Annotated in this window: 42 protein-coding genes, 1 rRNA gene, 2 pseudogenes and 1 riboswitch; of the genes and pseudogenes, 33 read left to right on the top strand and 12 right to left on the bottom strand. The window is 71.0% G+C overall.

All coding sequences use genetic code 11. The features are described from left to right. The 11 genes from rrf to CHR28_RS35040 all read left to right on the top strand — a co-directional run. Nucleotides 1-95, top strand: a 5S ribosomal RNA gene (gene rrf / locus CHR28_RS35090); the annotation flags it as partial. Nucleotides 96-205: 110 nt separating this feature from the next. Next, on the top strand, nucleotides 206-814 hold the full coding sequence (locus CHR28_RS35085; protein WP_094057766.1) for a CDP-alcohol phosphatidyltransferase family protein: 609 nt from the start codon (nucleotides 206-208) through the stop codon (nucleotides 812-814). Nucleotides 815-929: 115 nt separating this feature from the next. Continuing rightward, nucleotides 930-3425 (top strand): mannose-1-phosphate guanyltransferase, encoded by a 2496-nt coding sequence (locus CHR28_RS35080; RefSeq protein WP_094057765.1) that lies wholly within the window; start codon nucleotides 930-932, stop codon nucleotides 3423-3425. Between the two features lie 98 nt (nucleotides 3426-3523). Continuing rightward, complete coding sequence (locus tag CHR28_RS35075) at nucleotides 3524-4438, top strand: DUF881 domain-containing protein (protein WP_094057764.1); 915 nt, start codon at nucleotides 3524-3526, stop codon at nucleotides 4436-4438. Next, nucleotides 4435-4767, top strand: a complete 333-nt coding sequence (locus CHR28_RS35070) for a small basic family protein (protein WP_003988855.1) — start codon at nucleotides 4435-4437, stop codon at nucleotides 4765-4767. The genes CHR28_RS35075 and CHR28_RS35070 overlap by 4 nt, the downstream gene beginning before the upstream one ends. Nucleotides 4768-4772: 5 nt before the next feature. After that, the gene (locus tag CHR28_RS35065) at nucleotides 4773-5705 is read left to right on the top strand and encodes a DUF881 domain-containing protein (protein WP_179272676.1); all 933 of its coding nucleotides are present in this window, start codon (nucleotides 4773-4775) and stop codon (nucleotides 5703-5705) included. A 61-nt stretch (nucleotides 5706-5766) separates the two neighbouring features. After that, on the top strand, nucleotides 5767-6720 hold the full coding sequence (locus tag CHR28_RS35060; protein ID WP_094057763.1) for an FHA domain-containing protein: 954 nt from the start codon (nucleotides 5767-5769) through the stop codon (nucleotides 6718-6720). 50 nt (nucleotides 6721-6770) lie between these two features. Beyond that, complete coding sequence (gene ftsR / locus CHR28_RS35055; RefSeq protein WP_094057762.1) at nucleotides 6771-7508, top strand: transcriptional regulator FtsR; 738 nt, start codon at nucleotides 6771-6773, stop codon at nucleotides 7506-7508. A gap of 85 nt (nucleotides 7509-7593) precedes the next feature. After that, the gene (locus CHR28_RS35050) at nucleotides 7594-8067 is read left to right on the top strand and encodes a bifunctional nuclease family protein (protein ID WP_003988851.1); all 474 of its coding nucleotides are present in this window, start codon (nucleotides 7594-7596) and stop codon (nucleotides 8065-8067) included. A gap of 314 nt (nucleotides 8068-8381) precedes the next feature. Continuing rightward, on the top strand, nucleotides 8382-9065 hold the full coding sequence (locus tag CHR28_RS35045; RefSeq protein WP_094057761.1) for a MerR family transcriptional regulator: 684 nt from the start codon (nucleotides 8382-8384) through the stop codon (nucleotides 9063-9065). A gap of 171 nt (nucleotides 9066-9236) precedes the next feature. Next, nucleotides 9237-10688 carry a DNA polymerase IV gene (locus CHR28_RS35040; RefSeq protein ID WP_094057760.1) on the top strand — a complete coding sequence of 484 codons (1452 nt, stop codon included), beginning with the start codon at nucleotides 9237-9239 and terminating at the stop codon, nucleotides 10686-10688. Here the strand turns inward: CHR28_RS35040 and CHR28_RS35035 are convergent. Next, nucleotides 10643-11020 (bottom strand): PRC-barrel domain-containing protein, encoded by a 378-nt coding sequence (locus CHR28_RS35035; protein ID WP_094057759.1) that lies wholly within the window; start codon nucleotides 11018-11020, stop codon nucleotides 10643-10645. The two genes, CHR28_RS35040 and CHR28_RS35035, sit on opposite strands and share 46 nt — an antisense overlap. A 113-nt stretch (nucleotides 11021-11133) precedes the next feature. Beyond that, nucleotides 11134-11229: riboswitch (glycine riboswitch) on the top strand. A 177-nt stretch (nucleotides 11230-11406) separates the two neighbouring features. Here CHR28_RS35035 and gcvP point away from each other — a divergent pair. Together gcvP and CHR28_RS35025 are read left to right on the top strand one after the other, a co-directional pair. Continuing rightward, the gene (gene gcvP, locus CHR28_RS35030; protein ID WP_094057758.1) at nucleotides 11407-14292 is read left to right on the top strand and encodes an aminomethyl-transferring glycine dehydrogenase; all 2886 of its coding nucleotides are present in this window, start codon (nucleotides 11407-11409) and stop codon (nucleotides 14290-14292) included. A gap of 296 nt (nucleotides 14293-14588) precedes the next feature. Next, nucleotides 14589-15164: a DUF1707 SHOCT-like domain-containing protein gene (locus CHR28_RS35025; protein WP_306437593.1), complete on the top strand. Its 576-nt coding sequence runs from the start codon at nucleotides 14589-14591 to the stop codon at nucleotides 15162-15164. 13 nt (nucleotides 15165-15177) lie between these two features. Here CHR28_RS35025 and CHR28_RS35020 read toward each other — a convergent pair whose 3' ends face one another. Next, a complete protein-coding gene (locus CHR28_RS35020; protein WP_094057757.1) occupies nucleotides 15178-17163 on the bottom strand; it encodes an APC family permease in 1986 nt (661 codons plus the stop codon). Between the two features lie 415 nt (nucleotides 17164-17578). On the opposite strand from CHR28_RS35020, the gene CHR28_RS35015 reads away from it, so the two are divergent. The 4 genes from CHR28_RS35015 (at nucleotide 17579) to CHR28_RS35000 (ending at nucleotide 21851) form a co-directional block, all read left to right on the top strand. Continuing rightward, on the top strand, nucleotides 17579-18871 hold the full coding sequence (locus CHR28_RS35015) for an extracellular solute-binding protein (RefSeq protein ID WP_094057756.1): 1293 nt from the start codon (nucleotides 17579-17581) through the stop codon (nucleotides 18869-18871). Nucleotides 18872-18877: 6 nt separating this feature from the next. Further along, nucleotides 18878-19876, top strand: coding sequence for a carbohydrate ABC transporter permease (locus tag CHR28_RS35010; RefSeq protein ID WP_094057755.1), 999 nt, complete (start codon nucleotides 18878-18880; stop codon nucleotides 19874-19876). A 74-nt stretch (nucleotides 19877-19950) separates the two neighbouring features. Next, complete coding sequence (locus CHR28_RS35005; protein ID WP_256984585.1) at nucleotides 19951-20715, top strand: carbohydrate ABC transporter permease; 765 nt, start codon at nucleotides 19951-19953, stop codon at nucleotides 20713-20715. Between the two features lie 53 nt (nucleotides 20716-20768). Next, nucleotides 20769-21851: an endo-1,4-beta-xylanase gene (locus CHR28_RS35000; protein WP_094057754.1), complete on the top strand. Its 1083-nt coding sequence runs from the start codon at nucleotides 20769-20771 to the stop codon at nucleotides 21849-21851. 140 nt (nucleotides 21852-21991) lie between these two features. On the opposite strand, the pseudogene CHR28_RS38670 reads toward CHR28_RS35000, so the two are convergent. The 3 genes and pseudogenes from CHR28_RS38670 to CHR28_RS34985 form a co-directional block, all read right to left on the bottom strand. Continuing rightward, nucleotides 21992-22202: pseudogene (locus CHR28_RS38670) on the bottom strand (LacI family DNA-binding transcriptional regulator); the annotation flags it as partial. A 230-nt stretch (nucleotides 22203-22432) separates the two neighbouring features. Further along, the gene (locus CHR28_RS34990; RefSeq protein WP_094057753.1) at nucleotides 22433-22639 is read right to left on the bottom strand and encodes a DUF5999 family protein; all 207 of its coding nucleotides are present in this window, start codon (nucleotides 22637-22639) and stop codon (nucleotides 22433-22435) included. A gap of 403 nt (nucleotides 22640-23042) precedes the next feature. Next, the gene (locus CHR28_RS34985; RefSeq protein ID WP_179272675.1) at nucleotides 23043-23627 is read right to left on the bottom strand and encodes a hypothetical protein; all 585 of its coding nucleotides are present in this window, start codon (nucleotides 23625-23627) and stop codon (nucleotides 23043-23045) included. A 550-nt stretch (nucleotides 23628-24177) separates the two neighbouring features. Between CHR28_RS34985 and CHR28_RS34980 the strand changes: the two genes are divergently transcribed. Next, nucleotides 24178-25695 (top strand): glutamate-cysteine ligase family protein, encoded by a 1518-nt coding sequence (locus CHR28_RS34980; protein WP_094057751.1) that lies wholly within the window; start codon nucleotides 24178-24180, stop codon nucleotides 25693-25695. 127 nt (nucleotides 25696-25822) lie between these two features. After that, nucleotides 25823-26563, top strand: coding sequence for a CPBP family intramembrane glutamic endopeptidase (locus CHR28_RS34975; RefSeq protein WP_094057767.1), 741 nt, complete (start codon nucleotides 25823-25825; stop codon nucleotides 26561-26563). Between the two features lie 49 nt (nucleotides 26564-26612). On the opposite strand, the gene CHR28_RS34970 is transcribed toward CHR28_RS34975, so the two are convergent. Beyond that, nucleotides 26613-27431, bottom strand: a complete 819-nt coding sequence (locus CHR28_RS34970) for a PhzF family phenazine biosynthesis protein (RefSeq protein WP_094057750.1) — start codon at nucleotides 27429-27431, stop codon at nucleotides 26613-26615. Nucleotides 27432-27605: 174 nt separating this feature from the next. Here CHR28_RS34970 and CHR28_RS34965 point away from each other — a divergent pair, with 174 nt between their 5' ends. The 4 genes from CHR28_RS34965 to CHR28_RS34950 all read left to right on the top strand — a co-directional run bounded on the left by CHR28_RS34965 (nucleotide 27606) and on the right by CHR28_RS34950 (nucleotide 31251). Further along, nucleotides 27606-28232 (top strand): PadR family transcriptional regulator, encoded by a 627-nt coding sequence (locus tag CHR28_RS34965; RefSeq protein ID WP_094057749.1) that lies wholly within the window; start codon nucleotides 27606-27608, stop codon nucleotides 28230-28232. A 160-nt stretch (nucleotides 28233-28392) separates the two neighbouring features. Continuing rightward, entirely contained in the window at nucleotides 28393-28941 is a 549-nt protein-coding gene (locus tag CHR28_RS34960; RefSeq protein ID WP_094057748.1) for a Clp protease N-terminal domain-containing protein, read from the top strand. Between the two features lie 135 nt (nucleotides 28942-29076). Beyond that, nucleotides 29077-30081, top strand: coding sequence for an EamA family transporter (locus CHR28_RS34955; protein ID WP_094057747.1), 1005 nt, complete (start codon nucleotides 29077-29079; stop codon nucleotides 30079-30081). A gap of 228 nt (nucleotides 30082-30309) precedes the next feature. Next, complete coding sequence (locus CHR28_RS34950) at nucleotides 30310-31251, top strand: DMT family transporter (protein WP_094057746.1); 942 nt, start codon at nucleotides 30310-30312, stop codon at nucleotides 31249-31251. A gap of 54 nt (nucleotides 31252-31305) precedes the next feature. Here CHR28_RS34950 and CHR28_RS34945 read toward each other — a convergent pair whose 3' ends face one another. After that, nucleotides 31306-32001, bottom strand: a complete 696-nt coding sequence (locus CHR28_RS34945) for a pyridoxamine 5'-phosphate oxidase family protein (protein ID WP_094057745.1) — start codon at nucleotides 31999-32001, stop codon at nucleotides 31306-31308. Between the two features lie 35 nt (nucleotides 32002-32036). On the opposite strand from CHR28_RS34945, the gene CHR28_RS34940 reads away from it, so the two are divergent. Continuing rightward, nucleotides 32037-33368, top strand: a complete 1332-nt coding sequence (locus CHR28_RS34940; RefSeq protein WP_094057744.1) for an aminotransferase class I/II-fold pyridoxal phosphate-dependent enzyme — start codon at nucleotides 32037-32039, stop codon at nucleotides 33366-33368. Here the strand turns inward: CHR28_RS34940 and CHR28_RS34935 are convergent. Beyond that, nucleotides 33359-34312 carry a DMT family transporter gene (locus CHR28_RS34935; protein WP_373453416.1) on the bottom strand — a complete coding sequence of 318 codons (954 nt, stop codon included), beginning with the start codon at nucleotides 34310-34312 and terminating at the stop codon, nucleotides 33359-33361. The genes CHR28_RS34940 and CHR28_RS34935 overlap by 10 nt on opposite strands. Nucleotides 34313-34386: 74 nt before the next feature. Here CHR28_RS34935 and CHR28_RS34930 point away from each other — a divergent pair, with 74 nt between their 5' ends. After that, nucleotides 34387-35289 (top strand): LysR family transcriptional regulator, encoded by a 903-nt coding sequence (locus CHR28_RS34930; RefSeq protein WP_094057742.1) that lies wholly within the window; start codon nucleotides 34387-34389, stop codon nucleotides 35287-35289. A 15-nt stretch (nucleotides 35290-35304) separates the two neighbouring features. On the opposite strand, the gene CHR28_RS34925 is transcribed toward CHR28_RS34930, so the two are convergent. Continuing rightward, the gene (locus CHR28_RS34925) at nucleotides 35305-35775 is read right to left on the bottom strand and encodes a pyridoxamine 5'-phosphate oxidase family protein (protein ID WP_094057741.1); all 471 of its coding nucleotides are present in this window, start codon (nucleotides 35773-35775) and stop codon (nucleotides 35305-35307) included. 139 nt (nucleotides 35776-35914) lie between these two features. Here CHR28_RS34925 and CHR28_RS34920 point away from each other — a divergent pair, with 139 nt between their 5' ends. Beyond that, nucleotides 35915-36568: a cysteine hydrolase gene (locus CHR28_RS34920; RefSeq protein ID WP_094057740.1), complete on the top strand. Its 654-nt coding sequence runs from the start codon at nucleotides 35915-35917 to the stop codon at nucleotides 36566-36568. Here CHR28_RS34920 and CHR28_RS34915 read toward each other — a convergent pair. After that, on the bottom strand, nucleotides 36555-37049 hold the full coding sequence (locus tag CHR28_RS34915) for a Rieske (2Fe-2S) protein (protein WP_094057739.1): 495 nt from the start codon (nucleotides 37047-37049) through the stop codon (nucleotides 36555-36557). The genes CHR28_RS34920 and CHR28_RS34915 overlap by 14 nt on opposite strands. A gap of 201 nt (nucleotides 37050-37250) precedes the next feature. On the opposite strand from CHR28_RS34915, the gene CHR28_RS34910 reads away from it, so the two are divergent. Then, entirely contained in the window at nucleotides 37251-38006 is a 756-nt protein-coding gene (locus CHR28_RS34910; protein WP_094057738.1) for a HipA family kinase, read from the top strand. Beyond that, nucleotides 38003-38416, top strand: coding sequence for a DUF3037 domain-containing protein (locus tag CHR28_RS34905; RefSeq protein ID WP_094057737.1), 414 nt, complete (start codon nucleotides 38003-38005; stop codon nucleotides 38414-38416). The genes CHR28_RS34910 and CHR28_RS34905 overlap by 4 nt, the downstream gene beginning before the upstream one ends. Before the next feature lie 96 nt (nucleotides 38417-38512). On the opposite strand, the gene CHR28_RS34900 is transcribed toward CHR28_RS34905, so the two are convergent. Further along, complete coding sequence (locus CHR28_RS34900) at nucleotides 38513-39025, bottom strand: excalibur calcium-binding protein (RefSeq protein ID WP_094057736.1); 513 nt, start codon at nucleotides 39023-39025, stop codon at nucleotides 38513-38515. 230 nt (nucleotides 39026-39255) lie between these two features. Here CHR28_RS34900 and fabG point away from each other — a divergent pair, with 230 nt between their 5' ends. The 5 genes from fabG to CHR28_RS34875 all read left to right on the top strand — a co-directional run bounded on the left by fabG (nucleotide 39256) and on the right by CHR28_RS34875 (nucleotide 43963). After that, nucleotides 39256-40017, top strand: a complete 762-nt coding sequence (gene fabG / locus CHR28_RS34895) for a 3-oxoacyl-ACP reductase FabG (RefSeq protein WP_059418653.1) — start codon at nucleotides 39256-39258, stop codon at nucleotides 40015-40017. Between the two features lie 12 nt (nucleotides 40018-40029). Further along, a complete protein-coding gene (locus tag CHR28_RS34890) occupies nucleotides 40030-40788 on the top strand; it encodes an SDR family oxidoreductase (protein ID WP_094057735.1) in 759 nt (252 codons plus the stop codon). A gap of 195 nt (nucleotides 40789-40983) precedes the next feature. Then, complete coding sequence (locus CHR28_RS34885; protein WP_179272674.1) at nucleotides 40984-42570, top strand: ABC transporter substrate-binding protein; 1587 nt, start codon at nucleotides 40984-40986, stop codon at nucleotides 42568-42570. Between the two features lie 94 nt (nucleotides 42571-42664). Continuing rightward, nucleotides 42665-43348 carry a uracil-DNA glycosylase gene (gene ung, locus CHR28_RS34880; RefSeq protein WP_094057733.1) on the top strand — a complete coding sequence of 228 codons (684 nt, stop codon included), beginning with the start codon at nucleotides 42665-42667 and terminating at the stop codon, nucleotides 43346-43348. A gap of 111 nt (nucleotides 43349-43459) precedes the next feature. After that, nucleotides 43460-43963, top strand: a complete 504-nt coding sequence (locus CHR28_RS34875) for a tetratricopeptide repeat protein (RefSeq protein WP_094057732.1) — start codon at nucleotides 43460-43462, stop codon at nucleotides 43961-43963. Between the two features lie 22 nt (nucleotides 43964-43985). Here CHR28_RS34875 and CHR28_RS34870 read toward each other — a convergent pair. After that, a pseudogene (locus CHR28_RS34870) lies at nucleotides 43986-44262 on the bottom strand (hypothetical protein); the annotation flags it as partial.

The raw sequence follows: 44262 nt of genomic DNA, 5'->3' as shown, positions 1-44262 counted from the left end.
AAACGCCCGGTTACATTCCGAACCCGGAAGCTAAGCCTTACAGCGCCGATGGTACTGCAGGGGGGACCCTGTGGGAGAGTAGGACGCCGCCGAACTCCTTTTAGAGCTCTGGCTCTTGGGCATCACAGCCCGAGAGCCAGAGCTTTTTTGCGTTGAGGTAAGGTCAGGGGGCATCGTTGGCACGTTTCCCCCAGGAGGCACCCGGGTGGAGGTTCAGGAGACTCGCGTCCAGACGGACCGTGTGCTCACCATCCCGAACATCCTCAGCATGGCGCGGCTCGTCGGCGTGCCCCTCTTCCTGTGGCTGATCCTGAGGCCTGAGTTCGGTGGGCCCAAGAGTGACGGCTGGGCCCTCCTGGTGCTGGCTCTGAGCGGCATCAGCGACTACCTGGACGGCAAGCTCGCGCGGCGCTGGAACCAGATCAGCAGCCTCGGCCGGCTTCTCGACCCTGCGGCCGACCGGCTCTACATTCTCTCGACATTGGTCGGCCTCACGTGGCGTGAGATTCTGCCCCTGTGGTTGACCGGCGTACTTCTCGCGAGGGAGCTGGTTCTGCTGGTGATGGTGGGCATCCTCCGTCGGCACGGCTATCCGCCGCCGCAGGTGAACTTCCTGGGCAAGGCCGCCACGTTCAACCTGATGTATGCCTTCCCCCTGCTCCTGCTCAGTGACGGAAGTGGTTGGATCTCGTCACTGGCTGCTATTTTCGGATGGGCGTTCGCCGGATGGGGTACAACGCTGTATTGGTGGGCAGGAGTCCTCTACGTGGTACAAGTCCGCCGCCTGGTCCGTGCGGACGCCATGACCGATTGAACTCGCGGATTCCTCCGCCCAGCGCGGTGCGATGGCCCGTGGTCGAAAAGTGCGGGAGAATCCTCGCGGGGGAAGTCGGCTAGACCGTCGTCTCTTCGAGGAGGACGCTTCCGACATGAAGGCCGTAGTGATGGCCGGAGGCGAAGGCACGCGCCTTCGTCCCATGACCTCAAGCATGCCCAAGCCGCTCCTGCCTGTGGCCAACCGCCCGATCATGGAGCACGTGCTGCGGCTGCTCAAAAGGCATGGGCTCAACGAAACAGTCGTGACTGTCCAGTTCCTGGCCTCGCTCGTCAAGAACTACTTCGGTGACGGCGAAGAGCTCGGAATGGAGCTCACCTATGCCAATGAGGAGAAGCCACTCGGTACCGCCGGAAGTGTCAAGAACGCGGAAGAGGCGCTGAAGGACGACGCCTTCCTCGTCATCTCCGGCGATGCGCTGACTGATTTCGACCTCACCGAGCTGATCAATTTCCACAAGGAAAAGGGAGCGCTGGTCACGGTCTGTCTGACCCGCGTGCCCAATCCTTTGGAGTTCGGTATCACCATTGTCGACGAGGAAGGCAAGGTGGAGCGCTTCCTGGAGAAGCCCACCTGGGGCCAGGTCTTCTCCGACACGGTGAACACCGGCATCTACGTGATGGAGCCGGAGGTCTTCGACTACGTCGAGGCCGATGTGCCCGTCGACTGGTCCGGTGACGTCTTCCCGCAGCTGATGAAGGAAGGCAAGCCCATCTACGGCTTCATTGCCGAGGGCTACTGGGAGGACGTCGGCACGCACGAGAGCTACGTGAAGGCGCAGGCCGACGTACTCGAGGGCAAGGTCGACGTCGACATCGACGGATTCGAGATCTCGCCCGGTGTGTGGGTGGCCGAGGGCGCCGAGGTGCACCCGGACGCCGTACTGCGCGGCCCCGTCTATATCGGCGACTACGCCAAGGTCGAGGCCGGCGCCGAAATCCGTGAGCACACCGTCGTGGGCTCCAACGTGGTGGTCAAGAGCGGCGCCTTCCTGCACAAGGCCGTCGTTCACGACAACGTCTACGTGGGCCCCCACAGCAATCTCCGCGGGTGCGTGGTCGGGAAGAACACCGACATCATGCGCGCGGCACGGATCGAGGACGGGGCGGTCATCGGTGACGAGTGCCTGATCGGTGAAGAATCGATCGTGCAGGGCAATGTGCGGGTCTACCCGTTCAAGACCATCGAGGCCGGCGCCTTCGTCAACACCTCGGTGATCTGGGAGTCCAGAGGACAGGCGCACCTCTTCGGTGCCCGGGGTGTCTCCGGAATCCTGAACGTCGAGATCACGCCGGAACTGGCCGTGCGACTGGCGGGCGCGTACGCCACGACCCTCAAGAAGGGCTCGACCGTCACCACGGCCCGCGACCACTCGCGTGGTGCCCGTGCGCTGAAGCGGGCGGTGATCTCCGCGCTGCAGGCGAGTGCCATCGACGTACGGGACCTGGAGAACGTGCCGCTGCCCGTGGCGCGGCAGCAGACCGCGCGGGGCAGCGCCGGCGGCATCATGATCCGGACGACTCCCGGAGTGCCGGACTCCGTCGACATCATGTTCTTCGACGGTCAGGGCGCCGACCTGTCGCAGGGCAGCCAGCGCAAGCTGGACCGGGTGTTCGCGCGGCAGGAGTACCGTCGTGCCTTCCCGGGCGAGATCGGTGACCTGCACTTCCCCGCCAGCGTCTTCGACTCCTACACCGGCTCGTTGCTGCGGAACGTCGACACGACCGGGATCGCGGAGTCCGGACTCAAGGTCGTCGTGGACGCGTCCAACGGAAGCGCCGGTCTCGTGCTGCCGAGCCTCCTCGGGAAGCTCGGGGTCGACTCGCTGACGATCAACCCCGGCCTCGACGAGTCCCGGCCCACCGAGACCGCCGACATGCGGCGGTCCGGCATGGTGCGGCTCGGCGAGATCGTGGCGTCCTCGGGGGCCGCGTTCGGCGTGCGGTTCGACCCGGTCGGTGAGCGGCTGTCGCTCGTCGACGAGAAGGGCCGGATCATCGAGGACGACCGGGCGCTGCTGGTGATGCTGGACCTGGTCGCCGCCGAGCGGCGCAGTGGCCGGGTCGCCCTGCCGGTGACCACGACCCGGATCGCCGAGCAGGTGGCGGCGTACCACGGGACCCAGGTCGAGTGGACGACGACCTCTCCCGACGACCTCACGCGCGTGGGCGGTGAGGAAGGGACGATCTTCGGCGGCGACGGCAAGGGCGGCTTCATCGTCCCCGAGTTCAGCAGCGTGTACGACGCCACCGCGGCCTTCGTGCGGCTGATCGGGCTGGTGGCGCGGACGCAGCTCACGCTCAGCCAGATCGACGCGCGGATTCCGCGGGCGCACGTCCTGAAGCGGGACCTGGCCACCCCGTGGGCCGTCAAGGGGCTCGTGATGCGGCGGGTCGTCGAGGCGGCCGGGGACCGTTTCGTGGACACCACGGACGGTGTGCGCGTGGTGGAGACGGACGGGCGCTGGGTGATGGTGCTGCCCGACCCGGCCGAGGCCGTCACCCACCTGTGGGCCGAGGGGCCGGACGACGCCTCCGCGCAGGCCCTGCTGGACGAGTGGTCGGCGGTCGTGGACAGCGCCGGCCGGTAATACCGCCTGCACGCGTGCGTGCCGGACAAGTGTCCCCAACGGGGCCTGTCCGGCACGCCGGTGGGGCCGTTCGGCGGTAGTGGCCGCGACGTGCGACGATGTGCGGCATGCCGCAGCAACCCCCCATTCGGAGCACACCCACGCGGCCCCGGCGTCCGGACGCGTCCATGTCGTTGATCACCAACGTCATGGACCACAGCCTCGACGACGGCTACGCCGAGGCCGCCGCGCGGAAGAAGGCCGCGGGTGACGGTGGCATGCCGAAGACCCTCCGGGCGAAGCTGGGGCTCGCCGCCGGCCTGGTGCTCGCGGCCCTGGTCGTGACCGTGGGAGCGGCGCAGGCGCGAGTCGCCGCTCCGGTCGTCGCCAAGGAGCGCGAGGAGCTGATCGACCGTATCGACCGGGAGACCGAGGCGGCGGATCAGCTGGAGGACACGGTCGACGAGCTGCGCGAGGACGTCAGTGCCCGTCAGCGCGAGGCGCTGAAGCACAGCGGTGAAGGCGCTCGGTCCGAGCTCGTCGGCATCCTGTCGGGGTCCGTCGCCGTGCATGGCCCCGGTGTGAAGCTCGTGGTGAACGACGCCAAGGAGGCCGGCACCGGTGGTGACGGTGACCCGCGTGGCAGTTCGGGCTTCTCCGACACGGGCCGGGTGCGTGACCGGGACATGCAGCGCGTGGTCAACGGTCTGTGGGAGTCGGGGGCCGAGGCGATCTCCATCAACGGGCAGCGGCTGACGGCGCTGTCGGCGATCAGGGCCGCGGGAGACGCGATACTGGTCGACAACAAGCCGCTGGTGCCGCCGTACACGGTGCTCGCGGTGGGGGACGGGCAGCGGCTGAGCACGCGGTTCCAGGACAGCGCGGACGGCTTGTATCTGAACGCGCTGCAGGAGAGCTACGGCATCAGGACAGGCATCTCCGTGGAGGACGACCTCCGGCTGCCTGCCGCGCCGAGTGTGATCGTACGTACAGCACAGCCGAGCACTGAGAAGAGCGAGAAGGGCACATCGTGATCGCCGTACTGGGCCTCGTCGTGGGAGTCGTGGCCGGCCTGTTGGTCCGGCCTGAGGTTCCGGCGGTGGTCGAGCCTTATCTGCCGATCGCCGTCGTGGCGGCTCTGGACGCAGTCTTCGGGGGTCTGCGGGCCATGCTCGACGGGATCTTCGACGACAAGGTCTTCGTGGTGTCGTTCCTGTCGAACGTGGTCGTGGCCGCGCTGATCGTCTTCCTGGGCGACAAGCTGGGCGTGGGGGCCCAGCTGTCCACCGGTGTGGTGGTCGTGCTCGGCATCCGGATCTTCTCCAACGCCGCGGCGATCCGCCGGCACGTGTTCCGGGCGTGAGGCCGATGAGCGAGCACGACGAGACGCGCCCCGGGGAGCAGGGCGACACGCGCGCGGAACGGCCTGAAGGTGGCGGTGACGCCGGGAACAGGCTGCGCAAGGAGCTGCCGCAGGAGGTGTCCGCCCCGGTGCCCGCCGCGCGGGAGACGCCCCCCGCTGAGACCGAGTCCGCCCCTGAACCGGCCGCTGTGCCCGAGGCGGCACCCGAGCCGCGGCTGACCGGCAGGCAGCGCCTGGTGCAGGGGCTGTGGCCGCCGCGTGTCACGCGGGCCCAACTCATCGTGGCGCTGCTGTTGTTCGGCCTCGGGTTCGGTCTGGCCGTGCAGGTGGCGTCCAACAGCGACGGCGACAGTGCCCTGCGCGGAGCCCGGCAGGAGGATCTCGTCCGCATCCTCGATGAACTGGACGACCGTACTCAGCGTCTAGAGGACGAGAAGCAAGGTCTCGAGAAGCAGCGGGACGAGCTGGAGAACAGCTCGGACCAGGCCGAGGAGGCCCGGAAGCAGACGATCGAGAAGGAACGGCAACTCGGCATCCTGGCGGGCACCGTGGCCGCGCAGGGGCCCGGGATCACCATGACCATCGAGGACACGAAGGGGACGGTCGAGGCGGACATGCTGCTCGACGCGATCCAGGAGCTGCGCGCGGCGGGTGCCGAGGCGATCCAGGTGAACGGCGTACGCGTGGTCGCAGGCACGTATCTCGCGGATTCCGGCAAGGGCGTGAGCGTCGACGGGAACAAGATCAACGCGCCCTATCGTTTCAAGGTCATCGGCAAGCCGCAGGACCTCGAGCCGGCGCTCAACATCCCCGGAGGCGTGGTGCAGACTCTCGAGAAGGAACAGGCCACCGTGACCGTCGAGCGATCGACCAAGATCGTCGTGGATGCCTTGCGAGCGGCGAAGCGGCCTGACTACGCTCGGTCGTCCTCCCAGTGAACCGGGGGTGCATGGGCGACGTTCGGCGAGGGCATGAGGTTGCGGGGGGTCGGCGCACCGAATGGGTGGTGCGTGGTGGAAACTGTCTGGTGCAGACGGACGTTGTCAGGATGTCCGGGTCGGCCAGAGTGTTCAGTCAGGGTTCGTCCTGCCCCACGGGCGGGTCTGTTTCGGTCAAGGGGAATCGCCCGTGAAGTTGTTTGCGAAGTTGTTCGGCAAGAGCGCGCGAGAGGGTAGCGACAACGCCACCGCTCGTCATCGCGCACAGCCTGACGCGGAAGGCCAGCGGCCGCTCTTCCGCGACCAGGTCGCTGGTCCGGGTGGTGACATCGCCGGAGGTCAGGGCGCGCCGTCGGTTGACCCTGCGCAGCCCGGCGGCATAGGTTTCGGCCAACCGGCAGCCTCAAGTGCGGGTGGAGGGTTTTCCGACCCGTATGCGTCCCACGCTTCCGGCGGGCAGCCGCGGCAGGAGGATCCGATGTCGGCCCTGGTGTGTACGAGGTGCGGTAACCGCAACGCGGAGAACAGCCGCTTCTGCTCGAACTGCGGCGCGCCGCTGAGGGCGGGTGCGACTCCGGAGCGTCCGTCCGAGACGACGTCCACGATCTCCATCTCCGGTCTCGAGGCCTACGACAGCGAGACCACCGGCCAGACGCCGATGCCGACGCTGTCTCCCGAGGCGCAGGCGGCCGTGGACGCGCTGCCCCTGGGTTCCGCGCTCCTGGTCGTGCGCCGCGGGCCGAACTCGGGCAGCCGCTTCCTGCTCGACGGTGACCTGACCACGGCCGGGCGGCACCCGCAGAGCGACATCTTCCTGGACGACGTGACGGTCTCCCGGCGGCACGTGGAGTTCCGCCGCGGCCAGGACGGCTCGTTCACGGTGGCCGACGTGGGCAGCCTGAACGGCACGTACGTGAACCGCGAGCGGATCGACCAGGTCGCCCTGAACAACGGCGACGAGGTGCAGATCGGCAAGTACCGGCTGGTCTTCTACGCGAGCCAGCGGGGCTACTGACCCGGCTCGTCCGGGGAGCCCGGCGAAGGTCCGTCCGTCAGGGAAGGTCCATGCTTCGAACACCGAGCGGCGGTGCCGGACACGGCACCGCCGCCACGGACAGTGGGCTGATGAGCATCGGCACGGTGCTGAACGTGCTGCGCGACGAGTTCCCCGAGGTCACCATCTCCAAGATCCGTTTCCTGGAGGCGGAGGGGCTCATCGAGCCGCAGCGGACCCCCTCGGGGTATCGCAAGTTCAGCGCCCACGACGTCGAGCGCCTCGGCCACGTCCTGAGGATGCAGCGGGATCACTATCTGCCCCTGAAGGTGATCCGTGAGCATCTGGAGGCCGTGGAGCGCGGTGAGGCCGTCCAGCTGCCCGTGGTGGGCCGCCAGCGTGACGGCGAACCCGTGCCCGAGGTCCCGGAGGCGCCCACGGCGGCCAGGATCGGGCGTGCGGAGCTGCTCGCCGCCGCCGGCATCGACGAGCAGGCGCTCAAGGAGTGGGAGTCGTACGGGCTGCTCACTCCACTGGAGGACGGGGCGTACGACGCCGAGGCGGTCACGGTGGCCTCGCTCGTCGTCGAGCTGGGGCGGTTCGGGATCGAGCCGCGGCATCTGCGGGCGATGAAGGCCGCGGCCGACCGCGAGGCCGGGCTCGTGGACCAGGTGGTGGCCCCGCTCAGGCGGCACCGGAACCCGCAGACCAGGGCTCACGCGGAGGCACGCACGAAGGAGCTGGCGGGGCTCACGGTGCGGCTGCACGCCGCGCTGGTGCAGACGGCTCTCGGGGTACGGCTGCCCTGAGCAGCGGGCCGCGCGGGGGGCCGGATCAGGCGCCCGATCCCGGCCCGACTACCCAAACATCCCGAGCACGGCCTAGGGTTGCTGTGTGAACGAGCTCGATGTCGTAGGTGTCCGGGTCGAAATGCCCTCCAACCAACCGATCGTGCTGCTGCGTGAAGTGGGAGGCGACCGTTACCTTCCCATCTGGATCGGACCGGGGGAGGCGACGGCGATCGCCTTCGCCCAGCAGGGCATGGCTCCCGCGCGGCCGCTGACCCACGACCTGTTCAAGGACGTGCTGGAGGCCGTCGGCCAGGAGCTCACGGAAGTGCGCATCACGGACCTGCGTGAGGGCGTCTTCTACGCGGAGCTGGTCTTCGCCAGTGGCGTCGAGGTGAGCGCCCGTCCGAGCGACGCCATAGCGCTCGCGCTGCGCACCGGGACGCCGATCTACGGCAGCGACACGGTGCTCGACGACGCCGGCATCGCGATCCCGGACGAGCAGGAGGACGAGGTGGAGAAGTTCCGCGAGTTCCTCGACCAGATCTCTCCGGAGGACTTCGGCAGCAGCAGCCAGTGAACTCCGGGTCCGGACGGGCCCGGAAGGCCAGGAGCACCGGCGGTCGGTGAGGCGAAGGGGCGGCCCGGCGGACGATGTGGTCCGCGGCGGGGCCGCCCGACGCGTTGTGACGGGTGAATTGCCCGCATGTGCCGGTGGCGCATGAGAGCGTCACACGGGCCGCGCCGAGCGCATTCGGCTAGCCTTTCCCCGCGGTGGGGCACGGGAAACCACTCTTAGGGTGATTATCACTCGGCGTGGCGAGTGTGGCGATCGTTGACGCACCCCTGGTGACTGCCTACCGTCGAGAAGGCAGGTCAAGGACGGAGGTCGGCGTGAGTAGCAGCGGCGGCGGTACGGCTGGGGGCGGCCCCGAGCGCAGTCTCAGGGCGAGCGGTCCGTACCCTCCCCCCGGCTCACGGCTCCGCGCGAGCGGGGGATACCCCCAGCCGGGCGACGCGGCCGATCACGCTCCGCAGCGACCGACGGCCGTGCCGAGCAGCGGAGGGACGACGTCCATGGCGTCCGAGCAGATCGGCTACCGCGGTCCGACGGCCTGTGCGGCCGCCGGTATCACCTACCGGCAACTGGACTACTGGGCCCGTACGGGTCTCGTCGAGCCGAGTGTGCGCCCCGCCTACGGGTCCGGGACGCAGCGGCTGTACAGCTTCCGCGATGTGGTCGTCCTCAAGATCGTCAAGCGGTTCCTGGACACCGGGGTCTCGCTGCAGAACATCCGCACGGCCGTGCAGCACCTCAGGGAACGCGGTTTCCGCGACCTGGAGCGGATGACGCTCATGAGTGACGGCGCCACGGTCTACGAGTGCACCTCGCCGGACGAGGTGCACGCCCTGCTCCAAGGGGGCCAGGGGATCTTCGGCATCGCCGTCGGCGTGGTGTGGCGGGACGTCGAGAGCGCGCTGTCCCAGCTACACGGGGAGCGGATCGACACCGGCGAGACGCTGGTCGGGCCCAATCCGGCGGACGAGCTGGCGCGACGGCGCAACCGGGCCGTCTGAGCCGCCCCTGAGGCGGAGCTCCCCGGTGGTCACAGGAGGCGGGACGTTTCCGCATCCGGCGCCCGGATCCGAGAGCCCCTAGTCACACGTAAGCGGTTGCCCCGAGGCGGCCGCGGCGGTCCGGGGCGGTCGGCCGGGGCATTGTCAGTGGCGTAGTGCAGCATCGGAGATGTGAGAACCGCGCCCACGATCCTGCATCTCGACATGGATGCCTTCTTCGCCTCGGTGGAGCAGGCGTCCAAGCCGAGTCTGCGCGGGAAGGCCGTGGTCGTGGGCGGACTCGGACCGCGGGGCGTGGTGGCCACGGCGTCGTACGAGGCGCGGGTCTTCGGGGTGCATTCGGCGATGCCCATGGGGCAGGCACGGCGGCTCGCCCCCAACGCGGCGTACCTCGTGCCGCGCTTCGGGCTCTACAAGGCGATCAGCGAGCGCGTCATGGAGCTGCTGCGGGCGCTGTCGCCGCTCGTGGAGCCGTTGAGCCTCGACGAGGCGTTCGTCGACCTGGAGGCCGGTCAGGTGGCCTGGGACGAGCAGTCCGCGCGGCTGGTCGGTGCGCAGTTGCGTGCGGACATACGCGCGGTCACCGGGCTCACGGGATCGGTCGGGCTCGCCGCCTCCAAGATGCTCGCGAAGATCGCCTCGGAGCAGGCCAAGCCCGACGGCCTCGTGGTGATCGAGCCGGGCACCGAGCGGGCGATGCTCGGGCCGATGTCGGTGCGGACCCTGCCCGGGGTCGGGCCGGCGACGGGCGACCATCTGCGGCGCGCCGGGATCACCACCGTCGAGGAGATCGTCGAGGCGGGCGAGGACGAGCTGGTCCGGCTGCTGGGCAAGGCGCACGGGCACGGGCTGTACGCGATGGCCCTGGCGCGGGACGACCGGCCGGTGGTTGCGGAGCGCGAGGCGAAGTCCGTGTCCGTGGAGGACACCTACGACGTGGACATCCACGACCGGGTGCGGGTCGGTCTCGAGGTGCAGCGGCTGGCCGACCGGTGCGTGCGACGGCTGCGCGGGGCCGGTCTCTCCGGGCGGACGATCGTGCTGAAGGTGCGGCGGTACGACTTCTCGACGCTCACCCGGTCCGAGACGCTGCGGGGGCCGACGGACGACCCAGCGGTGATCGGGGAAGCGGCGGCCCGGCTGCTGGACTCGGTGGACACCACGGGCGGGGTGCGGCTGCTCGGAGTCGGGGTCAGCGGCCTCGCCGACTACACACAGGAGGACCTGTTCGCGCAGGCCGCGGGGGAGCGGGCGGTGGCCGAGGGGCCGGTCGAGGAGCACGCCGTGGCGCATGCCGAGGAGCAGCCGTCGCTCGCCGAGCGGCGCTGGCCCGCCGGGCACGACGTGCGTCACGCGGAGTTCGGTCACGGATGGGTGCAGGGCAGTGGGCTGGGCCGGGTCACCGTGCGCTTCGAGACGCCCGGCTCGGAGCCCGGGAGGGTGCGGACCTTCCGGGTCGACGACCCCGCGCTGGAGCCGGCGGATCCGCTGCCGCTGGTGTTACGAAGACCCGGGGAGTCCGGGGACGGGCGTGCCGGCCCCGTGGGTGCGCCGTCGGGGGCCGCTTCGTCCGGGGATCAGGTCGTCTGCTCGTCGGAGCCCGCCAGCTTGCCGAACTCGTGATCGGGGAGCGGGGGAGGGGCGGCGATGTCCAGGCCGTAGTGGTGGTAGAGCTGGAGTTCCTGCTCGGGGGAGAGGTGACGGCCCACGCCGAAGTCGGGGGCGTCCTTGATCAGGGCGCGTTCGAAGGGGACGTGGAGGGCGCCCTCGATAAGCTCGCTGGGCTCCAGGGGGACGAACGCGTCCCTGCTGAACAGGCCGGTCCGTATGGCCGCCCACTCCGGCTCGCCGGTGGCGTCGTCGAGGTAGACCTCGTCGATCGTGCCGATCCTGGTTCCGTTGCGGTCGAATGCCTTGCGGCCGATCAGGTTGCGCGGATCGATATCGGTACGCACGGGACCTCCACAGGGTCGCAACTCATCCGTAAGCACTACAAAACGGCACAATCGAGGAGGCGGCCACTCGAAGGTTCGTGCGTTGACCTCGCTGGTACGCTGGCAACGGCTGCTGACCCCGTGCGGGAGAGTCCTCCGGACACCATCGGAGGCGCCGAAGGAGCAAATCCTCCCCGGAATCTCTCAGGCACACGTACCGCACGGACGAGGTCACTCTGGAAAGAAGAGCGGGTGTCGACGGCTTCCGCTCTCACCGACGGTGAAAGCCGGACGCTTTCGGGCGATCCGGTGAAGCTCTCAGGTTGAGATGACAGAGGGGGAGGCCGTCCGGGTACCCGCGCCGTGGTGCCCCTCGAAGGTCGTGTCAGACCAGGAGGCCTCCGCCCATGACCGCCCATCGCATTCCGCTTTCCGAGCTCGAAGAGGCAGTCCCCTTCGAGCAGCGCCACATCGGCCCCGATCACGAGGCCCAGGCCAAGATGCTCGCGCAGGTCGGCTACGGCTCGCTGGACGAGTTGACGGCCGCCGCGGTCCCGGCCGTCATCAAGAGCGCCGAGGCCCTCGACCTGCCCGGCGCCCGCAGCGAGGCCGAGGTGATCGCCGAGCTGCGCTCCCTCGCCGACCGCAACCAGGTCCTCGGCTCCATGATCGGCCTCGGCTACTACGGCACGTTCACGCCGCCGGTCATCCTGCGCAACGTCATGGAGAATCCCGCCTGGTACACGGCCTACACGCCGTACCAGCCGGAGATCTCGCAGGGGCGGCTCGAGGCGCTGCTGAACTTCCAGACCATGGTCGCCGACCTCACCGGGCTGCCGACGTCCGGGGCCTCCCTGCTCGACGAGGGCACCGCGGCCGCCGAGGCCATGGCGTTGTCGCGGCGCATGGGCAAGAACAAGAAGGGCCTGTTCCTGGTCGACGCGGACGCGCTGCCGCAGACCATCGCCGTGATCCAGACCCGGGCCGAGCCGACCGGCGTGGAGGTCGTCGTCGCCGACCTCTCCGACGGCATCCCGGCCGAGGTCGCCGAGCGCGAGATCAACGGCGTGCTCATCCAGTACCCCGGCGCCTCCGGAGCCGTACGGGACATCAAGCCGGTCATCGACCGGGCGCACGAGCTCGGGGCGGTCGTCACCGTCGCCGCCGACCTGCTCGCGCTGACCCTGCTGAAGTCGCCCGGCGAGCTCGGCGCGGACATCGCCATCGGCACGACCCAGCGCTTCGGTGTGCCGATGGGCTTCGGCGGTCCGCACGCCGGCTACATGGCGGTCCAGGAGAAGATGGCGCGCAGCCTGCCCGGGCGGCTCGTCGGCGTGTCCGTCGACGCCGACGGGAACAAGGCCTACCGGCTGGCGCTGCAGACGCGTGAGCAGCACATCCGCCGCGAGAAGGCGACCAGCAACATCTGCACCGCGCAGGTCCTGCTCGCCGTGATGGCCGGCATGTACGCCGTCTACCACGGCCCCGAGGGCCTGAAGGGCATCGCGCGGCGCACCCACCGCTACGCCACGGTCCTGGCCGCCGGGCTCGCGAACGGCGGGGTCGAGGTCGTGCACGGCTCCTACTTCGACACCCTGACCGTGCGCGTCGCGGGCCGGGCCGCAGAGGTCGTGGCCGCCGCGCGCGACAACGGCGTCAACCTGCGTCTCGTCGACGCCGACCACGTCTCGATCGCCTGTGACGAGACCACCACCCGCGCCCAGCTGCGGGCCGTGTGGGCCGCCTTCGGCGTCGAGGGTGTCATCGAGGCGCTGGACGCCGTCACGGAGGACGGGCTTCCGGCCGGTCTGCTGCGGACCGACGACTACCTGACGCATCCGGTCTTCCACCAGCACCGCTCCGAGACGGCCATGCTGCGCTACCTGCGCCGGCTGTCCGACCGTGACTACGCGCTCGACCGCGGCATGATCCCGCTGGGCTCCTGCACCATGAAGCTCAACGCCACCACCGAGATGGAGCCGGTCACCTGGCCCGAGTTCGGGCAGCTGCACCCCTTCGCGCCCGCCGAGCAGGCCCAGGGGTACCTGACGCTCATCCACGAGCTGGAGGACCGGCTCGCAGAGGTCACCGGGTACGACAAGGTCTCCCTCCAGCCGAACGCCGGGTCCCAGGGTGAGCTGGCCGGTCTGCTCGCCGTGCGCGGGTACCACCGGGCCAACGGCGACGAGCAGCGGACCGTGTGCCTGATCCCGTCGTCCGCGCACGGCACCAACGCCGCCAGCGCGGTGATGGCGGGCATGAAGGTCGTCGTCGTGAAGACCGCCGAGGACGGCGAGATCGACGTCGAGGACCTGCGGGCGAAGATCGAGCAGCACCGGGACGAGCTGGCCGTGCTGATGATCACCTACCCGTCCACGCACGGCGTGTTCGAGGAGCACGTCGCCGACATCTGCGCCCAGGTGCACGAGGCGGGCGGCCAGGTCTACGTGGACGGCGCCAACCTCAACGCGCTCGTCGGGCTCGCCAAGCCGGGTCACTTCGGCGGTGACGTCTCGCACCTGAACCTGCACAAGACCTTCTGCATCCCGCACGGCGGCGGCGGCCCGGGCGTCGGCCCGGTGGCGGTGCGCGAGCACCTCGCGCCCTACCTGCCGAACCACCCGCTGCAGCCCGAGGCCGGTCCGGAGACGGGCGTCGGCCCCATCTCCGCGGCGCCCTGGGGCTCGGCCGGCATCCTGCCGATCTCGTGGGCGTACGTCCGGCTCATGGGCGGCGAGGGGCTGAAGCGCGCCACGCAGGTGGCGGTGCTCAGCGCCAACTACGTCGCCAAGCGGCTGGAGCCGCACTACCCCGTGCTCTACACGGGCCCCGGCGGGCTTGTCGCGCACGAGTGCATCATCGACCTGCGGCCGCTGACCAAGGCGACCGGTGTGAGCGTCGACGACGTGGCCAAGCGGCTCATCGACTACGGCTTCCACGCGCCGACCATGTCGTTCCCGGTGGCCGGCACGCTGATGATCGAGCCCACCGAGTCGGAGGACCTGACTGAACTCGACCGGTTCTGCGACGCGATGATCGCCATTCGCGCGGAGATCGAGAAGGTCGGTTCCGGTGAGTGGCCCGCCGAGGACAACCCCCTGCGTAACGCCCCGCACACCGCCGGCGCCCTCGCCGGGGAGTGGGAGCACGCCTACAGCCGTGAGGAGGCCGTCTTCCCGGCCGGGGTCTCGGCCGCCGACAAGTACTGGCCGCCGGTCCGCCGTATCGACCAGGCCTTCGGTGACCGCAACCTGGTCTGCTCGTGCCCGCCGCTGGACGCGTACGAGGACTGATCCGGCGAGTTCGCTGGTCTGCCGGGTGGGCTGGTCTGCCGAACGGTTTATGGAGGGGCTCCGCGTCTGCGGGGCCCCTCTGTCGTGTGGTGGCGAGGGGTGCTCCGGTGGGGCGGTGGGCGATGCGACCTTCGTCGTCCCACGGCCTTGCGGTGATCGCAGCCTGGCGGTGATCGCCGTCGCCAGGCTCTCGCGGATTGACCTGATCGGGGGATGGCCGGAGGCTATGACGCGATATAGCGTTAGTCGTGTCGGAAGTCGCAGGGTGCGTCGGCCGAAGGATCGGGGTGGGTGTGATGGGGGAGCTCGTGCGCAGTGGTGGATCACTTGAGGTGAGGGCCTCGCACGCGGACCGGGACCGGACCGTGGACGTGCTGCGTGTGGCCGCGGGTGACGGCCGGCTGACACTGGAAGAGCTCGACGAGCGGCTGGAGGCCGCGCTGTCCGCCCGCACGCTGGGGGAGCTCGCGGTGCTGACCTCGGATCTGCCCGAGACGGTGGTGGACACCGGCTTCGAGGAGGTCATGCGGATCGAGCAGGTGGGTTCCTCGACCGGGCGCGCCGACGCCTGGGTGGTGCCGCGGCGTCTGGAGATCCGCTCGGCCTGGGGTGAGGTGACGCTCGACTTTACCGACGCGGTGATCACGCACGACAGCCTCCACATCGACCTGGACCTGCGTGCCGGTGCCCTCAAGCTGGTGACCAGGCCCGGCATCGTGGTGGACACGGCCGGGCTCGTGACGAACTACTCCGCGGTCAGGGAGCGCCGCGCCGCCGACGCACCCGTCGTGCTGCGCGTGCGGATCACCGGTGAGATCGAGTATGGGCAGATAGTGGTGCGCCCCCGCCGCCGGGGCCTCGCCAGACGCTGAGGTGGCTGCCGGCTCAGCCCACGTGCACCCTCGGTCGCCGGGCCCGGTCCGGTTCCGCCTCGCGCAGGATCTCGCGGGTCACGGGAGCGACCTCGCCCTGGCTGAACAGGAGGAAGCGCAGCAGGTTGGCGAAGGGGCCGCCTTCGGTCCACTCGAAGTAGATGTGCGGGGTGCGGCCGGTCGTGTCGCGGACGTGCAGCAGGAGAGCCGCCAGCGCGTTGGGGACGGAGGACGACTCCAGGGTGAGGACGCGGTAGCGGTCGTGCAGGACCTCGCCGCGCACGGTCACGCCCGCCTCGAACTCGGACGGGTCGGTCACCGTCACCTCGACGAAGACGAAATCCTCCGGCCCGGGCACGTCGTTGTCGTGCCGGATCTGCTCGATCTTGTCGCGGTACTCGGCGATGTCACGCCGGTCGGGCTCGTTGGCGATGAACCGCATGCGGCGGCTGGCCATGTCCCGGACGAAGCCGTCCGCCACGTCGTCGAGCGTCACGCCGGTCACGCGGAGCTCGAAGGCGCGGGCCAGACGTGACAGCAGAGAGACGAGGATGATGCCGGCGATGAAGCAGGCGCCGATCTTCACGCCGTCCGGGCGCTCGATCACATTCACGACGGTCGTGTAGAGGAACACCGCGGCGATGACCGCGAAGGCGATGGTCCAGTTCCGCTGTCCGGCCTTGCGGGCGGCGATGGTCACCGCGATCGCGGCGGAGCTGATCAGGACCAGCACACCGGTGGCGTAGGCGCCGCCCTGCGCGTCGACGTCGGCGTCGAAGATCCAGGTGACCAGGAAGCCGATCAGGGTGAAGACGATGACCATCGGGCGGACGGCCCTGGCCCAGTGCGGGGCCATGCCGTACCGGGGGAGGTAGCGCGGCATCAGGTTGAGCAGGCCGGCCATGGCGGAGGCGCCGGCGAACCACAGGATGGCGATCGTGGAGGCGTCGTAGACGGTCCCGAAGGTGTTGCCCAGGTAGTCGTGCGCCAGGAACGCCAGGGCGCGGCCGTTGGCCTGGCCGCCTGGTTCGAACTCCTTCGCCGGGATCAGAAGGGTGGTGATGAAGCTGGTCGTGATCAGGAAGACGCTCATGATGACAGCGGCCGTGGTGAGCAGCTTCCGGGTGTCGCGGATGCGGCCCGCCGGACGTGCCTCGGTGTCGTCCGGGTCGCCCTTGACGTGCGGCATCACGGCGACGCCCGTCTCGAACCCGGACAGACCGAGGGCCAGCTTCGGGAAGACGAGCAGGGCCACGCCGATCATGACGAAGACGTTGCCGTGCTGGGTGGTCAGGGCGCCGGACCAGTCGGTGACCACATGGCCCGCGGTGGCGACGTGGTAGAGGCCGACCACCACCACGACCGCGTTCAGTGCGAGGTAGGCGCCGACGAGGGCGACGGCGACGCCGATCGCCTCCAGGAAGCCCTTGAGGAACACGGCGCCGAGCAGTGCCACCAGGAGGAGGGTGATCAGCATCTGACGGTCGTGCAGGACGCCGGTGAGGTGGGGGTTCTCCACCAGGTGGGTGGATGCGTCGGCGGCCGAGAGCGTGATGGTGATGAGGAAGTCGGTGGCGGCGAAGCCCAGCAGGGTCAGTACGAACAGCTTGCCCTGCCAGAAGGAGAGCAGCCGCTCCAGCATCGCGATCGAGCCCTCGCCGTGCGGGCTCTCCTGGGCGACCCTGCGATAGACCGGCAGCGCGCCGGCCAGGGTGACGACGACAAGGACGATCGTCGCGATGGGTGACAGCAGCCCGGCCGCCAGCGCGGCGATGCCCGGCTGGTAGCCGAGGGTGGAGAAGTAGTCGACGCCGGTCAGGCACATCACGCGCCACCAGGGCTGGCCCTGAGGGGGAGCTTCGGGAGCTTCGGGCTCGGCGCCCGATCCGGTGCGGCCGCCGTTCCTGCCCATGTCGGACAGGCCCTCCAGCAGCCAGGCGCGCAGGCGGCTGCGTGGAGCGGGCTCTGTACGGCTCGGCGGCTGCTCGGTGGTGGCCATCGTCGTACTCCCGATGTGCGGATCCGCTGGTTCCGGCCATCACTGGACGGCCGGATCAGCGTAAGCGGAGCGTGATGCCCTGGCCTGCGAATGTGGGGGCCGTGCGCGTCAAGCTTCCGTTAAGACTGGCGGCAAGGACGGACGTCGGGGTGGAAAGACCTGGTGAGGAGGTGTGGGGCGGCTCTGCCCGGGGCGGGGCGGGGTGGTGAGGGGTCGGCTTCGGGGTGGGCACGCAGCGTGATGGTCTGATCCGGAAAGTTCGTCGCTCTGATCGAATGTTTCGGCAGGCCCCTGAGGTCCTCGTGGCGAGCAAAGATTCACTGTGTACAAGGGGTTGCCACCGTTTACCGGCTGTCTCTAGGGTGCGGCATCAACGCATCTTTCTGAATCTCATTCGAAACTTTCGAGGAGCATGATGGGCGACCCGGCACTGTCCCGCCGCGGCTTTCTGGCGGCCTCCGCCGCGGCCGGTCTGGGAATGACGGCACTGACCGCATGCGGCGGGGACTCGGACGGAGGGTCGTCCGGGACGACCACGATCGAATGGTGGAACATCTCCACCACCGAACCGACCAAGAGCGTCTGGGCAGCTCTCGCGCGCAAGTTCGAGGCGCAGAACCCCACCGTCAAGGTGAAGATCGTCCAGCTGGAGAACGACGCCTACAAGTCGAAGATGACGGCTCTGACCTCCTCCGGGAAGCTGCCCGACATCTTCCACACCTGGGGCGGCGGAGTCCTGCGGCAGCAGGTCGACGCCGGGCTCGTCGAGGACCTCACGGACCGCACCAAGCCCTGGGGCGACGCCCTGCTGCCGGTCGCCCGGGAGCCGTACCTGATCGACGACAAGGCCTACGGCGTCCCGTTCGACATCGGCATGATCGGCTTCTGGTACAACAAGGCGCACTTCGCGAAGGCCGGCATCAGCGAGCCCCCGACCACCTGGAGCGGCTTCCTCGACGCCGTGCGCAAGCTCAAGTCGGCCCGCATCACGCCCCTCGCCCTGGCCGGCAAGGAGAAGTGGCCCGGCATGTACTACTGGGCGTATCTGGCGATGCGCACCGCCGGTGCCGAGGCGCTGCAGAAGGCCTACGAGGACAAGGACTTCACCGGCGCGCCCTTCGTCGAGGCGGGCGAGCACCTGAAGGAACTCGTCGGCCTCCAGCCCTTCCAGAAGGGCTTCCTCGGCGCGGCCTACTCCAGCCCCACCGGCCAGGCCGCCACCGTCGGCAACGGCAAGGCGGCCATGGAGCTCATGGGCCAGTGGGCCCCCGTGGTCCAGGCCGACGCCGGCAAGGGACTCGGCAAGGACCTCGGGTTCTTTCCGTTCCCCGCGGTCGAGGGCGGCCGGGGGGCCATCACCGAGGTGTTCGGCGGAGGCGGCGGACACGCCCTGCGCCGGGACGCCCCGCAGGCAGCCGTCGACTTCCTGAAGTTCTTCGCCTCGGAGGCCACCGACCGGGAGCTGGTGAAGAAGACCGGGGTCCTGCCCGTCGTCCCGGCGGCCGAGAGCGCCATCGCGGACCCCAACATCAAGGCCGTGCAGGCCGAGCTGAAGAAGGCCACCGGCTTCCAGCTCTACCTCGACCAGGCGTACGCGCCCGCCGTCGGCCAGGAGGTCAACGACAGTGTCGCCGCGCTCATATCGGGTTCCCGGTCACCCGAGCAGGTCGCGCAGTCCGTCACCAAGACCGCGAAGGAAGAGCAGTAGCCGGCGATGACGTCCACGTTCCTGCCGAGCAAGCAGTCCGGCCCCGACACCGGTCCGCCGCCGCCGGTCGCCGACCGAGGTCGGGGGCGGGCCCGGCGACGCACCCTGAACTGGCTGACGGCCACCGGCTTCCAGCTGCCCGCCCTGGTGCTGTTCATCGGGCTCGTGCTGCTGCCGATGCTGTTCGCCCTGTACGCGGCGTTCTTCCGGTGGGGCGGCTTCGGCATGCCCTCCGACTACGTCGGCGGTGAGAACTTCACCCGGCTCTTCCAGGACGAGGTGTTCCTGGGCGACCTGTGGCGCTGTCTGGTGCTGGTGGTGCTCTCGCTCGCGCTGCAACTGCCGTTCGCGCTCGCCATGGCCGTGCTGCTCAACCAGCGGATGCGCGGCCGGGCGGTGTACCGGATGCTCTTCTTCGCGCCGTACGTCCTGTCCGAGGCGATCACCGGAATCCTGTTCGGCATGATCTTCGCCCCGGACGACGGCTTCGCCGACCAGGTCCTCGGCAGGATCGGGCTGGAAGGGCTGGGCGGGGAGTGGTTCGCCGATCCGTCCACGGTCATGGCGACCCTGTTCCTGGTCATGATGTGGAAGTACTTCGGCTTCCACATGATGCTGTACCTGGCCGGGCTCCAGGCCGTGCCCAAGGAGCTGACGGAGGCGGCGCTCATCGACGGGGCCGGTCCCTGGCAGCGCTTCCGCAATGTGACCCTGCCGCTGCTGGCGCCCACCCTGCGCATCAGCGTCTTCCTGTCGGTCATCGGGTCGATCCAGCTCTTCGACCTGGTGTGGGTCACCACTGCCGGTGGCCCGGACCACCACTCCGAGACCATGGCCGTGACCATGTTCCAGTACGGCTTCAAGCGCTACCAGGTCGGCTACGCCAGCGCGATCAGTGTGGCCATGTTCGCCATCAGTCTCGTCTTCGCCCTCGCCTACCAGCGGTTCGTGCTCCGGCGCGACCTCGAAGGAGCCACCACCACCATGCGGGGTGACGGAAAGTGACGGTCAGTCGCAAGACCCGCGGGGGCGGGAAGCTGTGGAGCCTGCACCTCGTCCTGGTCGTCGTCGGCGCGGTCATGGCCGTGCCCCTGCTCTACGCCGCGCTCTCCGGTTTCAAGTCCACCGACGAGCTCTCCCGCAACCCCGTCGGGCTGCCGGAATCGTGGGTGACCTCCAACTACACCGGGATCCTCGCCTCGGGGGACTTCTGGCGGCTGATCGGGAACAGCACGCTGATCGCGGTGGGCACGACCGTGCTGGTCGTCGCGGTCTCGGCGCTGTCGGCCTTCTCCTTCGCGCGGTTCGCCTTCCGCGGGCGGGAGTTGCTGTTCACGCTGTTCACCATGGGGCTGATGTTCCCGTTCGCGGTCGCGGCCCTGCCGCTGTTCCTGCTGCTGCGGTCCCTGGGGCTGCTCGACAACCCGCTCGGGGTGATCCTTCCGCAGGCGGCGTTCGGGCTGCCGATGACCATCATCATCCTGCGCGGCTTCTTCCGGCAGATACCCGGCGAGCTGGAGGAGGCGGCCACGCTCGACGGGTGCGGCCCGTTCGGCTTCTTCTGGCGGGTGCTGCTGCCCATGGCCCGGCCGGCGCTCGGCACGGTCTCGGTGCTCGCCGTCGTCACGAGCTGGAACAACTTCTTCCTGCCGCTGCTGGTGTTCACCGACGCGACGTGGTGGACGCTGCCGATCGGTGTCCAGCAGTTCCAGGGGCAGTACTCCGCGGACTACGCCAAGGTCTTCGCCTACCTGGTGCTGGCCATGGTTCCCGCCCTCGCCTTCTACTCGGTCGCCGAGCGCCAGCTCGTCGGTGGCCTCACCGCGGGCGCCACGAAGGGCTGACAGGCGCCGCGGACGTACGGCTCTGCCCCCCATCCGTCGTGAGGAGTCGCACCATGCGCAAGAACCGTCTCAGACTCGCCGGTGCCGTCGCCGTGTTCCTGGTCGCCGCGGGGCTCGGCGCCGGCTCGCCCGCCCAGGCCACGCCTGAACGGCAGGCCAGTGAACGGCACGCGGGTGACCGGCAGCCCACCCTCGCCGATCTGGCCCAGCGTCACGGCCGCTACTTCGGCAGCGCCACCGACAACCCCGAGCTCACCGACGGGCCGTACACGGCGCTGCTCGGCAGCGAGTTCGACCAGATCACGCCCGGCAACGGCATGAAGTGGTACGCGACGGAGCCCGAGCAGGGGGTGTTCGACTTCTTGCAGGGCGACGAGGTCGTGGACCTCGCCCGGGCCAACCGGCAGAAGGTGCGCGGCCACACGCTCGTCTGGCACAGCCAGCTGCCCGAGTGGCTGACCGGGCGGGAGTGGACGGCCCCGGAGCTGAGGGCCGTGCTGAAGAAGCACATCCAGACGGAGGTACGGCACTACCGGGGGAAGGTCTTCGCCTGGGACGTCGTCAACGAGGCGTTCAACGAGGACGGGACGTACCGCGAGACGGTGTTCTACAAGACGCTGGGCCCGGGCTACATCGCCGACGCGCTGCGCTGGGCGCACCAGGCCGATCCGCGGGTGAAGCTGTACCTCAACGACTACAACATCGAGGGGATCGGCCCCAAGAGCGACGCCTACCACCGGCTGGCCAAGGAACTGAAGGCCCAGCGCGTCCCGCTGCACGGCATCGGCTTCCAGGCCCATCTGGCCCTCCAGTACGGCTATCCCACGACGCTGGAGGACAATCTGCGCCGCTTCTCCCGGCTCGGTCTCGACACAGCCCTGACGGAGGTCGACGTGCGGATGCAGTTGCCGGCGACCGAGGAGAAGCTGGCCCTGCAGGCCGAGTGGTACCGGGACCTGACCGAGGCGTGTCTGGCCGTGCGCCGGTGCGTGGGGGTCACCCTCTGGGACTACACCGACAAGTACTCGTGGATCCCCGCGTTCTTCCCCGGTGAGGGAGCGGCCCTGCCGTGGGACGAGCAGCTGCAGCCGAAGCCGGCGTACTTCGCGCTGCGGGAGGCGCTCGGGGGGAGGTAGCCGGGGCGGGCCGGCCCGGTCCGCGAGCCTTGCGGCTCGGGCCGGTTCGTCGGGCCGGGCCGGGGGAGGGGCGGTGCTCGCTCTGTCACCAACCGGGTTCCCAGCTCCACCCGGGGGGATGTCCCAAACCAGGTCGATCAGGCCGCCCGGGTGCCCGGTGCCGCGGGGTGCCTGCGGTAGCCGTGGCGGCGTAGCAGGTCCTCGATGCGGGCCCGGGTCTGGGGCAGGACGGCGGAGCGGCCATTGACGGACCGGGACACCGTCGGCCACCGACACGTCGGCCCGGCGGGCGATCTCCGTGATTCTGACCGTGTCCCCGGCGTTCGCCTCACGTGCCGGTACTGCCTGCACCCTTCGTCGACGTGGCCGCGAAACTGCCGGAGTCTTCCGGAGGGGCCGGCCTGCGAGCGAAGCCGCAGGGCTCGGAGGGAGCTGTGAGAAGCAGCGCGGCCCTGCGAACGGGGCGTGGCTGTCGGTGACGGGGAGTGAGTGGGGGTGGACGCGCGTCGGGGCCGGTGCGCGGCGTTTTCCGCGTCCGGCCCCTTATGTCTGCGGGCGGGGTCGTGTCCCGCCCCGGCGGCTCAGGCCGCCGTCATCACCTGGCTGCCCTCCAGCGGGCGGTGCGGGGCGATGACCCTGCCGTCCGGCAGGATCTCACCGGTGTCCTCGAAGAGCAGCACGCCGTTGCACAGCAGGCTCCAGCCCTGCTCCGGGTGGTGCGCCACGAGTCGGGCGGAGTCCCGGTCGGCGGAGTCGGCGGACGGGCACGGTGTCTGGTGCTGGCACATGGGTGGGATCTTTCGCTGTGTCGTGGTGGACGATGTGAGGGAGTTCGATGAGTCGGTCGTCGTGTCTGTTCCGCGGCTAGAAGTGTCGTTCATGGCCGCCCCCCGTTGTGATAAGTCGTCGGAACCCAGTGTTGCCCCACGGGCGTCGATCCGCAGGGATTTCGCCGCACCGCTTCTCACAGGTTCATGACGCATCACCCGCGCGGACGGTTCATCCCAACTGGACTGTCACTTCGGGTGGTTCGCAGTGGCCGGATAGGGCTAGTCCGTCGGGATGGACAGCCCTTTCGGCTCGTACGAGCCATTCGGTGCTCGTAAGAGCGATCGAGTGGGCAGGTAAAAGCCGACCCCGTCGCCGGGAATTCGGCGACGGGGTCGGCGGAGGTATTTCCGGCAGGACGCTTCAGGCGGGCGAGCCGAGCAGCCGGGGTGGAGTGGCCCGGTGGGTCAGCACCGGGAGGAGTTCGTCGACGCGGTGCGGGCGGTGGGCCGCGATGCCGGGAGGGGCGGGCGCGAGCGGCACGAGCAGATCGGTGGCGGCGGGGTGGCCGGCGGCAGCGTCCGCGGTGCTGTCCCCGTGCAGCCAGAGCGTCAGCATGTACAGGCTGGGCACCGACAGCAGACGGGGCTGGTACGCCTGCGGCATGGTCTCGGCCTGGCGCAGGGCGAGCTCGGTGGAGGTGATGTACGGGCCCTCGAAGAAGTGCGAGAAGGCCCAGCCGTCGGGAGTCAGCATGGTGTCCGCCGCGGCCACGGCCCGGTCGCCGCAGCGGATCAGGAAACGCCACCCGGCCAGCCGGGTGGCGGAGACGCCCTCGGCGGTCAACCGGTCGAGGACGTGGACGGGCAGGGGGAGCTCGGGAGTGGCGGGCCCCTGGCTGCGGAGGAGGGCGGGAGTTCGGGCTTCGCGGACCGCGGTGGGAGAGGAGAGGGCGGTCAGGACGGAACGGAGTGCGGGCGCGGGAGCCGGAGGGACATGCAGCGGCATGGTGGGTCGCCTCTCATTCAAAGGCACAGTGGCGCGAGGGCGGGGGCGGACGGCGCTGTCAGCTCACGAGGGTCAGAGAGGCAGGGGCCGGGGTCGTGAACGAGAGGGGGGTGAGGTCCGCCGAACGTCGCCTCGACGGCAGGACCCGTCGACCGTGGGCGCCAACCTTCTGCCTTGTTCGCGGAGTTTATACGACACGGGTTCAGACTGTGTTTCGCCTAGCCGTTTCCGGTGAGTAGAACAAGGGTACATTCGGTCGGCGATACGCGAGAATTATCCCGATTCCGGGTGGTGGTGTGCGGCGATGACCTCGGCGAATGCCCGCGAACCGGTCGGCCCATTCTCGTCGGCGTTTTTCACGAGTTCCGCGGGCGCTGAAACCTGTCGTGCGCGTCATGCCGGGTGAATGTGCCACCGGTCACAGATGGACAGCCTAGCGGCCGGCGGGCCCGTCCGGGACGTTATCGATCGCTTTCGCTGGGCATCCTCCACCTGACCGGGAGGCCGACGGCCGGATCCCGGCCGGCATCATCCAAGGAGGGACACGTCGATGGGCGAGAAGGTCGTGGCAGGGCGGTTCGACCTGTCCGATCGCCAGCGCTACCGCGACAAGCTCCGTCAGTGCCTGACGGGCCTGGAGCGACTCCTGGCGGAGCAGCGGTTCGATCGCCCGAAGAACCTCATGGGGCTCGAGATCGAATTGAATCTGGCAGGCGCGGACGGCATGCCGAAAATGTTGAACGGGCAAGTCCTGGAACGGATCGCCAGTCGCGATTTCCAAACAGAACTCGCCATGTTCAACCTGGAAGTGAACATCCCCCCACACCGATTGGGGGATCGCGTATTCGACCGTCTGGCGGAGGAACTCCGTACGTCACTGGCATATGCCGACCGGAAAGCGGGAGAGGTCGACGCGGGCGTGGTGATGATCGGCATCCTGCCGACCCTCGACCGGGACGACCTGGTGTCGTCGAACCTCTCCGACGTCGACCGCTACACGCTGCTGAACGACCAGATCGTCGCCGCGCGGGGCGAGGAGTTCACGCTCGACATCGACGGCGTCGAGCATCTCACCTGCACCTCGAAGTCGATCGCGCCCGAGGCGGCCTGTACCTCCGTGCAGCTGCACCTGCAGGTGACCCCGGGCCGGTTCGCCGACGTGTGGAACGCGGCCCAGGCGGTCGCCGCCGCGCAGATCGCCGTCGGCGCCAACTCGCCGTTCCTGTTCGGCCGGGAGCTGTGGCGCGAGTCGCGGCCCCCGCTGTTCCAGCAGTCGACCGACACCCGCCCGCCCGAGCTGCAGGCCCAGGGCGTGCGCCCGCGCACCTGGTTCGGGGAGCGCTGGGTGGAGTCGGCGTACGACCTCTTCGAGGAGAACCTGCGCTACTACCCGGCGCTGCTGCCGATCTGTGACGACGAGGACCCGCTGGAGGTGATCGACCGGGGCGGCACCCCGACGCTCGCCGAGCTCGTCCTGCACAACGGCACCATCTACCGCTGGAACCGCCCGGTCTACGACGTCGCCGACGGCGTCCCGCATCTGCGCGTGGAGAACCGTGTGCTGCCCGCCGGGCCCACGGTGATCGACGTGGTGGCCAACGCCGCCTTCTACTACGGCGTCGTCCGTGCTCTCGCCGAGGAGGCCCGGCCGGTGTGGACCCGGCTGCCCTTCGAGGCGGCCGCGGCCAACTTCGACGCGGCGTGCAAGGACGGCATCGAGGCCCGCTTCACCTGGCCCCGGCGCGGCCGCTACGGCGGCACCACCGAGGTGGACGCGGTGAACCTGGTCCGGGACGAGCTGCTGCCGCTCGCCGAGGCCGGACTGGACGCCTGGGGCGTCGAGCCGGCCGACCGGGATCTGTACCTGGGCGTGATCGAGGAGCGCTGCCGGCGCCGGACCAACGGGGCGAGCTGGCAGTCGGCGACCTTCCACCAGGCACTCGACGCCGGCCTCGGCCGGGACGAGGCCCTGGCCGCCACGACCCGGCGCTACCGCGAACTCATGCACAAGGGCGACCCGGTGCACAGCTGGCCGGTGGGGCTGCCGGAGCCGGTGTCGCTGGGCTGACGCGCCTGCGGGACGGTGACCCGCTGCCGCCATACTGATCCGAAAGGTCGGTGAAGTGGAGGCAGGGGTGCAGGCGGAGGCGAGCCCGGCGGACGGTTCCATTCCCCAGCAGGCGCTCTCGCGGCGGATGCTGCGCAACGAGACGCTGCTGGTCCTCGCGCTGTCGCTGGGCGCGAGCGGGGTCTCCGCGCTGATCAGCTTCATCGGGTCGGTCACCAAGCCGGGCGGGCTGAAGGACCAGGCGGCCACGATGAACGCCTCGGCCGCGCCCGGCCGTCCCTGGCTCGACCTCGCCTGGCAGCTGTTCGGGATCGCCACGGCCCTGGTGCCCGTCGCGCTCGTCGCGCACTTCCTGCTGCGCGAACGGGCGAGCCTGCGCACGATCGGCTTCGACCGCACCCGCCCCTGGTTCGACCTCGGCCGCGGGGCCGTGGTCGCGGCGGTCATCGGCAGCACCGGCATCGCCTTCTACCTGGCGGCCCGGGGGCTCGGGTTCAACCTCACCGTCGTGCCCGAGGCGCTGCCGGACGTGTGGTGGAAGTACCCGGTGCTGATCCTCTCCGCGATCCAGAACGCCGTGGTGGAGGAAGTGATCGTCGTCGGCTATCTGCTGCGCCGCATGGGCCAGCTGGGCTGGACGCCGACGGGCGCGCTGGTGGGCAGCTCCGTCCTGCGCGGTTCGTACCACCTCTACCAGGGCATCGGCGGGTTCGTCGGGAACCTGGTCATGGGGCTGGTCTTCGTCCACCTCTACCGCCGCTGGGGCCGTGTGGGCCCGCTCGTGGTGGCGCACTCGCTGCTCGACATCGGGGCGTTCGTGGGCTACGGGCTGCTGGCGGGCAAGGTGGGCTGGCTGCCGACGGCGTGAGAGACCGCGGAAGGGGCGTACGACGGCGTCGTACGCCCCTTCGTGCGTCTCAGGCCAGCAGGTCGCCGTCGATGACCGTGACCGCCCGGCCGGTCAGCAGGGTGCGGTCGCCGCGCAGCTCGGTGCGGACGCGGCCCGAGCGGGAGGACGCCTGGAGGCCGGTGAGGGCGGGGCGGCCGAGGCGCTCGGACCAGAACGGGGCGAGCGCGGTGTGGGCGCTGCCGGTGACGGGGTCCTCGTCGATGCCCACGTTCGGGAAGAAGCAGCGCGAGACGAAGTCATAGCCCCGGTCCGGGTCCTCGGCGCGGGCCGTGGCGATGACGCCGCGCTCGGAGTGGGCGCCGAGCGCCCTCAGGTCGGGGGCGAGGGCGTGCACGGTCTTCTCGTCGGCCACCTCGACCAGCAGGTCGCCGACGAGGGGGCCGGTGTCCAGGGTCGTGAGCGGCTCGGTGCCGAGCGCCTCGGCGAGACCGGCGGGCGGGTCGGCCCGGGTGAGCGGGGCCGTCGGGAAGTCCAGGGTGACGGAGCCGTCGTCCGCCGGGGTGGCGACGAGGACGCCGCTGCGGGTGGCGAAGCGCACCGGGCCCTCGTGGGCGGCGGTGGCGTGCAGGACGTGGGCGGTGGCCAGGGTCGCGTGGCCGCACATCGCGACCTCGGTGGCCGGCGTGAACCAGCGCAGCGCCCAGTCGGCCTCGCCGCCCGGCGGGAGGGGGTGGGCGAAGGCCGTCTCGGCGTGGTTGACCTCGCGGGCGACGTGCTGCAGCCAGGTGTCGTCAGGGAAGGCGTCCGCGCCGTCCAGGAGCAGGACACCGGCGGGGTTGCCGGAGAAGGGGCGATCGGTGAAGGCGTCGACGATTCGGATCCGCATGTCCTGAAGCTAGAGGCCCGGCGAAGCCGCAGGCCAAGGCCAATGCGCGAGGCGTGGACCGATTGCGGCGAGTTGGGCCCGGCGCGCGCACGAGGGGCGGGTCTTGTCAGTCGAGCGTTACCGATATATCGTTGAAGCATCGCGACAGATCAACGATGGAATGGAGTGGTTGCGATGCGTACCCATGGATTCGAGCACGGCCACGGTCACGGCGGTCCGCGTCACGGCCGGGGCGGTTTCGAGAGTCTGCGTGCGGCGTTCGGGCCCTTCGGTCCCGGCGGCCCCAACTGGGGAGGGCCCGGTGGTCCGGGTTTCGGCCCCGGCCCCTGGGGCGGCCGAGGGCGCGGCGGACCGAGGGGAAGGGCGCGGCGTGGTGATGTCCGGGCCTCGATCCTGGCCCTGTTGAAGGACCGGCCGATGCACGGCTACGAGATGATCCAGGAGATCGCCGAACGCAGCGGCGGCGCGTGGAAGCCGAGCCCCGGCTCGGTGTACCCCACCCTGCAGCTGTTGGAGGACGAGGGCCTGATCATCAGTGAGTCCGAGGGCGGCAAGAAGCTGTTCTCGCTCACCGAGGCGGGCCGCGCCGCCGCCGACGAGGGCCCCGAGGCGCCCTGGGAGGAGGCCTCCCGCGGAGTCGACTGGGAAGCCCTGGGCGAGATCCGTCAGGCCGGCTTCGGTCTGATGGAGGCCTTCGGCCAGGTCTGGAAGACCGGCAGCAAGGAGCAGCGGGAGAAGGCGCTCGGCGTCGTCAATGAGGCCCGCAAGAAGCTGTATCTGATCCTCGCCGACGAGGACTGAGGGCACCTTCGTTCTCCCCGCCGCCCCGGGACGGTGGGGAGAACGGCCTGATCTCCTCCGTAAGGAGGAGATTCCGGTCGGCCGTGTCCACTTCCCGTGGGACGTGAAGATGCTTCCCGCCGGGGATGCCCCGGCCCCGCGGGACTGATGGGGTGAGGGAGTGCAATCCCGTATCCCCCGGCAGCCGGCCCCTGAACACGGCATCCACCGCGCGGACCGCGACGCCGGGCTCAGTGACGAGCTGGCCGCGATGGTCGGCGGTGCCCGGCGCAGGGCGGTCAGGGACGGGGACCGGCAGATCGACACCGCCCACCTGCTCCACTCGGTGCTGGAGTCCGACCCGGAGGCCCGGGCGGTCGTCGGTGACGGTCCGCAGCTCGCGCGGCTCCTCGGCTATCTCGTCCAGCGCAGCATCGGCTACGGCCTGCGCTGGCAGAGCGGCGTCGAGGACTCCGGGAGCGTCCCCGTGGTGAGCGGGAGCACGTGCTTCTCGCCGCTGGCCGCGGCCTCGATGGAGTTCGCCCGCTGCCGCGCCGCCGGGCGCGGCGGACCGGCCCGCGGCACCGACCTGCTCGCCGCGATCGTCGCCGACCCGCAGGCCCGTGCGGTCGAGGTGCTCCAGCGGGCCGGCATCGACGCACGCGCGGTACTGACCCGTCTCGACGGCTGGTCCGGCGTCCCCGAGGAGTCCGGCGGAGCCGCCCACTGAGCCGGACCGCCCGGCGGAGCTGCCCACTGAGCCGGACCGTGCGGCGGAGCCGCCCACTGAGTTGGACCGTGCGGCCGTCCAGGCAGTGAGACAGGTGCCATAGGGGATGACGCTCCTGTCATCGCCTGTCATCATGTGCCGGTGCCTACGTCTGACAGCAGCCCGAGCGGACGCGGCAGGGGGATGGGCCTCGGCCTGGCGCTCCTGTCCGCGGTCGCCTTCGGCGGATCCGGTGTCGCGGCCAAGCCGCTGATCGAAGCGGGCCTCGACCCGCTGCACGTGGTGTGGCTGAGGGTGGCCGGGGCGGCCCTGGTGATGCTGCCCCTCGCCGTGCGCCACCGCGCTCTGCTGCGCCGCCGCCCCGGCCTGCTCGCCGGCTTCGGCCTGCTGGCCGTCGCGGGTGTCCAGGCCTGCTACTTCGCGGCGCTCTCCCGGATCCCCGTCGGGGTGGCCCTGCTCATCGAGTACCTGGCGCCCGCGCTGGTGCTGGGCTGGGTGCGGTTCGTGCAGCGGCGGCCCGTGACACGTGCCGCCGCGGTCGGTGTCGTGCTCGCCGTCGGCGGTCTCGCGTGCGTCGTCGAGGTGTGGTCGGGCCTGCGCTTCGACGCCCTGGGGCTGCTGCTCGCGCTCGGCGCCGCCTGCTGCCAGGTCGGCTACTTCGTCCTGTCCGACCAGGGCAGCGACGCCGGCGACGAGGCGCCCGACCCGCTCGGTGTCATCGCCTACGGCCTGCTCGTCGGCGCCGCCGTGCTCACCGTCGTGGCCCGGCCGTGGACCATGGACTGGTCCGTGCTGACCGGTACCGCGCGCATGGACGGCACGCCCGTCAGCGCCCTGGTCCTGCTCGGCTGGATCGTCCTCGTCGCCACGGTCGTCGCCTACGTCACCGGCGTGATCTCCGTGCGCCGGCTCTCCCCGCAGGTCGCCGGGGTCGTGGCCTGTCTGGAAGCGGTCATCGCCACGGTCCTGGCCTGGGTGCTGCTCGGCGAGCACCTGTCGGCGCCGCAGCTCGCCGGTGGGGTGATCGTGCTGGTGGGCGCGTTCATCGCGCAGTCCTCGACGCCCGCGAAGTCCTCCGGGCAGCCGGTGGCGAGCGGCGGCCCGGAAAGGGAATTGTCCCGGCGCGGAACCAGCGCATAGGGTGTCGATCATGCCTTCGAACGCACTCGTTCTTCCGCCTCCGGCCGCCTGAGGCGGGCCCTCCGGAATCCGCGCCCGGCGCTCTCGCCGGGCCGAACGGTGCTGCCCGCAGACGAAGTCCGCGGACCCCGCTGATCACGACCGATCCGGGGCCCTTCCCGAACTTCCGCGCACCCGCCGCCGCCCCCGGGCCGCGGCGCGCCGTGCGCGTCTGCGGAGAGAACTCACGTGTCGCACACTGCTTCCGGCCTGCCCCTCGGGCGAGGCCTCCTCTATCTGATCGTCGCCGGGGTCGCCTGGGGCACCGCGGGCGCGGCCGCCTCCCTGGTGTACCGGGCCAGTGACCTCGGGCCCGTCGCCCTCTCGTTCTGGCGCTGCGCCGCCGGTCTGGTGCTGCTGCTCGCCGTGCGCCTGGTGCGGCCGCGCACCACGACCGCCGTACGCGAGCCGCTGGGCCGCCGGGCCGTGCGGGCCGGCGTCACCGGACTCGGGCTCGCGGTCTTCCAGACGGCCTACTTCGCGGCCGTCTCCGCGACGGGGCTGGCCGTCGCCACCGTCGTGACCCTGGGCGCCGGGCCCGTGCTCATCGCGCTCGGCGCGCGGCTGACCCTGGCCGAACGCCTGGGCCGGGGCGGGGTGGCCGCCGTCGCGGGCGCCCTCGCCGGGCTCGGGGTCCTCGTCCTGGGCGGAGGTGGCGCGACCGTACGGCCCTCGGGCGTGCTGCTGGCGCTGCTGTCCGCGGCCGGGTACAGCGTCATGACGCTGCTGACCCGGCGGTGGGGCCGGGACGGCGCGGCCGACGCCTCCCGGACGAGCGTCGAGGCGTTCGCCGTGACGAGCCTGTGCCTGCTGCCGTTCGCACTCGCCGAGGGCCTGGTGCCGCACACCGCCGAGCCCCTGCGGCTGCTGGTCCTGCTGGCGTACGTCGCCGCGGTGCCCACCGCCCTCGCCTACGGCCTGTACTTCGCGGGCGCGGCCGTCGTCAGGTCCGCCACCGTCTCGGTGATCATGCTGCTGGAACCGGTGAGTGCGGCGGTGCTGGCGGTCGTCCTGCTCGGCGAGCGGCTGACCGGGGCGACGGTGACCGGAACCCTGTTGATGCTGGGGTCGGTTGCGGGACTCGCCGTGGGGGAGGCGCGGATGTCCAAGGAGCGGGCCATGCTCGTGTGACGTCGGCCGCGGGCCGTCATGGGCTGGTCGCGCAGTTCCCCGTGCCCCTGGAGGTCACTCGCCCTTCAGATAGTCAGGAAGTCCTGTGCCGGCGGCCAGCGCGGGGTCGGGGATCGGGGTGCCGTAGGTCTTGCGGACCGGGACGACTCCGGCCCAGTGCGGGAGGGCGAGGTCCTCCGGCTCGTCGTTGACGCCGCCGGTGCGGAGCTTGGCGGAGACCTCGTCGAGGTCCAGGCGGAGGACGGCGGTGGCGGCCAGCTCCTTCTTGTTGGCCGGCCGCGAGTCCGCTGAGCGGCCTTGGACGACATGGTCGACCAGGGCGTCCAGGGCCCGGCGCTTCTCCTCGGGATCCGTCACGTCGCGGGCGACGCCGTGCACCACCACCGAGCGGTAGTTGATCGAGTGGTGGAAGGCCGAGCGGGCCAGGACCAGACCGTCGACGTGGGTGACGGTCAGGCAGACCGGCAGACCCGGGTCTGCCTGACCGGCCGCCCTCAGCGGGCGCGAGCCCGTCGACCCGTGTACGTAGAGCGTCTCGCCCACCCGGGCGTACAGCGTGGGCAGCACGACCGGTGCGCCGTCGCGGACGAAACCGAGATGGCAGACGTAGGCCTCGTCGAGTATCGCGTGCACCAGGTCCCTGTCGTACGAGGCCCGGTCGGGGGAGCGCGTGGGGACGGTGCGGTCGGTCGGCGTGTAGGCGGTCGCGGACGGCGACGGCGTGCGGGTGGTCCCCTGAGTCCCCTGCATGGCGCTCCTTATTGCACTAGTGCATAATGTGTTTTGTGCTAGGAGAGTATCCGATCAGTGGGCGTCGTGCAGCGGACATTTCCGCGAGCGTGGAGCGGGCGGTGGGCACCGGTGAGCTGCGGCCGGGGCAACTGCTGCCGCCCATGCGGGAGTTGGCGGAGCGGCTGGGGGTGAATCCCAATACGGTCGCGGCCGCGTACCGGACCCTGCGCGAACGCGGAGTGATCGAGACCGCCGGCCGGCGCGGCAGCCGGGTGCGGCCCGCGCCGGCCACCACCGGGCGGGACCACATCCGGGTCGACGTGCCCGAGGGCGTGCGGGACGTCGCGAACGGCAATCCGGACCCGGCCCTGCTGCCCCCCCTGGCGGGGGCGTTCGCGGCGGCGGCCGCCGAGGGCGATCGCACGCCGGTGCTCTACGGCGAGAACCCGTTGGACCCGGAGCTGGCCCGGATCACCCGCGCCGGATTCGACGCCGACGGGGTGCCGGACGGCCCCCTCGCCGTGGTCTCCGGCGCCCTGGACGGGGTCGAGCGGGTACTCGCGGCGCATCTCAAGCCCGGCGACACCGTCGCCGTCGAGGACCCCGGCTGGGGCCGCACCCTCGATCTCGTGCCGGCGCTCGGACTGCGCACCGTCCCCGTGGGCGTCGACGACGAGGGACCGCGCCCGGACGACGTGCGCCGGGCGCTGGAGGCCGGAGCGCGCGCCCTGATCGTCACCGACCGGGCGCAGAACCCGACCGGCGCGGCGGTGAGCGGCCCCCGCGCGCGTGCCCTGCGATCCCTGCTGCGCACGCACCCGGAGGTGCTGCTCATCGAGGACGACCACGGCCACGGAATCGTCGACGTCCCCCTCCATCCGCTGGCCGGGACCACCCGGCACTGGGCGTTCGTCCGCTCGGCCGCCAAGGCCTACGGCCCCGATCTGCGCCTCGCGCTGCTCACCGGGGACGCCGTCACCGTCGACCGCGTCCGCGGCCGGCAGCGGCTCGGGCCCGGCTGGGTGAGCCGGCTGATGCAGCGGGCCCTGGTGCGGCTGTGGACCGACGGCGCCGTCGACACGCGCGAGGTGGCGGCAGCGTACGGGCGGCGGCGGGACGCGCTGATCGGCGCGCTCGGACTGCGGGGCGTCGCGGCGCACGGGCGCAGCGGCATGAACGTGTGGGTGCCCGTGCCGGACGAGACCGGGGCGGTCGCGCGGCTGCTGCACGCCGGGTGGGCCGTCGCGCCCGGCGCCCGCTTCCGGATGAGCGCGCCGCCCGGCATCAGGGTCACCGTCTCGACGCTCACCGACCGGGAGACCGGGGACCTGGCCGACGCGATCGCCTCGGCCCTCGGCCCGGCCCCGCAGCGCGGCTACGTCTGAGGAACCGTCCGGGACTTCGGCCGCACCTGCGTCAGCGCCGCCCCCGCCAGGACGATCACCGCCCCGACCGGGGTCGACCAGGCGAGGGACTCGCCGAGGATCGCCACACCCGCGGCCGTGGCGATGACGGGGATGAAGTACGTGACCATCTGGGCGGTCGTCGGGCCGACCTCGGCGACCAGGCCGTACTGGAGCAGCACCGCGAGGCCGGTGCCGAGGGCGCCGAGGGCGGCGATCGCCAGCAGCGGCCCGACGGACAGACGCGTGGGCAGGCTGGTGAACAGCGGGGTGACGACGGCCAGCTGCACCGTCGCCAGCAGCAGCTGCGCGCCGGTCATCGACAGGTGCGAGTGGCCGGTGCCGGCCAGGGTGCGGCGGACGTAGATCCAGCCGACCGGGTAGCTGAGGGACGCCAGCAGGGCCAGCGCCGTGCCCGTGGCGTCCAGGCCGTGGAAGCCCTGCCAGGCGCCCAGCACGGTCAGCACCCCCAGGAAGCCCAGCCCGAGCCCGGCGACCCGCACCCGGGTCGGGCGGTCCTCCGACAGGGCGACCAGCGACAGGGCCATGCCCCACAGCGGCGAGGTCGCGTTGCAGATGCCCGCCAGCGTGGACGGGATCGTCAGCTCCGCGTACGCGAACAGGGAGAACGGCAGGGCGTTGAGCAGGAACGCGGCGACCGTCAGATGACCCCACGTGCGGGCGCCGCGCGGCAGCCGCTCGCGCCGGACCGCCATCGCCGCCGCCAGCACGGCCGTGCCGAACACCAGCCGGCCGAGTGTCACCTGGAACGGGGCGTACCCCTCGGTGCCCACCTTGATCAGGAGGAAGCTGAAGCCCCAGATCAGGGACAGGGCGGCGAAGCGGAGCCGCCAGTCGAGGCGGCGGCGGGACGGTGCGGGCGGGACGGTGGCGGCCCGGCCGGGCGAGGTGGTGACGGTGGTCATGGAGAACACGATGCGGGACCAGATCTCGTAGCACAATCGAGAATTCGCACGCGATATTGCGTAGCATCGCTTACATGTTGAACCTGGAGCGCCTGCGCACCCTCGACGCCCTCGCCCGGCACGGCTCGGTCAGCGGTGCCGCCGAGGGCCTGCACATCACGACCTCGGCCGTCTCCCAGCAGATGTCCAAGCTGGAGCGTGAGGTCGGCCAGCAGCTCCTCGCGAAGAACGGCAGAGGCGTGCGGCTCACCGATGCCGGGCGGCTGCTCGCCGAGCACGCGGCACGGATCCTGTCCCAGGTCGAACTGGCCCAGTCGGATCTGGAGGCGCAGCGCGGGCAGGTCGTCGGCGAGCTCAGACTGGCGGCGTTCCCGACCGCCGCCCGCGGCCTCTTCCCGCAGGCCCTGTCCGCCCTGCGCGAGCGGCACCCCGGGCTCCGGCTGCGCTCGTGCGAACTGGAACCGGAGCAGGGCATCGCCGGAGTCGTCCGCGGCGACCTGGACCTCGCCGTGGTGCTCGACTGGTACAACAAGCCGATGGCGCTGCCCGAGGGCCTGGTCAAGGCGTCGATCCTGGACGACCCGGCCGATGTGGCCCTGCCGGTGGGCCACCGGCTCGCGGGGCGCGAGGAGGTGGACCTCGGCGAGTTCGCCGACGACGAGTGGATCACCTGGGGCGACGGCGAGTTCTGCCACGAGTGGCTGATGTTCACGCTCCGCTCGAAGGGCATCGAGCCCATCGTCGGCCACCGCGCGGCCGAGACCCACACCCAGCTCGGGCTGGTCGCCGCCGGCCTCGGCGTGTGCATCGCCCCGCTGCTGGGCCGCCATCCCGTGCCCGACGGGGTCGTGACCGTCCCGGTCAGCCAGCGGGTCCGGCGGCACGTGTACGTCGTCTGGCGCGCGGACGCCGACCGGCGCCCGTCGATCCGGGCCGCGGTGCAGGCGCTGCGGGAAGCGGGGGAGAGCGTGGGCTGACCGCCCGCCCGGGCGCTACCGGCCGGCCAGCTTCCGGAAGTCCCAGGAGACGATCTTCCGCGGGGTCAGCCGCAGCCAGGCGTGCCGGCCGTCGTGCGGCATCTCCTCCAGGCCGAAGTTCTTCCGCGCGAACAGCGTCTCGGGGACGTCGAGTTCGGCGCACAGCTCACCCGTGCGCGGGATCTCGCCGACGAACTCGACGGTGCCCGACAGCTCGGCGCCGCGCAGCTCGTCGTACTCCTCGCCGGTGTCCACCACGATCGCCACGCGCGGGTCGCGCCGCAGATCGGTCCACCGCTTGGAGCGCACGACCGAGTAGAGCCACATCGAGGTGCCGTCCCAGGCGAACCAGAGCGTGCTCACGTGCGGGGCGCCGTCGGCCGAGACCGTGGCGACCCGGCAGGTGCGCTGCGTGCTGAGGAAGTCGTCCAGCTCACCCGGCGTCATCATGATCTTCCGGCCCCGGCGCTGCTGCGTGACGGTCATGCTCCCCCTCTTTCCTTCTCTCACGTCGTGTCAGAGGTGATCCTCTGACATCACGTCAGAAAAAGCATGGGTTCTCTTCCTCCCGTGCGCAACGGTGGCTACGCTCGCCCGACCGGTCGCCGGCGACAGGGGGAAAGCCGTGCCCTCGTGCGAAGCGCTCAGCGAACTCCTCGATCCGCCGACCACCGCGCTGCTCACCGTCGAGTGCCAGGAAGGCGTCGTCGGCACGCACAGCGCACTGCCCGAACTCGCCGACGCGGCACGCTCCTCCGGGGTGCTCGGCAACATCGCACGGCTCGTGGCCGCCGCGCACGGGGCCGGCGTCCAGGTCGTCCACGCCGTCGCCGAACGCCGCCCCGACGGCCGCGGCGCCGGCCGCAACGCCCGCCTCTTCCGCGCCGCCGGACGCCTGCCCGTCCAGCAGCTGTCCGGCACACCGGCGGTGCGCGTGGCCGCCCCGATCGAGGTCGCCGAGCAGGACCTGGTCGTACGGCGCCTGCACGGGCTGTCGCCGATCCAGGGCACCGACGTCGACCCGCTGCTGCGCAACCTGGGCGTCCGCACCCTGATCGTCACCGGGGTGTCGGCCAACGTGGCCGTCCCCAACGCCGTGTTCGACGCCGTCAACCGCGGCTACACCGCCGTCGTCCCGGCGGACGCCATCGCGGGAGTGCCCTGCGAGTACACCCCCGCGATGATCCGCCACACCCTCGCGCTGGTCGCCACGGTCGCGACCACGGACGAGGTGCTGACGTGCCTGACGGGTCCGCCTGACGAGCTCAGGCGAGCGTGATCGAGTCCCCGTCGACGGTGATCTTCATCTCGGGCAGCGGCTTGGTCGCCGGACCGCTCTTCACGCTGCCGTCGGCGATCGAGAAGTTGCTGTTGTGACAGGGGCAGTTGATGACGCCGTCGGCGATGCTCTTCACCGCGCAGCCCTGGTGGGTGCAGGTGGCCGAGAACGCCTTGAACTCGCCCGCGGCCGGCTGCGTCACGACCACCTTCCGGTCGGCGAAGACCTTGCCGCCGCCCTCGGGGATGTCCGCGGTGGACGCGAGTGCCTCACCGGCCCCGGCGCCGCCCCCTCCGCTCGACGGGGTGCTGCCCGCCCCCTGGTCGCCCTGGGCGGTGCCGGAGGAGTCGGCGGCGCCGGACGAACCGTCGTCCGAGCCCCCGCACGCGGTCAGCGCGACGGCGAGGCCCGCCGCTCCGGCCGCCGCCACGACGGTACGACGGGCCGGACCCGATGCGGGCTGGAGCGATGCGCTGGTCATACTGGCGTTTCCCTTCGGGAGGGTTGTGATGATCTGCCGGGAGGTACGGGCCCGGCGGACCGCCTGTTCAGACGGTGCCGAAATCCTGACCCGAGCGGAGGCGGCTGTGCATAAAACCTCGCTGTCGGTTCGCTGTCGGTTTGCCGTCCACCACACCGGTGCCGGTGCGAGAGCCGGCCGCTACGTCAGTAACCTGGGGCGATGCTCAAGGAAGTGATCGCGACCCGCTTCATCGCGCCGCTGCGCGAGGGCGGTTCGCTGCCGGGCCTGGTCGAGGCCGACGACTTCGGCACCTACGTCCTGAAGTTCTCCGGCGCGGGACAGGGCCGCAAGACGCTCGTCGCGGAGGTGGTCTGCGGGGAACTCGCGCGCCGGCTCGGGCTGCGGGTGCCGCGCCTGGTGACGATCGAGCTCGACCCGGACCTCGGGCTGGGCGAGCCCGACGAACAGGTGCAGGGCCTGCTGCGGTCCAGCGGCGGCACCAACCTCGGCATGGACTTCCTCTCCGGCGCGCTCGGCTTCGACCCGCTCGCCTTCCGGGTGAGCCCCGAGGAGGCCGGGCGGATCGTCTGGTTCGACGCGCTGGTCAACAACGTCGACCGGTCCTGGCGCAACCCCAACCTGCTGATGTGGCGGGGCGAACTGTGGCTCGTCGACCACGGCGCGACCGTGATCTGGCACCACAACTGGCCCGGCGCCGAAGCCTCGGCGGGCCGCCCGTACGACGCCTCCGACCACGCGCTGGCGCCCTTCGCCCCGGACATCGCCGCCGCGGCGGCCGCGCTGGCGCCCCGGGTCACCGAGGAACTCCTCGCCGACGTCACCGCGTGCGTCCCGGACGCCTGGCTCGCCGGCGAGCCGGGCTTCGACACACCGGACGACCTCAGGCGGGCCTACGCGCGGCCGCTGCTCGCCCGGGCCGCCGTCATCCACGAGCGCATCCGGGGGATCCAGTGAACGACCGGCACATCATCAGGGGCGGCCCGCGCGAGCGGCAGGTCTACGAGTACGCCCTCCTGCGCGTCGTCCCGCGCGTCGAACGGGGCGAGTGCATCAACGCCGGGGTGCTCGTCTACTGCCGGGCCGAGGCCTACGTCGGCGCACGCACCCACCTGGACGAGGCCCGGCTGCTCGCCCTGGACCCGCAGGCGGACGTGGCCGGGGTCCGGGCCGCCCTGCGCGCGGTGGAGGGCGTCTGCGCGGGCGGCACGGCGGCCGGCCAGGCGGCGGCCGACGACCCGGGCCGCCGCTTCCGCTGGCTCGTCGCGCCCCGCTCCACGATCGTCCAGCCCGGCCCCGTGCACACGGGCCTGACCACGGACCCGGCGGCGGAGACGGAGCGACTGCTGGACCTGCTGGTGCGCTAGCCGGCGGCAGTCCGTGCGCGCCCTGCCGCCGGCGTCCTCTCGTCAGCACCTGCCGCCGGCGTCCTGTCCTCGGCACCTGCCGTCAGCGCCCCGTCGTCAGCGCCTGCGGCGGCGCCTGATCAGGTAACCGGCCATGAGCGAGGCGCCCACGGCGAACGTCAGGCCCAGGCCGACGTCCCAGTCGGTCGGGCCCGAGGCGACCGCGCCTCCGACGCCGCCCCGCACGCCTTGCGACGGGGTGGCGGCGGGTGTGGTGGCGGCGGGCGTGCTCGTTGCCGGAGTGACGGGCGTGGCCGGGGTAGCGGCCGGTGTGGTGACCGGCGTGGCCGGTGTGGCGCTCGCGGAAGCGGACGGCCGGGCCGGGGACGTGGGGGAGATGATCCCCTCCGTGCGGCGCGGCAGCGCCTCGCACGCGATGCCGTCGTCCGGGCCCCGGTCCTCGTCCAGCCGGTGCGGGTCGCTCGGGTCGGCGTCGAACACGGCCTGCGCGTCCTCCTGGAAGGCGAAATCGCGGCAGTCCCGGTCCGGCTGGGCATGAGCGGGGGCGGACAAGGGCACGATCGCGGCGATCGCGAACAGCGTGCCGATGACACCGGTACGACGGCGCATGGTGCGCCTCCTTTCCGGCCACGAGGGGCTCGCGCTCCGACGCTAGGGCGGGGCGGACGGCGGCTACCTGCGGTCCTGGGCCGTTCGGGTGTTCCTCGATGCCGCGCCGGGCAGGTCGGCGCGGGTGATGGATCACATGCCGCGCCCGGCCGTTGACACCGCGTGCCAGGGCTTCTAGCGTCACATCCACTGAAGGTACTAAGCGGTCGCTCACCTGAGGAGAACGAGTCATGTCCACCACTGAGCAGCGGGTCGCCGTCGTCACCGGTGCCGCGCGCGGCATCGGCGCCGCCACCGCCGTACGACTGGCCGCCGAGGGCCGCGCGGTCGCCGTGCTCGACCTCGACGAGGCCGCCTGCAAGGACACCGTCGAGAAGATCACCGCCGCCGGGGGCAAGGCCATCGCGGTCGGCTGCGACGTCTCCGACGAGGCGCAGGTCGAGGCGGCCGTCGCGCGGATCGCCGAGGAGCTCGGCGCGCCGACGATCCTGGTCAACAACGCGGGCGTGCTGCGCGACAACCTGCTGTTCAAGATGAGCGTCTCCGACTGGGACACCGTCATGAACGTGCACCTGCGCGGCGCCTTCCTGATGTCCAAGGCCTGCCAGAAGCACATGGTCGACGCGGGCTTCGGCCGGATCGTCAACCTGTCGTCGTCCTCCGCGCTCGGCAACCGCGGCCAGGTCAACTACTCCGCGGCCAAGGCAGGTCTGCAGGGCTTCACCAAGACCCTGGCCAAGGAGCTCGGCAAGTTCGGTGTCACCGCCAACGCCGTCGCCCCCGGCTTCATCGCCACCGAGATGACCAAGGCCACCGCCGACCGCGTCGGCATGGGCTTCGAGGACTTCAAGGCCGCCGCCGCCACCCAGATCCCGGTCGCCCGGGTCGGCGAGCCCGAGGACATCGCCAACGCCATCGCCTTCTTCACCGGCGAGGCCGCCGGCTTCGTCTCCGGCCAGGTGCTGTACGTGGCCGGCGGACCGCTCGACTAAGGGACCCAGAACATGACTTCCGTGGAACTCTCCGGCAAGGTCGCCCTCGTCACGGGCGCCAGCCGCGGCATCGGCTACGGCGTGGCCGAGGCGCTCGTCGCGCGCGGCGACCGTGTCGTCATCACCGGCCGCAACGAGGACGCCCTCAAGGAGGCCGTCGAGCAGCTCGGCGCCGACCGCGCGGTCTACGTGGCCGGCAAGGCGCACGACGAGGCCCACCAGGCCGTCGCCGTCGAGCGGGCGATGGAGGCCTTCGGCCGCGTCGACTTCCTGGTCAACAACGCCGGCACCAACCCGGTGTTCGGGCCGATCGCCGACCTCGACCTGAACGTGGCGCGCAAGGTCTTCGAGACCAACGTCGTCTCGGCGCTCGGCTTCGCCCAGAAGACCTGGCACGCCTGGCAGAAGGACAACGGCGGCGCGATCGTCAACATCGCCTCCGTCGCGGGCCTGTCGCCCTCGCCGTTCATCGGCGCCTACGGCGTCAGCAAGGCGGCGATGATCAACCTGACGGTGCAGCTCGCGCACGAGTTCGCGCCCCGGGTGCGGGTCAACGCGATCGCCCCGGCCGTGGTGAAGACCAAGTTCGCCCAGGCCCTGTACGAGGGACGGGAGGAGGAGGCCGCGGCGGCCTACCCGCTCGGCCGGCTCGGCGTGCCCTCGGACATCGGCGGCGCGGCCGCGTTCCTCACCTCCGAGCAGTCCGACTGGGTCACCGGCCAGACGCTCGTCGTGGACGGCGGCATCTTCCTCAACGCCGGCACCGGCTGACCCGCTTGTATGCGACCGGCACGGGCGCTCCTTGACGCGAGGGGCGCCCGTGTCGACGTAAAAAAGCCGCAAAAGGCGATGACAACGTCGTCAAAGGTTTATTGATCAAGAAGTCATGTTCCGGGGAGGGTCAGCGGGCCCGGCACTGCGGTATGGTCTGCCGACCCTTGGTATGGCAGATCGAGGAGCGTGCGCGTGTTCAACCGGAACCGATGCCTGCGGCGGGTGGCGGCCATCGCGTCCATATCGTCCCTGGTAGCCGGATGCGGCGTGCTGTCGTCCGACACCCCGGACGACGCGGGGCCGATCGTCGTCGGCACGACCAGTTCTCCCAGCACGCTCGATCCCGCCGCCTCCTGGGACAGCTCCTGGGAACTGTTCCGCAACATCTACCAGACGTTGCTGAGCTACCCCGTCGGCGAGACCGCGCCCCAGCCGGACGCCGCCGAGAGCTGCGAGTTCAGCGATTCGTCGAACCAGGTCTACCGCTGCGAGCTGCGCGAGGGCCTGAAGTTCTCCAACGGCGAGGCGCTCGACGCCCAGGCCGTGAAGTACTCGTTCGACCGGATCCGCAAGATCAATGTCAACGGCGGACCCGCCGGTCTGCTGGGCAGCCTCGAACGGGTCCAGGCGCCCAACGACCGCGAGGTGATCTTCCACCTCAACAAGCCCGACGCCACCTTCCCGTTCGTCCTCGCCACGCCCGCGATGTCCATCGTCTCCCCGAAGGACTACCCGTCGAGCGGCCTGCGCAAGGGCACCGACGTCGTCGGCTCTGGGCCGTACACCCTCGACTCCTACGACGAGGGCGAGGAGGCCGTCCTCGTCAAGAACGACGCCTACCAGGGCTTCGCCGAGCGCCGGAACGACGCGGTCACCATCCGCTACTACCAGGACTCCGGCGAGATGGTCGAGGCCCTGCGGGACAAGCGGATCGACGTGACCTACCGCGGTCTGGCCGCCGGCGACGTCGTCGACCTGCAGAGCAAGACCTCCAAGGAGGAGGAGATCCAGCTCGTCGAGGGCACCGGCACGGACATCAACTACCTGGTGTTCAACCCGAAGGACCCCTGGGCGAACAAGAAGCCCGTGCGCCAGGCCATCGCGCAGGTCGTCGACCGGGCCGCGATCGCCCACAAGGTGTACAAGGACACCGTCGACCCGCTCTACTCCATGGTCCCCAAGGGGCTCACCGGCCACACCACGGGCTTCTTCGACGACTACGGCGACCCGGACGTCGCCAAGGCCCGCAAGATCCTCACCGAGGCCGGCATCAACCAGAAGGTCCCGCTCACCTTCTGGTACACGAGCGACCGCTACGGCTCCGAGACCGCCGCCGAGTTCAAGGAGCTCGAGCGCCAGCTGGAGGACTCCGGCCTGTTCTCGATCAGCCTCAAGAGCCGCCCCTGGAAGACCTACGTGGGGGGCTACCAGAAGGGCGAGTACCCGGTCTTCGGACGCGGCTGGTTCCCCGACTTCCCGGACGCCGAGAACTTCATCGCGCCGTTCGTCGGCGAGCAGAACGCCCTCGGCACGCCCTACCCGGCCCCGGAGATCACCGGCGACCTGCTGCCCCGCTCGCGCCGCGAGAGCGACCGCGCGAACGTGGAGAAGGAGTTCGAGGAGGCCCAGCGGATCCTGGTGGACGACGCGCGGCTGCTGCCGCTGTGGCAGGGCCGGCAGTACGTGGCGGCCAGCCGGGACGTCTCGGGCGCCGAGCGGGCCCTGGACCCGTCGACGATCATGATGTTGTGGGAACTGCACCGCAAGACCGCCTGGTAGGCAGCCGGGGGGGCCGGCGTTCCCGGGCGCGTTGTCAGTGGTCGCCTGTAGGTTCTGAGGCCTGCAAGTGACCGCACATCGTGAGGACGTTGACGTGACCGACATCGCCATGCTGCCCGAGTCCTGGCGCGGGGTTCTGGGTGACGAGCTGCAGCAGCCCTGGTTCAAGGAGCTGACGGAGTTCGTCGAGGAGGAGCGGGCGAAGGGTCCCGTCTACCCGCCGCGCGAGGAGGTCTTCGCGGCGCTGGACGCCACGCCGTACGACCGGGTCAAGGTCCTGATCCTCGGTCAGGACCCGTACCACGGCGAGGGCCAGGGCCACGGCCTGTGCTTCTCGGTCCGGCCCGGGGTGCGGATCCCGCCGTCCCTGCGCAACATCTACAAGGAGATGCACGAGGAGCTCGGCACCCCGGTCCCGGACAACGGCTATCTGATGCCGTGGGCCCGCCAGGGGGTGCTGCTGCTCAACGCGGTGCTCACGGTCCGCGCCGGTGAGGCCAACTCGCACAAGGGCCGGGGCTGGGAGAAGTTCACCGACGCCGTGATCCGGGCCGTCGCCGAGCGCCCCGACCCGGCGGTGTTCGTCCTCTGGGGGAACTACGCGCAGAAGAAGCTGCCGCTGATCGACGAGACGCGGCACGCGGTGGTCAAGGGCGCGCACCCCTCGCCCCTGTCGGCGAAGAAGTTCTTCGGCTCCCGGCCCTTCACGCAGATCAACGCGGCGGTGGCGGCGCAGGGCCACGAGCCGATCGACTGGACGATCCCGAACCTGGGCTGACGAGGGCACCGCCGGGTCCGGCCGGGACGCTCTCCGGAGCCGCCTGAGCCGGATCCTCGCCCCCTGCGGTTAGCGTCGGGACGAACAGCCGGCGAGTGCGCGGAGGGCGTCGTGGCGGAGCGACAGGGACGGACGGCGCCGGACGCCGTGCTGACGCGGATCGGGCAGGTCGTCATGCTGCACCACGCGGGCGACCGGGAGGAGGCCCGCCACCGTCTCCTGGATCTGTGGGCGGAGATCGGCGAGCACGGCGACCCGCTCCACCGCTGCACCCTCGCCCACTACCTGGCCGACACCCAGGACGACCCGGCGGACGAACTGGCCTGGGACCTGCGCGCGTTGACGGCGGCGGAGGAGGCCGGGGAGGACACCGGGGAGGAGGCCCGCGCGGTGATCGCGTTCTACCCCTCCCTGCATCTGAACCTGGCGGACGACTATCTGGGACTCGGCCGGTTCGACGCAGCCCGCACGCATCTGCGGTGGGCCCGGGAGGCCGCCGCCGCCCTCGCCGACGACCGCTACGGCGAGGGCGTGCGGGCGGCCATCGCACGGCTTCAGGCCCGGCTGGGGGAGGGCGGCGGCGGGGCGTGGACGCCGCCACGGCAGCGGCCCTGAGGCGCGGCGGGCGCGCGGCCGGTCAACGCCCGTAGGTGTCACGGCAGATCGTCGCCTCCGGGCTGTCCGCCCGCCACCCCCCGTAGCGCCGGCCCAGGGCGCACACGTCCCCGCTGTCGGGGACCTGCCCGCGGACGTCCTGCGGCACCGACTCCGAGACGTCGGGGAGCTCCGCGCGCGGCCGCTGCGGGGTGCGGTGGCCCGGCTCGGGGCGGTCCGGGCGGGCGGGCCGGGGACGGGCGGCGTCGTGCCGGCCGGACGGCGGCTGCCGCGGGGAGGCGGCCGCCGGGGGCGTCGCC

The organism is Streptomyces sp. XY006, from assembly GCF_002237655.1.
In the GTDB taxonomy this organism is placed as follows: Bacteria; Actinomycetota; Actinomycetes; order Streptomycetales; family Streptomycetaceae; genus Streptomyces; species Streptomyces levis.
This window is presented reverse-complemented; position numbering and strand designations above follow the sequence as displayed.

Coding starts and splice junctions, on each gene's coding strand:
- CHR28_RS34925 (WP_094057741.1), bottom strand. CDS start 35,775: ATGACCGTCACGCAGCAGCGCCGGGGCCGGAAGATCATGATGACGCCG.
- CHR28_RS34910 (WP_094057738.1), top strand. CDS start 37,251: ATGCTCAAGGAAGTGATCGCGACCCGCTTCATCGCGCCGCTGCGCGAG.
- gcvP (WP_094057758.1), top strand. CDS start 11,407: ATGACCGCCCATCGCATTCCGCTTTCCGAGCTCGAAGAGGCAGTCCCC.
- CHR28_RS35005 (WP_256984585.1), top strand. CDS start 19,951: ATGGCCGTGCCCCTGCTCTACGCCGCGCTCTCCGGTTTCAAGTCCACC.
- CHR28_RS35015 (WP_094057756.1), top strand. CDS start 17,579: ATGGGCGACCCGGCACTGTCCCGCCGCGGCTTTCTGGCGGCCTCCGCC.
- ftsR (WP_094057762.1), top strand. CDS start 6,771: ATGCTTCGAACACCGAGCGGCGGTGCCGGACACGGCACCGCCGCCACG.
- CHR28_RS35025 (WP_306437593.1), top strand. CDS start 14,589: ATGGGGGAGCTCGTGCGCAGTGGTGGATCACTTGAGGTGAGGGCCTCG.
- CHR28_RS35065 (WP_179272676.1), top strand. CDS start 4,773: ATGAGCGAGCACGACGAGACGCGCCCCGGGGAGCAGGGCGACACGCGC.
- CHR28_RS34915 (WP_094057739.1), bottom strand. CDS start 37,049: ATGACCAGCGCATCGCTCCAGCCCGCATCGGGTCCGGCCCGTCGTACC.
- CHR28_RS34990 (WP_094057753.1), bottom strand. CDS start 22,639: ATGTGCCAGCACCAGACACCGTGCCCGTCCGCCGACTCCGCCGACCGG.
- CHR28_RS34930 (WP_094057742.1), top strand. CDS start 34,387: ATGTTGAACCTGGAGCGCCTGCGCACCCTCGACGCCCTCGCCCGGCAC.
- CHR28_RS34945 (WP_094057745.1), bottom strand. CDS start 32,001: ATGCAGGGGACTCAGGGGACCACCCGCACGCCGTCGCCGTCCGCGACC.
- CHR28_RS34970 (WP_094057750.1), bottom strand. CDS start 27,431: ATGCGGATCCGAATCGTCGACGCCTTCACCGATCGCCCCTTCTCCGGC.
- CHR28_RS35075 (WP_094057764.1), top strand. CDS start 3,524: ATGTGCGGCATGCCGCAGCAACCCCCCATTCGGAGCACACCCACGCGG.
- CHR28_RS34890 (WP_094057735.1), top strand. CDS start 40,030: ATGACTTCCGTGGAACTCTCCGGCAAGGTCGCCCTCGTCACGGGCGCC.
- CHR28_RS34935 (WP_373453416.1), bottom strand. CDS start 34,312: ATGACCACCGTCACCACCTCGCCCGGCCGGGCCGCCACCGTCCCGCCC.
- CHR28_RS35000 (WP_094057754.1), top strand. CDS start 20,769: ATGCGCAAGAACCGTCTCAGACTCGCCGGTGCCGTCGCCGTGTTCCTG.
- CHR28_RS34985 (WP_179272675.1), bottom strand. CDS start 23,627: ATGCCGCTGCATGTCCCTCCGGCTCCCGCGCCCGCACTCCGTTCCGTC.
- CHR28_RS35060 (WP_094057763.1), top strand. CDS start 5,767: ATGGGTGGTGCGTGGTGGAAACTGTCTGGTGCAGACGGACGTTGTCAG.
- CHR28_RS34975 (WP_094057767.1), top strand. CDS start 25,823: ATGCTGCGCAACGAGACGCTGCTGGTCCTCGCGCTGTCGCTGGGCGCG.
- CHR28_RS35010 (WP_094057755.1), top strand. CDS start 18,878: ATGACGTCCACGTTCCTGCCGAGCAAGCAGTCCGGCCCCGACACCGGT.
- CHR28_RS35080 (WP_094057765.1), top strand. CDS start 930: ATGAAGGCCGTAGTGATGGCCGGAGGCGAAGGCACGCGCCTTCGTCCC.
- CHR28_RS34900 (WP_094057736.1), bottom strand. CDS start 39,025: ATGCGCCGTCGTACCGGTGTCATCGGCACGCTGTTCGCGATCGCCGCG.
- CHR28_RS34965 (WP_094057749.1), top strand. CDS start 27,606: ATGCGTACCCATGGATTCGAGCACGGCCACGGTCACGGCGGTCCGCGT.
- CHR28_RS34980 (WP_094057751.1), top strand. CDS start 24,178: ATGGGCGAGAAGGTCGTGGCAGGGCGGTTCGACCTGTCCGATCGCCAG.
- fabG (WP_059418653.1), top strand. CDS start 39,256: ATGTCCACCACTGAGCAGCGGGTCGCCGTCGTCACCGGTGCCGCGCGC.
- CHR28_RS35020 (WP_094057757.1), bottom strand. CDS start 17,163: ATGGCCACCACCGAGCAGCCGCCGAGCCGTACAGAGCCCGCTCCACGC.